This window comes from Phormidesmis sp. 146-12, assembly GCF_052939495.1.
This window is the reverse complement of the sequence record NZ_JBJPHS010000003.1, coordinates 1-57,671: the sequence shown is the minus strand read 5'-3', so window position 1 is coordinate 57,671 and position 57,671 is coordinate 1. Positions and strand designations below refer to the sequence as shown.

The window sequence follows — 57,671 nt, the reverse complement described above, 5'->3', positions numbered from 1 at the left end:
AAATTGCATGACCGCTCTCAATCCCTTTATTTTGATCTTAGCCTGAGCCGCTGGTCAGTTGAACTCAGACAAATTCAGGGAAGGCCCATTATAAGTCAATTAAAGAGATTCTTGGGAAGGACGCAGTTCGTACAGAATGCTATTTTGAGCCGAAGGTCATTTCCATTTGGGTTTCGGTGCCGATCGTCATCGGTTGAGTCGATCGCGGATTGGTGGTTTGCATCTGGGCATTTGAGGTGAGCGAAATACTCGAATCGGTGGGCAGAAGGCGATCGAGCCGAAGCATTGTCTGTCCTTGTCCAGTGGAATTGAGAGATTTGAGCGTCATCTCTACGCCTTTGGGCATTCCAGGAGTCATGAGCTTTTGAGGATTTGCCTGCTGCACCAGGGCAACTTTTAGGGTTGCCACGCCATCTTTTAGACTGACTAGCTCATAGTTTGCGGTCTGGTTGACAGCAACTCCATTTAGAGTCATGGGCATTGCGACTCGCCATTGGGCACCCACTCCTACCGCCACATCCGGCAAGGGGGAAGAAAATTGATCGAGCGACTGAGACATCTGCTCCAACATTTGGCGAGTTCTGCTATCAATCCCCGGTGGAATTACGAAATTGCCTGACTTGGTTTGACCGCGATCGTTAACCACAAATGAGCCACTCAGCCCAACCATCCGCTTCATCTGTTCGCGCAGTTGCTTGATCACCGCAGGCGGCAGAGACGCATTGTCCATCAGATCGACATCGGTGTAGCGAAAGCTGTAGTGAATATCGCCATTGGCATCAACTTTTGTCACCACAGTTTCCATCTTCATCACAGTCGAGGGGAGCTTTGAAGGAATGGAGTTGCCGCCAAACGACATCTTCATGTCCATGTTGAGCGTCATGGTTGCCGTTTCTTTTTGGTTGACGATCGGCTTAAATCGCAAGGGTTGCTGAGGCTGTGCCCCCGGAGTCAACAATTCTATTTTGGGCGGGGTGACGGTAGGCTTCGCAGCTTGGGCGATCGTATTCGGTTTAGCCGACACCGCAGGAATGAAGGGCTTTGCGCCAAGCCCGATCGTCAACATCAGCAAGGAACCCACAACGACTGTTTTTTTCATAAAGAGATGAGAAATTAAGTGATTCTAGACTCCCGACTTTGGGAATGGATGGTTTTCATTTTACGGACTGACCCACCACAGGAGCAGAAACAATTCCTTGTGCCTCCAATTCGGAAGCTACCCGCAAAATCAAAGCTTCGTTGTAGGGAGCCGCCACAATCTGCACACCCAACGGTAACTGACCCGATCGCTGAATCGGCACCGAAATGATCGGCAACCCAATAAAAGAAAGCGGTTGAGTAAACATCCCCAAATTGGGACGGGTAAGCACTTTGACGTGATCTAATTCAATGTGTTCCTGTCCGATCAGCGGAGCCGCACAAGGAGTTGTGGGAGCCAGAATAACATCCACATCTTGAAAGAGTTCACGCACGCGATCGCGATACCAACTGCGAAATCGTTGAGCTTGCTGATACCAGGTGCCGGGGACGAGACAGCCGGCCAAAAAGCGATCGCGCGTTGCTTCGTCAAAGTCTTGAGGGCGGCTTTTTAGATCAGCAAAGTGTAAATTTGCCCCTTCACAGGAGGTAATCACAAACGCCGCAGATCTAGCCCGATGTGCTTCTGGAATCGTCACCCGTCGAGTCACACCCAACGCCTGCGCCACTTTTTCGACGGCGGCAAACACTTCAGGCTGGGCACCTCTGGCAAAATAATCGTCCGCAACGGCAATCCTCAATCCGTCTGTTCCCTTCGCCAACTCCGGGGCGCACAAGTCAGGAGGACGCTTTGTGCAAACTGGGTCGCTGGGATCTTCTCCTTGCAGCAGATCAAAAACCGTGGCGATGTCACGAACCGATCGCGCAAACGGCCCCAAGTGGTCAAAGCTGCTAGAAAATAGATACGCACCCGATCGAGACAGTCGTCCATAAGTCGGCTTCAGACCAAAAATCCCGCACAGAGCAGACGGCACGCGAATCGAGCCATTGGTATCTGATCCCAGGGTAATCGGCACCAAACCAGAGGCGATCGCGGCCGCCGATCCCCCCGAAGATCCGCCCGTCATCCGTTCTAAGTTATGAGGATTGTGAGCCGGGCCATAGTGAGAATTTTCGGTAGTGAACCCGTAGGCGTACTCATCCATATTCAAGCCACCGATCAGAATGGCTCCCACTTGCTTGAGTCGCGCCACCAAAGCGGCATCTTGAGACGCAGGCGGTCTTTCGGCATTAATCTTAGAACCTGCCAGCGTCGTCACTCCAGCAATGTCAAACAAATCCTTGACCGCAAACGGCACACCCGCCAGGATGCCTGGATCTTTTCCATCGGCGATCGCTTCATCCACCCGTTCTGCCTCTTGCAAAGCCGACTCCGCCAAAACCGTGGTGAAACAGTTGTAAAGTTTGTCAAGATTGGCAATGCGAGCCAGCGCTTCAGATACGATCGTTTTTGCAGACACTTGTCGCGATCGCACCAATTCAGAAATTTGAGTTGCGTCCAGATTGGCGTAATTCATGGCTCAAACACCGGAGCAGCTTCCACCGTTTCGGGAAGAGGAAACTCCATCACCAGTTGAGCGATCGTTTGAATTCGTTCAAAGTTGGCGATTACACCCGATCGATAGTCTGGATTAAGGGGCAAACCGACCACGGCTGCCATCAGATCGACATATTCTGCCGAGTTTATCTTGTCTGTCATAACCGTTTCATCACACCACAAACATCAGGCTTGCCATTCGTCTTAATCGTGCTGTAAGTCGCGTTCTATATAAGCTCGCCAGCCACCCCATTGAGTGATTTCTTGCTCACCTTCACAAAGAAAGGGTTCGCCCAGCACTCCCAGAACCTCCTCCCCATCAGATAACTTGACCTTGCCAATACACAGTCCAGGCGGCTCTGAGATTAGCAGCGTACTCAGTCCACCGACAGGAACCGCCCACACCTCAACCGCAACAGACACGCCTTCCTGAGACACTTTTAGCATTGCGGGATGACGATCGCCGATCGACCAGACTCGATAAGCCGCTTCAGTCGAAGTTTCTCGCACAAAGGTTGCCCCAATTGAGTGCAGGTTTTGGTTGAGTTCTAGCCCTCTCATCAGAGTACCGTTGACTGCCAGATAGACTGTGTTTTCCATCGCACCTTGCAGAAGTAGCTTTCAAAAACAAACTGTAAAAACAAAGAAAGACGCTGCTGCCAACGTCTCTACTTAAAAATCTACTTAAAAAACTAAAATTTCTTGATTGAACTATAGAGACTGCTTGAGGTAATTTACCAGGGCGTGTAAGCCTAAACGGTAACTTTCGGCACCAAACCCGCTGATCTGACCGATCGCAACGGGAGCAATGTAGGAATGATGACGGAAGGCTTCACGCTTATAGATGTTGCTGAGATGAACCTCAACCGTAGGAAGGTTGACGGCGGCGATCGCATCCCTCAGCCCAATACTCGTGTGCGTGTAGGCACCTGCATTGATCAAGAGACCCTGATGCTGACCGATCGCTTCATGAATCGCATCAATCAAAACGCCTTCATGGTTCGATTGCAGCGCTAGAATGGTCGCTTGCAGGGCTTGAGACTCGCGATCAAGCATTTGATTAATTTGCTCCAGCGTGACTGACCCATAAATTCCTGGCTCTCGTTTACCCAGAAGATTTAAGTTCGGCCCGTGGAGAACCAAAATATTGTGCAACTGATCTGTCAGAACGGAATATTACCGACGACGCTGGGGATCGTTTACAGGAATCGGGATTGGTTCCATTTCTGGCTGAACTTCTGGCCCTAGCAGCGCTTCAATCAGTCTGCGGGTCATTTCCTTTAACTTTTCCAGCACCTTTTCAATGTAGTCCATTGAACTGACAGCTCCTTCGATATCGCTTGGACTTCTTCAGGATTGCCCAAGCTTGACTCAGACAATACTAATACTTTACAGAAATCTAACTAGATCTTAACAGGGGAAAACCGGAAAGCCAAGGGTCATCCCTGTAAATTTTCCGATGCCTACTTCAATCATAACGAATGATCCCCAGAGATCAAGAAGGATCTCTCTCAGGTAAAGGTTCTGTTAACAATTTGCGGCGTAGTTGGTCGAGAGCAGTACAGGCGCTCACTTGTCTTACCCAGTCGCGTCCTCGTGCGCCAAAGCGGTAGGCAAAACTCGTGACTTCGGTTTCGGGGCCGGCCAATCCGATGTAGACCAATCCGACGGGTTTTGTCTCGCTGCCACCATCGGGGCCCGCAATGCCTGTGATGCTAAGTCCCCAGGTGGTATTGAGGCGCGATCGTACCCCTACGGCCATTTGTTCAGCGACCTGATTACTGACGGCTCCAAATTCTGACAGCACCTTGGGATCAACTCCCAACAGGGTTTCTTTAACCGAATTGTCGTAAGAAATAATGCCGCCCCAAAAATAGCTAGAGCTTCCTGAAACGCTTGTCAGCATTTGCCCCAAGCCTCCCCCAGTGCAGGATTCAGCGACGCTAAGAGTCGTTTGGGTGATTTTGAGCAGGTCACCGACGACAGAAGCCAGTGATTCTTGATTAGTGCCGTAGCAGTCCAGTCCGCCAATTTGTAATAGCTGCTGTTCGACGGGTTCGATGATTTGACGAGCGGCTTCTGATGAGGCCGCCCTAGCAGAAACTCGCAGCTTTACTTCTCCAAAATTGGCGTAGGGCGCAACGGTAGGATTGTCTAGCTCAAAGAAGTCAGCGACCTTTTCGGCTAGAGATGATTCGGAGATGCCCCAAAATTTCAGCAGGCGACTGACAATGATTTCCCGCCCCCAGCCCTGAGTTTTGAGAAAGGGAACCGCCGTTTGTTGCCACATTTCCCGCATCTCAACGGGCACTCCCGGAAAGGTCAATAGGGTTAGCTGTGACTCGTCGCGGGTATCTCGAAGACGCACCTGCCAAATCATTCCCGGCGCACTTCCTACTGGGTTGGGCAAAACCTCAGCCCCTTGAGGAAGTAGGGCCTGCTTGCGGTTGTTGTCGGTCATCTCACGCCCGCGTTCTGCAAACTTTTGCTGAATGTCTGCAACGATTTCGGGTCTTTCGACCAGAGGCGTATCAAAAAAACTGGCGATCGTTTCTGTCGTCAAATCATCCGGCGTTGGCCCCAATCCTCCTGTAAAAATCAGAATCTGGGCGCGATCGCTGGCGATCGAAATGGCTTGTTTGAGGCGATCGACGTTATCCCCTACCACGGTCTGATAGTAGTGAGGAATGCCCAACTCAGCCAACTCCTGCGCCAAAAACTGAGCATTCGAGTTGAGAATATCCCCCAGCAGTAGCTCAGTCCCGACACTGATAATTTCTGCACTCATAAGTAAACAGGGATGAGGGATGAAAGGGCCTTGACGTTTGAGTCACGTTCTGACATCTAGTAGAGCAAATCAGATATCTAGCGACTTCTTGAAGCATAGATTAGAAAAGCACTTCTTGATACAACACCAAGAATTCCTTTTCATCCCTCATCCCTCATCCCTCATCCCTCATCTTTCACCCGCCCCTCACCTCGCGGTTCGCCAAACTTGCCAACTCGTGAGACTGAGCAAAACGGTTGCGCCCAGGGCGTAGGTCAAGCCGCTGGGCATTCCTGAAACTGCCAGGGCTAGTGTGCCGACCCATAGTGTTAACGAGTAGATAAACAGAACCGCTAACCGATGAGAAAGTCCGGCTTTAAGTAGACGGTGATGCAGGTGACGCTTGTCAGCAACAAAGGGAGACTTGCCGCGACGAAGACGATCGAGAATCACCGCAGACATATCCAAAATCGGCACCGCCAAAATCACATAGGGCAACAAGACCGCAACCGTGGTGACACTTTTCACCAGTCCAATAATGCCAACGCCCGCCAGCGTGAAGCCAATGAAATAGGCCCCGCCATCCCCCATAAAGATTTGGGCTGGATTGAAGTTGTAGCGCAAAAATCCTAAGCATCCGCCCGCGAGGGCAGCAGCAATCAGCGCAGCAGCAGGCTGTTGCATAAACAGGCAAGTGACCAGCATCACAACCGCCGCAATGCCCGAAACTCCGGCCGCTAACCCATCTAGCCCATCGATCCAATTCATTGCGTTAGCCATTCCGACTAGCCAAATGACGGTAATCGGTAGACTAATCCAATCCGCTAAAGGGAACAGCCCCTCAACCGGGTTCGTCAAAAACTCAATCTGCACTCCGGCTTTCCAGGCGAGACTGGCGACGATCGCTTGCAAAATTAACCGAGTCTTAGGTGACAAATTAAATAGATCGTCTGCGAGTCCGATTAAGAAAAACGCAAGTCCGCCGATCGTCACTCCCCAAACTTCATATTCCTTGCCAGGAGGAAGAACGCCGAAGCCTCCTGTCCACCAGACGACGAGCAAAGCAGCCACCACACCAAAAAAAATCGAAACTCCCCCCAGGCGTACCATTGGGCGCTGATGAACCTTACGACCGTTTGGCAAGTCAACTCGTCCGCTTTGAAGGCCGATTTTTTTAACGATCGGGGTCATCCAGAGGACAACCAGCACAGAAACGAGGAACGCGAGGAGGTGATACAACTGAAAGGGCATCTGAAATCGCAGTAAGGATGGACAGTAGTTGTCAGGCAGAGTCTACTACATTTCAGATGATACTCAGCAAAGAATTATTAAGCGCAATCAATTTGGAAGATTTGTCAAGGATTTCTATTGATAGTGAGTGATGAGTGCCATTGACTAATGTAGAAGCGGTCTGCCTAAAACAAAGGGCACCGATTGATGCCCTTACCTTCTCCTAGAGTGAAACTGGATCTCCGGAGGATCTAACGTGCGATCGCACAATGCCGAATCGACCGTTCTAAACCATCGCCGGGACGGGAATGGCTAAATGTGGATAGAGCGGGAAGCGATCGCACAAAGCAGCGACTCGTTGCCGACAGGTCTGAGCCACTGAATCGTCTTCGGGAGACAGGAGGCGATCGGCGATGATGTTGGCAATTTCGGTAAACTCGATCGGGCCCATTCCTCTAGTCGTCATCGCAGGAGAGCCGAGGCGCAACCCACTTGTGACAAACGGCGATTCGGGATCAAAGGGAACCGTGTTTTTGTTGGCAGTAATATTCACACCACTTACCAACTGATCTGCGATTTTGCCCGTCATGGCGATCGATCGTAAATCAACCAGCATCAGGTGATTGTCTGTACCGCCAGAGACAATCTTGAATTGACGATTTTGAAGCTGAGTCGCCATCGCCTTCGCATTCTCGATCACCTGACCGGAGTAGGTTTTGAATTCGGGCTTGAGCGCTTCCCCAAAGGCAACCGCTTTTCCAGCAATCACATGCTCTAGCGGGCCGCCTTGAGAGCCAGGAAAGACTGCTTTATCAAGCTGTTTGCCCAGTTCAGCATCGCGAGTCAGAATCAAACCGCCTCTCGGCCCACGTAGAGTTTTGTGAGTCGTCGTCGTGACCACATCACAGAAGGGAATCGGATTGGTATGATGTCCGGTGGCGACCAGTCCAGCAATATGGGCGATGTCTGCCAGCAGGTAAGCCCCGATCTCGTCAGCGATTTCTCTAAACTTGTCAAACTGAATAATTCTGGGATAAGCAGAATAGCCACAAATCAGCAGTTTGGGACGATGCTTGAGCGCCAGATCGCGAATCTGATCGTAATCCAACGCTTCTGTTTCTTGACTCACGCCATAGTGCTGCACGTTGAACCATTTGCCCGACACATTTACGGGAGACCCATGCGTCAGGTGTCCGCCGTGGGACAAGTCCATGCCCATGATCGTGTCACCCGGCTTCAAGAGCGAGAGAAAGACAGCAAAGTTGGCCTGCGCTCCAGAGTGGGGTTGAACGTTAGCGTGAGCAGCTCCAAACAGTTGTTTTGCCCGATCGATAGTCAGTTGTTCGACGCGATCGACAAATTCACAGCCGCCGTAATAGCGCTTTGTGGGCAAGCCTTCGGCGTATTTGTTGGTCAATACCGACCCTTGAGCAGCCATCACCGCCGCCGATGTGAAATTTTCGCTGGCAATCAGTTCGAGGTGATCGCGTTGACGTTGTAGCTCATGCTGGATCATCTCCGCAATGGCTGGGTCAGCTTTCGCCAAAAAGTCTGAGTTAGTCTGAGTCACAGAGCAAAGTCCTAAATGATATGAGTTTGTTGTACAGCGACAGTAGAAGGTCTGCTTCCTGAGTGATCGATTGTAGCGTCGATCGTCAATGACTTGAAATAGCAAAGCGTTAAGTTCAGAGAAAATTCAATCAAGCAATTTGTAGGGTTTGCCCAAAAGTTTTAGGTTCAGGAAGCGGTTCGCCGTTCTGAATTGCAGAGTCGATCAAAAGTTCTAAAACTTCATGAGCATTCTGCATCGCCTCTTGATAGGTGTCACCGTGTGTATGACAGAACTCCCCCCATTCAGGCAGACTGACGACATAACACTCATCTTCATTCGACCACTGGATAATGACGGTGTAGTGAGAATTCATTCGTGACCCTCCTGTTCTCCTTTAATTTCTGCTAATCGGCTTAGTGCGTTGTCTACATCGTCTTCCTGATAACGCTTGGCATCCGCACTATCCCTGCCTGAAAGGGTAAGTTTGCCAGGTAGCAAGGGATGAAACCACTTGGTATGACTTCCTTTACCGGGTTGGTAGTCAAATCCCGCTTGCAGCAATAGACGTTTTAGTTCTCGAATCTTCTTGGGCACGTAGGATTCTATTTCTCTCCAGTTTAGCGCTTTGTAAAGCCTTCTCTGGATGTCACGATCGCAGTACTCCCAATCTCCACAGGCGCGGTATACTCCTCGGAGTAAACAGACAGAGATAGCAATGGTAGCGGTAGCAATTCTGGCGGCGGGGCGGGGAACGCGCATGAAATCGGACTTGCCGAAAGTCCTTCATCAACTGGGGGCGCGATCGCTGGTTGAGCGGGTGTTAGACAATGCCGAACAGATTCATCCCTCACGGCGGCTCGTGATTGTAGGCTACCGGAGCGAATTTGTTCAAGAGTCTCTGAGGGAGAGATCGAGCTTAGAATTTGTCGAGCAGCCTCAACAGTTGGGAACCGGACACGCAATTCAGCAGTTGCTTCCCCATCTAGAAGGCTTTGAGGGCGATTTGTTGGTCTTGAATGGCGATGTGCCTTTGCTGCGACCTCAGACGTTACAACAGTTGCTCAAGACGCATCAAGATCACGGCAACGCTGCAACGATTCTCACGGCTCAAGTTCCTAATCCTAAAGGCTATGGGCGCGTTTTTTGTGACGGCAATAATCTGCTAACCCAAATTGTTGAAGATCGTGATTGTAGTCCGGCCCAAAAGCAAAACCGTCGTGTGAATGCGGGAGTTTATTGTTTTCGCTGGTCAGATTTGTCAGACGTTTTGCCCAAACTGACGACTCGCAATGATCAACAAGAATATTACCTGACCGATGCGGTGAATTATCTCAATCCTGTGATGACCGTCGATGTCGAAGATTATCAAGAGATTTTGGGAATTAACGATCGCAAACAACTCGCCACCGCTTACAGCATTCTGCAAACTCGCATCAAAGATGATTGGATGGCGCAGGGCGTGACGTTAATTGATCCAGACAGCATTACGATCGATGACACAGTACAACTACACCCCGACGTAGTGATCGAGCCGCAAACTCATCTACGCGGCAATAGCATTATTCAAACCAGAAGTCATATTGGGCCGGGAAGTTTAATTGAAAACAGTCATATTGGCGAAAATACAACCGTTCTTTTTTCAGTTGTTCGAGATAGTGTGGTGAAATCAGATTCGACGATCGGCCCCTACGCCCATCTCAAAGGTCATGCAGAAGTTGGTTCTAATTGTCGAATTGGTAACTTTGTTGAATTGAAGAATACGACGATCGGCGATAAGACCAACGTTGCACATTTGTCTTATCTGGGCGATGCCACCATTGGCACAAAAGCAAATATCGGCGGCGGCACCATTACAGCCAACTACGACGGTGTGAAAAAACATCGAACGATGATTGGCGATCGCAGCAAAACAGGCGTGAACAATTCCCTCATTGCACCCTTAACGATTGGAGAAGATGTGACGATCGCCGCAGGCTCCACGATTAGCGAAGATTTGCCGAATGATTGTCTAGCGATCGCGCGTGCCCGTCAAGTCGTCAAACTGGGCTGGAGATTGAAGTCAAAAGAGTGAGCGATCGTAATTGTGGGTAGGGAATTCAATCTTGAGTTGTCCGCATGATTAGCTTTCTACGAAATGTTGCGTTGTTGATAAAAATGGGAGAAATTAAGCTGTTTTGTTGGACTGCCTATTAAATAAGCAGCAAGTTCCTCAGAGATGACAAAACGGGGGGTGCCATTGTAAGTAATTTCATAAATCAAGGACTGATTCTCCAAGATTCTCAGCTTGCTCCTCAACCAAGTGTGATCTTCAAAACAGTAAGAAAGAACTAAATTATTAGGGTCTCCGTTATAAATTGCGCCTTTAGGTGTGAGAATAAACTCTCTCGCAAACGGGTATTCAAGCAGATCATTCCTCATCTCTGCTAAAAGCTCAGGAATTCGCTTCTGAATGTCTATAAATATGCTCTCTGACGGTTTGGACAGAACAAAGCTAGGTTTAACTACATTCTCGCGTGAAGTTATAAGTTGCACTAGCACATTGTTAATCGATTCAAGTGCTTTGACTATTTTGGCAGGATTATCATTTCCAATAGAGATTGGCGGGACTGATCCAGTAACTTCAACTTTAGTTCTGTGTGTGTAGAAATTGTTAGCAAGATCGTAATACTCTACTTCAAGATACACATCCTCTCCAAAACGTTCTTTGGCTTGGAAGTAGGTTGTCACATCAAAAAAGAAGGGATTATTTCGGTCAACAATTGATGCCTGAAGAGGAAAAACGCTCTCGTAACGCTGGATCATTTGAGGTAAAGGCGAGAGAGTAATTTTGACATCAACTGCTGGTGCATCGGTAAGCGCGAGAACCCCAAGTTGTATAGCTGCTTCCTTGTCTGGTTTTAGACGAAATAAATGGGTCAACCGTGGCTTTGAAAAGTGCCTTTTAGCCCAAATAGCATCAACGATAAAATGGTTAGCTTTTTCTGTATGAGCGCCCGCTCGAATGTAGTAGTGATAATCTGGAGCCATGTGCGGCCCAGCATAACTTTCATGAATACCAACTAATAAAACTGCTGAACCTGAATGGATGGTACCTCGCCCCATTGAGTCATAGATTAGTTTGATATCATATTTAGGAACTGGTTTCACTTGCTTGACAACTTGATCAACCCAGTCACGCAGATCCTGCCTTCCGATTTTTAGAGGTAATCCACCGTCTGCTTCTCCATTACCATCAACACCGACAACAAAGTATCCACCCCCAGAATTTGCAAAGCCTGACACTGCACAGCTTAGTTTCTTCTTGAGGCCGTCATGTGGAGTACTACTTGATTTGAACTCAAAATCACCATCTTCTGCACTTGGAAGCTGTGCTAAGTCGAAAGTTTCTAGATCGATCTTTGACATGGATCTGGGAAAGGTAGCAACAACCCTAGATTAGCACTCAACAAATGATATTAAGATGACGTAACACTACTCCAACAGACAAGCTTCAGACTACCAATCCACCGATGGCTATACAACTTTTGACAAGGCTAAAGACTGTTTGGCTTCAAGGAATGAAAGTAATAGCTGGATAGCGCCTTGTTCATGAACATTCATTGACCGCACCTTCTCCTCAAAAATCGATCGCGCAATTGCATCATTCATAATCCGAGAATGCAAAATGGTTGTCCATTCCGGCGCTCGTTTAACTAAATCAGGCAGGACTTGAATAAATGCCTGCAACTGCACTTGCACATCAAATGACTCCAAAAAATGAACTAACCCAAACATCACTTCGGGTTGCTGACAGGCATCATCCAAAATTAGATGCAGGCTGGGCAAGTTCGCAGAGTCAGGATTTTGGGCAAGTTTTACCAGAGTTTGTTCAAAGGCGGCAACTTCATCGGGCGATCGCAGCAAATGATTTGCTTCCAAGATCTCAATTAATGAATTTTGACTCATACAGTATGCTCCTACTTTGCAAAGACTCCAGTCCAAGCTAATTCATTCATTTGAATGACTGCTCGGAAGCTGCTTCTAATCTTTCCTGTATAAATTCCTTGACGCTGATAGAGCGATCGTAAATCTTGAATCTCTCTAGCAAGAACCTCTCTGGGTAGAAGACTTAAATCTGGAGATTGCCCATAGGAAAGCGTTTGTCTATGACGGCCTCCTGCACCCGGTATGGGATGCTCCATCATGATAGCAATTCCCAAGTTGCGCCTATAGTCCGGCACCCTAGCTGTCATGTATGCATTGGATGGAACATGATGCGGAGTCAAATTATCGCCTCTGCGTCCAAGTTTTAGCAACTCTCCATACCGCCCTACCGTTCCTTCGTCTTCTAGTAGCTGAGAAATACCCTTTCCTCCAATACACTGTTGGTTTTATCTCAAGCGCAGTCTTGCAGTTTTGGCATGAGAATGGGTTAAATTTTGCTGATGCGCTTCACTTGGTACAAAGTCAGCAATGTTGTGCAATATACACATACGACGATCGTTTCGTAAAGAGAGCCAAAGGACTGAGTGAGTGTGAAGTCCAGCAGCCTTAACAACTTTTCAACTTGGTTTTATACAGAGAGAACGCCCATTTCCTCGGACATCTCTAGGGTGTCGCCCAGCTTTTCGCCTGTGTGGTAGGCCGCAAGAAGAACTTCGCTGGTTTTGCCCCATGCGATCGCGCCCTCTGCATCTAGCCCGATCGCGCCCAAATCTCGTTTGTTGGTATGAGCTTCTTTGATCGATCGATCAAACGCACCTAATAGCGACAAGCCATCTGCAACGCGAATCACAATTTTGGCCGCCAAACATTCATCAATGATGTCTTCGCCAATTCCTGTACAGCTCACGCCCGCCTTGACCGTGGCATAGTTTCCGGCTGGCATGGCCGAATCGCTGACCCGTCCAATCCGCTCAAAGCCTTTGCCTCCGGTGGATGTGCCTGCTGCAATGTTGCCCTGACCGTCTAAAACGACGACCCCGATCGTTCCTCTTCCGGCCTCGCTGACTAATTCCTGTTCTGCGACAACTCCCGCCATTGCTTTGTTAAAATTGCCCTCACGCTCCAGCATCCATTCTTTGAGACGCAGCTCGGTCATCGGGTCGTAGAGCGGCAGTTGCAATTCGCGCAGTAATTCTGCTGAACCGAAGTCAGAGAGAATGCGATCGTCCGAGGTTTGCAAAAATTGGGCAAGCTCGATCGGGTTCTTGACGCGCGAAGTATTGATCACACCGCTAAATCGCTGAGTCGCCCCATCCATCAGGGCAGCACTCATGCGAATCTGACCATCAGACTGCAAAACCGAACCCGTTCCCGCATTAAATCGGGGATCATCTTCTAAAAGCTGACAGCCATGTACGACTGCGATTTGAGCCGTTGCCCCATCTTTGAGCAGCGCGTAAACGTCCTCGACAACTTTGTAGAGCGATCGTCGTACCGCATCTGCGCCTCCCTTCCCCTTAAGCGAACTGCCAGCCCCACCGTGAATAATGAGCTTGGGTTGGATGCGATTTGCAGTCATGAATTAAAGCCTCAAGAGAATGATCAAACGATCGCTGGGTGGATCAACAGTTCATTATCTCTGATGGTGGATCAACTCAACGTTCGCCAATCACGAATCGTTTGCTTCTTTTGCCTGAGATTTGCGACGACGACAACGTTCTGAGCAGTACTTTACATCGTCCCAGCAGTCTTCCCACTTTTTGCGCCAGGTGAAAGGCAGCCCACAAACGGGACAAATTTTAGTCGGCAAATCGGACTTTGAGCGGGCACGAGGCATGGTGACCAAGGTATTGAGCCATGTTACTGGATTCCTCTAGCTTAAACGCTGTAGCAAATTCTTCATAAAAAAATCTCCCCTGCCTCTTAGCTGAGACAAGGAAGAAAAGTTTTGCTGCGAAGCTTCACCTGTTCAGACGTTTCTAATCGTTGGTTCGCACTGATTTACGAGAACGGAGCATCGCGGCACCTGCCAGCAAAATGGCAGCGATCGCACCCGGTTCGGGCACTGTCTGGGTAGCAGGCTCTTCATCAGGGGTTGGGTTCGGAGCAGGTGGCTCAGGGGTAGGAATGATGACCGGAGGCTCGGTGACCGGAGGAATCACAACCGGAGGCTCTACAACCGGAGGATTCACAGCAGGAGGCTCGGTGACTGGAGGAATGACGACGGGAGGAACAACGGGAGGTTCTACAACGGGAGGAGCGATCGGAGGAGTGACAACGGGAGGAGTGACAACGGGAGGGGTCGGGATGCTTCCAGCAAAGCTTGGTTCAGCCGTGTTGGTGCCGTATTGAAAACGCACACTGCTGATCGCCTTGGCAAGGTCAAAACCAGCCGGAAGTCCAGATACGCCAAAGGAAAAGACGACAGATCCCTTAATCAAATCGCGATTGAGTCCGCCATTACCTGTCGTGGGGTTGTCACCTGCTGTCACGATGCCATAGTCTAGACCGCCGACGTTTTCAGTGCCAGACAGATTGGCTGAGGTGTCGAAGCGATTTTTGGGGCCAAAAAGTCCCAATCCTGCGGCGCTCATTCCGTAGTTGTAACTCGAACTGCCGATCGCCAGCTTAGAGTTAAAGCCCCATTCGCCGCCGACGTTTGTGGTGTTGGAGCTACCGCCATAGATGCTGGAACCATTGCCCAATCGTGCAGAAATGGGATTGAGCTTTAGATTATTGCCAATGTCAAAAAACAGTCCCGTCAAAACGTCTGTGGGAACCAGAGAATCGGCTGTGCTGGTATTGTTGAGCGCGATCGACAACACGTTATTCGATAAATCAAAGAGGGCGGATGCCGATCGTCCAGAGTCGGTGCCAGAAAATAGAACCGAAGAAGTAGATGCGGTCTGCGAGTTTACTTGGGCAAAAGCTGGTGCGCTTCCCAAAACGGAAAATAAGCCGAGTGCTACGAGAATTGACTGACTTGCTCTTGACGCGAGAGAGAACTTAAACATTGCGTGCAGAACCTTGGGAGTATATGTATAAATCTATACCCAAAGATTGATGAATATCCGACCCTTCTATCGAGCTTAATCCAGTCTTCACCTAAGTTAAAAATGAGAAAGCTCTAATAAAATCACTACGTGTTATTTACTATACTTATGTGTAATTTATAATGCCAAATAGTCGTTAACTACAGATATACACTTAGCTAACAGGTTTTATTTCTTTTCTGTCGTTGCGATCGCCCCTTCTGAGTGGCCTTGTCTATGTAAAGCTAAGGATGCTGACCTTGTATTTCTGATTTTCTTGATGAGCGAAACTGCACTTTCTCACATTCGTATTGTTTTGGTGGAGCCAGCCGGGGCGCTAAATGTGGGATCGATCGCGCGCATCCTCAAAAATATGGGGCTGAGACGTATGGTGCTGGTCAATCCCAGTTGTGATCCGCTGTCAGCCGAGGCGCGACAGATGGCAGTCCATGCCGCCGACCTGTTGGAATCCGCAGAAATCGTCCCGACGCTGCCCGATGCGCTCAAGGGATGTCAAAGAGCGATCGCCACCACCGTTCGTACCCGCTCCGTCGATACCCCGTTAGAGCATCCCAGAACTGCCCTACCGTGGCTGTTAGGAGACATAACAGAAGATCAGTCACAAGAAAGTCAGAGACCACAGTCGGCCTTGATCTTTGGTTCTGAAGATCGAGGCTTAAGCAACGAAGAACTGAAATATGCACAACGCTTTGTCTGTATTCCATCAAGTCCTGTTTATCAGTCGCTCAATCTGGCGCAAGCGGTGGCCATTTGTTGTTACGAGCTTTATCAGTGGGTCAGTCAGCCAATGACGATCAATCAATCCATTTCTACACCCACTTACAATTCAGAACTCGCCTCACTGGATGACCTGGAAGGCTACTACCAAAACCTTGAGGAATTGCTGCTTAAAATTGGTTATCTGCATCCTCACACGGCCAGCAGTCGCATGGAGAAATTTAGACGACTGTTAAATCGTGCTTATCCCGCTCCGACGGAGGTGGCTCTGCTGCGGGGAATTTTGAGACAGGTGGCCTGGGCGATCGAGACTCAAAAGCCGCGATCGTAAGTGCGAGTGACTCATTTAGGATTGCTATCAATCTGGCAATTCTTCTCAAATGTTTATTATTCAACCGACCACTTTGATGAACTCAATGTAAAATCCCTACATCTAGTGGGAGCGCTCGATCGTTCCCGTCAAAAAAATCGTCACACAAAAGGCGTTAAACCTGGCTCAAAGCCTATTCATCGATCGCTTGACTAAAGAGAGGAAGACCTAAATGCGGGATGGCAACGATCCAAATGCGCCTTTTGAGGGCAATGCTTCAGAAGAGAGACTTTCCCAACGTCCTGTTAACCAGCGGCCGAGACGCTTGAGCCAGCCTCCAGAGCCGCGTCCGATTCAAAAAACTCGACGACGTACCCGTCCTGAACCAGCCTCCCGAAAAGCCCCCCTTTCTTTGCAAAAACCGCCAGTCGATGCTTCACGCCCCAGCTTTAAACCAGAGAACGATCGCCCCGAAGCCAGCCGCAGACGACCTGAGAAGCGCGATCGCAAGCCCAATCCTGCTGTTAAAAAAAGCCAGTCTGATTTGCGTCGTCGCCAACGATCTCTTCGAGATACCCGCCAGGGGTCGCCCAAGCCTTATGCCACTCATCCGGCCAGCGTTCGACCGATGGCCAAGCCTGCTCGTCCGAGAACGCGATCGGGAGCCGCTCTTTTGTATGGAACTCGCCTGCTGATCTTGGGTGTGGGTGTGGGTGTGATCGCCGGAACCATTTTGTCTGTTTGGGACCCTGCCAGCCATTTCACCGCTGGAGCTTCTTCAGAAAAGACGGAAGTCACCCCAACGCCGCCCGTCTCAGAAACGCCAACGCTGCAACTGGGGCAAGAAATCACGCCGCTCAAAACACAGATTCAGACCTTGGTCGCCCAACAGCCGCAACTGACCGCGGGAATGATGGTCGTTGACCTAGATACCAACGCCTACTTCAACCTGAATGCGGCAACTCCGCTTCCTTGTGCCAGTACGATTAAGCTACCTATCCTGGTTGCTTTCTTTCAAGATGTTGATGCGGGAAAGATTCGTCTTGATGAGATGCTAACCATGCGTCCTGATCTGGTAGCAACCGAATCGGGAGATATGCAATACCAGCCTCCGGGCACCCAGTTTAGCGCTTTAGAAACGGCAACCAAGATGATCACGATCAGCGACAACACCGCGACAAATTTACTGATCGATCGCCTCGGCGGTAAAGATGCCCTTAACCAGCGCTTTCAGTCTTGGGGCTTGATGACTACCTCGATTCGCAATTTGCTTCCTGATGTCGAAGGAACCAATATGAGTAGTTCTCAAGATTTGGTGTTGCTGCTAGGTCTAGTTAGTAATGGAAAATTGTTGTCGATGCGATCGCGCGATCGGCTGCTGGAAATCATGCGCCAAACGGTCACCGATACCCTACTACCGAGTGGACTGGGAGAAGGCGCGACGATCGCTCACAAAACAGGCAATATTGGCGGCATGACGGGCGATGTTGGACTGGTGGATATGCCCAGCGGTAAGCGTTATCTGATTGGTGTCATGGTGAAGCGGCCCCGAAATGATGATCAGGGTGAAGAACTGATTCGTCAAGCGTCTCGGATCACGTATCAGTATTTTAGTCAACCCGCTTCTAACCAAAATGGGACGACTCCTCAAGGGGCCGTACAGCCGCGATCGAAGATTGCTCAACCTTAAAACAAACTAAACATTACGTAGAAACGCATCACTTCTCAGTTAGCAGTGCGCTTTGCTTAACTCAACACACCCGACAGGTAACGGTTTTGTTTAGTTCATAATCCTTGAGTGTTCCAAAACTGACTCATTTCTCTCTTCAAATATTCCTTCTTTAGAGAGACGCTCCGATCGATCGGGGTCACTACGCTTGGAGGATACTCAGAACATTACCGGAACCCATGCTGGGAACTGCGCTGCATTCACCATGAAATTAAATTCATCTCGGTTTAGACAGGTTTTCCTACCGATTAGTATCATTGCGTTTGCTATTTTTACAGGCAATCTGCGAGCGAATGCAGAAGATCCAAACTCAACAGAGTCTTTACCAGTCAACCAGTCTGAGATTGATTGGGAGCGGGTTCGATCCAACAAACCTGCTCAAGTTAGTGTGGCTCAAATCGCCAGCAGAGTTGCTGATCCGATTCCGGGTGAGGTGCCGACTTCTGCAAGCGAGTTGACTGGAGGGCAAGCATTCCTGACTGCTCAAACTACTACAACGCCCGGTGTTGTCACGCCTGCAAATGGGGCAGATACGTTAGCGCCTTCCGGCTCGATTACTGCGCCTAACGCAACGCCTAATGCAACACCTAACACGGTGCCTAACACAGTGCCTAACACAACGCCCAATACTGGTGTAAATCAGACCCCTGTAGAATCGATTCCTCAGACTCAACCTATCCAAACGCCTGAATCTACCCCTCAAACGACTCCGAGTCCGGCGGCTCAGACGACAGAAGTTTCTCCGGGGCGAGTGACACGATCGGGGTCTAGCTACATTGGAGTGGGCGGCAACATCGGCATTGGTAGTGGAGACACGGAACTGGGACAGGGTAGCTTTGCGGTCTTGAGTAAAATTGGGCTGCTGCCGTCGGTATCTGTGCGTCCTTCGGTGCTGTTTAGCGATGATGTGACAATTTTGGTGCCTGTTACCTACGACTTTAGTTTTGGCGAAGGGCCAACGGGAGGACTTGGGTTTGCTGCGGCTCCTTTTGTGGGTGTTGGGGTTGCGATTTCGACGGGTGATGACGCTGAGGTGGGGTTGTTGCTGACTGGGGGGATCGATGTGCCTTTGAGTTCTCAGTTTACAGCGACGGCTTCTGTCAATGCTTCGGTAACGGGGGAAGCCGCGATCGGGATTCTGCTAGGCGTTGGATATAACTTCCAGGGCTTCTAAAAGCGGATTGTATTGAAGATTAAATTGTATTGAACATTAAAAGGGCAATTGGTGAAAGATAGCTTTCTGATCCAATTGCCCTTACTTTATACCAATTGTATTTAATGTCTATTTGATGTGCTTGATGAAGTTCCTTCACTTCGTTATTGAGAGATTCTGCCCCGCAATACCAAATTGATCTTTGAACGCTACAGATCTTGCAGCCCCCTAAATCCCCCACGAGTGGGGGACTTTGAATGTAGAAGTTCCCCAGAGGTCAAGACTTTTCTAGGTTTCAAAGTCCCCCAGAATGGGGGATTTAGGGGGCGAAGGATCTGTAGCATTAACAGATTGATTTGGTACAACCCCTCAATCTAGGGAACTTTAAAAGAAAAATTCTAGATCATGCATTTGCAATCTATTGAATTTCTTGCTTCGCTGGTTGGTTGTGAATCATTACTTTTTGTTTGTGGTCGTTTTTGTGCGTAATACAACAGGGGCATTGACGCTGCGATCGACAATGGTAGTCGGTAATTCTTGATGGTAAACGCCTGATGGAATTAGACTACAGCCGCCATATTGGGACATAACTCGCTGTTGGGCCATGACATCTTCGCCACAATGGTTGAGCGGTAGGTCTTGCCAAAAGTTAAAGCCGCCGACAGAGCGAAGTTTTTGAGTGTCATACATTACGCAACCGCCTACCCAAGCAACTCGGTATTTGCGAGGATTTTTAGGGTCGAGGTTGAGACGCTGTTGTAGGTGAAAAAGATTGGCAGCATTGTGTAGACGCCAACGTTCCCATTCTGGCATTCCGGGTTGCAAGGCTTCGGGGTGAACTGGCTCATCCCAAAACTCGATCGCTTGCTCGTGGGGTCGAATGTCATCGACAAAACTGAGTCCCGTCAGCGCGCTTCCGACAAATCCACAGCGTTCTTGCTGAATTGCAGTCAGCATTTGCTCAATTACATAAGATTCTAGAATCAAGTCATCGTCGAGAAACAGTGCGTAAGGTGCAGTCACCTGGTCAAGGAGAAACTGTCGCTGCTCGGCCATTCCTCGACGCGGGAGATGTCTGTGGGTTGCGATCGAATGCTGGTGCGATCGCAACACTCGTAATGCTGACTGCACTTCACCAACCGCGATCGCATCAAAGGTCTCAGTCTGATCAGAAATGACAATGCGAAAATTCTGAAACGATTGAGCGATCAAACTGGTTAATGTGACGGCTAACGCTGAGGGGCGATTGTAGGTAGGAATGAGAACATCAACGATCGTCATTTCAACAATGGTATGAGGAATAGAATCTTAGAATCGTGAATCCAATAAACCCGACAATCAATTCGCGGCTAGTCGAACAAAACCTGCGAAGGCAGGTTAAGACGCTTTTCTAGTCTACTTTGTTCTGGTAGGCGCGGCTTGAACCGCCAGTCAAAATTACAGGCTGTTTAATCATTGATCCTCAACGACGAACCGTTAGATATTCGATTAGAGATTTGATGAGTGAATCACTAACTTCTAGAGCGCTGTCATCGCTTGAGTTAATTCGCTAGACAGATCAACGTCAGAAAGATCACGCTTTCTAAACAATACGCCTGCTAGAAAATAGGTGTTTCCTGAGTAGAAGGCCTGTTGATTAGCCTGAAGTTCTGCAATATGACTTTTCACCTTTGGTTCTGAACTGTAGTAACCAAATTGAAGCGGCGTGATCATAAAATCTTCAACACTATAGTTGTATATTTCACCTTGAGCGATCGTGCCCACTGGGTTAGAGTAGCTTGAGACCAACACCATGACGTTGGGATAGTCCAGCGTTAATAGAGAATTGGTAATGGCAGCCCCATCAAATCCGCCATACAGCAAGGGCATGAGAATATCATTATCGGGTGCAGGAAGGTAAGGAGGATTGGCAATGAGATATTGAGCCGTCGGTCTGGGAGTCTCAAAAAACGATCGATTGTGAATGAAATATTGATGATCTAACTCATATTGAGCCACTCTCGATTGAGCCACCTGAGAAGCCGAAGGATTTAATTCATATCCATGAACTTTACCGACAAAGTTAGTTCGTAAAAGTGAATTAATGACCGGAGTTCCATCACCACAGCCAAACTCTACGATCGTATCTACATCATCACAGTGATTAAAAACCAGACGCTCAAGACAATGGGAATAGAAATGAGATTCTTCGGGACAAAAGAAGACTTCTTTCTCAGAAACAGATTTGCGGGTGGACTGCGATCGCAACAAAATTCCAGTCAAGGTAATACCCTCGCTTTGTAAGAGTGTGTATAAAGACGAAGGGCAGACCAGATGCCTACCCCTCAAAACCGTTTATCAAACTGAGATCACGGGCAAAGGCTGTGTTTTTTCACCCTGACGGATTACTCGAACAACCGCCTCACTAGCACGATCGCCCATCAGTTTTTCCTGGTCGTAGCCCAAAATCATTTGCCATGCTTGAGCCGGATACATATCAATCAACGGCAGCGTGACATTTTGAATCATCCAGCGTCCGTGTCGCTCGTCTTCTTTGATGTGTAAATCCCAATAGCCCATGGCAGCGTCCGACAGTTTGAGTCGTTTTGCTGCTGCTAGATAGTTGTGATAAGCCGCCGGCCCAGCGACTTCAAAGTAAGCCAAACCGCCGTTGTAGCGCAGAAAATAACGCTTACATTCGGTGAGCAAAAAGTTGTGGTTAATGCTGGCTAACACTTCCCACGGTACAAGGTCAAAATAGGCTTCTGGCTGAATGCTGAGTCCAAGCTCGGTCAACATTTGAGCAAAGAAGGTAGAGTGTTTGCGCGAAAGACGACCATTGCCGTATTCTTCGAGCAAAACTTTGGTGAGAGTGGCTTGTACTTCATTCGCAGCACCGCCCAAAATGCGAGACAGCCGACTGGCTTCGATAAGACCGTCAAAGGAAGCGATCGCCAACAGATAGCGATAGCCTTCCAGAGTCATTTGTTCGCGCATGTAGTGAGCATCTAACGAAAGCGGAGGTTCTAGATCAGCATCAAAGCGATCGAGAATAGCTTGCTTTACATCCAGAGTTTTGTAAGCGTCGAGGTCAAAGTTTTCGAGTTCCCACTGCTGCCAAACGGTTTCGATCTGATCGCGGATTTTGTGCAGGTAGGGCGATCGCTCGTTTGTGTAATTGCTCAGGTCGTCATACCAGAAGAGATTGAGACGATTGATGCGGTAGAGAACTCGCTGAATAAACAGATGAGCCGCCTCTGAGCCGTCTTGAGTGTTGTAAGCCTGAATCAGGGCGGCGTGCAAAGCAGTCTCAAAAGTACTCACTTCCGAAGTGTAGCGCCGTAAGTTTTTGTCTAGGTTTTCCGCTTCCAGAAGTTTGCCAAAAGCTTGTTCAGCGCTGTAGTAAGGGTTGTGTTCTATCTGAGTCTCCAGAGGCTTAGGAATGACTCGCTCTTTTTCCAAACGTGTAACTAAGCTGCCCTGCATGTATTTCTCTGATCATTTGTATTTTCTCTAACATATTGATTGATTGATTTGTCTAAATACATCCACTTCAGAGAGAGAGCGTTGTCACCCTAAAGGCAGAGTTTATTGAGGTGCGATCAACTAAGATCCCCCATTAGTTTATGACCTTCTAACGTCTGAACCACACCATCTGACCCCAAAACAACCAGGTTAGCCAAATAAGATAATGAGTTGTGACGATCGTCCAAAACGTAAACTGATAAGACTCCTTCTGACTTTTGTGGCGTACTCTCTTCTGAGCTACAAAGCCACCTGGCCAACCACCTGCAAGCTCACATAGATGCAGCCTTTTCTCTGGAGTTCTGCGGTCTCTTCGTTGGGCACGAGCTTTGTCGTCAACATACATAGAATAAGTGATTAAACTCATTACAGGATAGAGAATGAGCGGCAGCGGATTGCGAGTGACCCAGGTGAAATGAACGGCTCCAGCCAGTGGCAAAATTGACAACAGTAATGTCGTGAATATTGGGAACTTGGGCTTGGATGCGATCGACGTGGAGAAAAAAGTAGGTTTGCTGCGTGCGCCTGAAATAAAAGCATCATAGGCACGGGCTTTGCCATCTGACTCAATCACTGTGTAGTAATAAATTGTGTCATTTGCTTGGGGACGACGAGTTACGTTTTTGAGGCCAGTGATATGTAGAAAAACTTCTGGGCTACCATCATCTGGTTGAATGAAACCAAATCCACGATCGTCTTTCCACTTTACAAGCTTTCCACTGCGTAGACTGAGTTTCATAAGAAGTCAAAGAAGTCAATAGCGTGATTTTTGTAACATTGATTACCCCTTATGCTACCCGATCGACCCACGAAGTCACCACGCTTAGATTGATTCAACAAAGCTGCTAATTTGCAGACCACTTGGTTAATGTAGTCAACTGATCCGCAGGCTATTATCATCTCCAGAAACCTAGGCTGCTCCCTGAGAAGTGTCGGACGATTCTACAAGTGGTAATTTAACAGGTGGCAACACATTGAGATCAGAAGGAAGCCATTCATCTTGTAGTTTCTTAATCGCGAACTCTTTTTGTTTTGCTTCAATTTCAATCCAGGGAGCCTGACGGTAAACGCTGGGCATGATGGTGATGTAATCGCTGTGACGCTGATCTAAAAAGGAGTCTGCTCCGTTAGAGATATGCACAACCTGCAAGTCTGGAGTCGCCCAAGTGCTACGAGCCAATGCAAACATTTCTGCAACGCTGGCATCTTCATAGCTATCTACTTTTTCATGAATAACATGATGATGAGCATCAAATAATAAGGGAATGTTAGCCGCCTGACAAATTGTACCAATCTCTTGACTGCTGTAGGTATATTCATCATTTTCTAAGGTCAAGCGAAGCCGAATATTATCAGGCAAATCTCGAATGACACTGATTAACCGATCGCCACGATCGCCCTTTCCACCATGAATATTCATCAATGCCCAGGGAGACTGCGGCAGTCCCAAAAAATCCATAATACGGGCATGAGTTGCCAAAATTTTGATGCTGGTTTGCACGACTTCAGGGCGGTCGGAACTCAACACCACAAACTGATCAGGATGCAGCACTAATCGAATTCCCAATGCCGAACTGCGATCGCCGACCTGTTTCATCTCATCCGCAAATTCAGGCAAGATTGCTTCGCTGATCGTGTCATCTGCAAATGGAAACAGCCCAGAACCCATGCGATAGAGACGAATGTTATTCGCATCGCAAAAGTCGATCGCCCGCCCAAGTCGCCGCAAATTTTCGGCATAAAGGGTTCGCAACATGGTTTCTTGCTCGGCGCGCTCGAACTGCAACAACCGTTTGCGCGTCACCGTCTTAAACCTGACTGCCTGCGATGCGGTAATGCAAACCAATCCTAATTGAGGCGTTATCATCCACTCACTGCCCAATTTATCTAGCTTTTAGTGGGTCATGTCCCCAGTTCATTAACGAATAGCGCCAGCGAGTATGTTCAATATCACCCGATGGCTTTTGAGCAGAGTGACGATGTACATAGCTGATGACGCGCTGCATTTGAGATAAGTCATCTTGGCTATACTCAGAGTGCTTTTTGTGGAGAAGTTCGACAATATGACGACCGGATTCATGCCCGATCGATTCCTCGTGTCCTTCCTTAATTTGTCCTACACTGCGAGACTCTTCGGTGTTTAGCCAAGACTCTAACTCACGAGCAGTCATATTAACAGCTTGCTGAAATTCATTAACAATTGTCTTTGTTTCTTCAACCATGTCTACTCCTCAACTTTATTTAGTGCATCCGCTTTATGAATCGCTTCTTTTCCCGTCTTTGCACTTTCGACTAAGTATTCGGGGTTGTCTTTTGAAGCGTCGAAGTGATGTCCTTTAAAGTCTGTTGGTTCAGTTAATTTCTTTTTGATCGTGCCTTCGGTGGTGCCTTGGGAAGTGTTCCACTCGACCCGATCGCCTTTCTTTAGTTCTTCGCTCATGATGATCCTGCATACTGCATTTCTAGAATAAAAGCGGATGCAAACTGTAACCTCTGTCTTGCGACGGTAGCGATTTGACCTTGCGACTGAATAAATTGAGACGACAATTACTTAGGGCTTTTGCACGCTTCGCTGTTTTAAAACGCTGAAGTTTTTGCGCTCCGCCATCCATTTAGTGAAAGGACGATCGCACCATGTATGACTATGATTTGTTTGTGATCGGGGCTGGGCCAGGAGGATTGTCTGCTGCCAAAAGAGCCGCAAAATATGGCGCAAACGTCGCGATCGCTGAAGCGAATCATCTCGGTGGCACCTGTGCAAACCTTGGCTGCATTCCCAAAAAGTTGATGGTCTATGCGGCTGATTTTGCAGACTGGTTTGAGGCATCAAAAGGCTATGGGTGGCAGGGTGAGCCGCCTCTGTTTGATTGGCAGCGTTTTGTGACAGCCCGAAATCAAGAACTCGATCGTCTGCGACAAAGCCATCAAAACTCATTACACAAAGCCAACGTTAATCTTTTTCAAGGTCGGGCGAAACTGCTTGACTTGCACACGATCGAAGTCGCGGATCAGAAAGTTACAGCTAACAAGATTCTCATTGCTACAGGGGGAAAGCCAATCAAACCGGACATTCCGGGTATTGAACATGCGCTAACTTCTGACCAAATGTTTAACCTCAAGCAGTTACCCAAACGAGTTGCAATGTTGGGGGCTGGCTACATTGGTGTTGAATTTGCGAGTGTGCTGCGCGGATTTGGATCTGAAGTTTTTTTAATGAACAAAGAGGATTGCATTTTGCATGGATTTGATCAATCCGTTAGTCAAGCTGTGCGAGAAGGTTTGTTAAAACGCGGAATTCACAATTTTTGCAATACTACGATCCACAAAATCACTCCAGTTAATGAAGGTCTGACTTTAATGCTTTCTAATGGTGAAACGATCGTGGTCGATACGGTTCTCTGTGCGATCGGGCGGTCTGCCAATTTAGAGAATTTAGGACTAGAGCAACTGGATGTGGAGATGGATCAAAAAGCGATCGCTGTCGATGCTCACAGCCGCACCAGTCAATCTCACATCTTCGCCGTGGGAGACTGCACCAATCGCAAACAACTCACCCCTGTTGCCCGTTCAGAAGGTCGCGCTTTTGCAGATACTCAGTTTGGCGACTATTCCTGGACAGTAGACTATGCCAGCGTGCCGTCAGCGATTTGTGCGCGTCCCGAAGCGGCTTCGATAGGACTCACCGAATCACAAGCCCAAGAAAAATTAGGAAAAATTCGCTGCTATCAAACAGAATTTAAGCCGCTCTTTCACAGTTTGAGTGGTCAAGATATCAAGATGTTGATCAAGCTAGTGACCGATGAAGAGAACGATCGAGTGATTGGATTACACATCGTTGGCGATAATGCTGCTGAGATCATTCAGGGATTTGTATTAGCAATGCAGCAAGGTATTACAAAACAAGACTTCGATCGTACGATCGGGATTCATCCCTCCTCCGCAGAAGAACTGTTTACGATCGCATAATTGCATGTAAATTAGATCCAGTTTTTTCGCTTCGTTGTCTGCGTCTTCTACCCCCCAACCCCCCAATTCTGGGGGACTTTAAGACAAGAGTTCTGGCTCAAAGTCCCTGATTTGTCCACCGTCTACAGTCCAACGTCCTTTACAAAATCTGCTCTAAAATTGTGGGGTCTTGAATCTCTTTGTCTCGCGCTAATAACAGCACTTTTGAGACGACTTCGGCCGTTTTGGGATCGGGATCGACGAAGGGCAAAAAGATCCTGCCGCGATGCTGAGAATGGACGGGTACAATGCAGAGCGATCCGCCGGGTTGACGATGGACGTTTGCGCTGCCCAAATGCACCGAGTAGCTGCCCAACTGTCCCTCGATCAAGACGTGAGCGCTTTGGAGTTGCACATTGTGAAGCTTTAACAATCGACAGGTTTCGCGGACTAACGCCGATCGCATCTCAACTGTGGAGGCCGTTGCTTCGGGATTGACTCCGCCTTGATGGGCCACACTCACGACTAAATCAAGATCGCGCATCACTTCGCTAAATAGACGAGGCGGCACTTCGGTTAACTCAATTGGCTTCCATTCGTCGCGACGGTAAAATCGAACGCCCTCGATCGTCAATCCTTCGACTTCTAGCGGCGTGTAAAATCCGTTGAGAAAATCGACTTCAGCAATCAGTCCCTCAGTGTGAAATGTCCGTCGAACGCCGACTTCGGGAGTCGCGATCCAGCCCCGCTGACCCCACAGCGCCAACGCCTGTTTTGGGTTGACTTGATGACCTTCGTAGCGACGAGACATCGATTCTGGCTGCTCGGCAGTCGTGGGAACGTAGAGTTCTCGAAAGATTTGCTTGAAGGGTTGCACTCGATCGCTGCCAAAACAATCTTGCTGCCACAAATGCCATTCCTGAGTCATTAACAAATCATGGGGATGGGCAATTCTCAACTGAGTGGAGGCGATCGGGGTGACGATTTGACTGTGATTTTTCAGGGCGGTTCCTTGATTGACGAGATAGCCAATTTCAGCATCGCCCATCAACACAAGCTGACTCAACAGGGGGAATAAGACCGGATGCTTTGCGAGTTGAATTAACTCTGTTGCAGTAAAGCGATCGCCTCGACACATCGCCTGCTCTAGCGAAATCCGAATCCGAGAAGCTTGTTGGGTGATTTCTTGCTTGCGAGCGGTGAGGACTTGAATTTCAGGCTGTTTTTTGAGCTTGGCAGGAATGGCTTTAAGCGGTTTTCCTTGTTTCGTCACCGTGATTTCTGGCGCACCTTCAACCGTAATGGCGAGACTGACGCTGACTTGATCGATCGTCACAACTTGAGCTTGATCCACGAGATCGGCGATCGCTTGCGCTTCCATAGCCCATTGGAGTCGCTGGGGATCGACAAAGCCTGCGGTACGTGCCAGGTTTTCGAGTCCGATCGAGACGGCTAACTTTTCGCTGGCCTGTCGCTGAGAGCCAAACTTTTTGCTGGTACGCAGAAATTCTTGGAGCAGTTGGTAACGATCGAGCATCTCACGATCGCGCTTTTTCCCCTTTGGCAGCGGCAACAATCCCAACGCTCGGACGGCATCCTGATGGCGCTTAGTGGTAATGCGATCGCGTAGCGTTTGGGACTCTAGATTGCCCAACATCGCATCTGCAAACAGCTTGGCGCGCTGGTGTCCGGCTCCACTTGAGGCATATTGGGCGGCTTCGTAGAGTTGGTTCCAGCGATCGGACTTGAGCAGTTTGTAGAGGCGATGAAACCATTCGACATCGACCGCCCCCTCGACTAGACTTTGAGCCGACAGCGGAGTTCGTTCGCTAATTTGGGCCACCCAGGTTTCGCGAACTTCTGGCTCAACGCTCCAACCGTTGTCTTTGGTGTGGGCATGAAACCACCAGACCGCTTCGGCAAATCCGGGACAGTCGATCGCGTGTTCGATATAGTGAACCCACTGCGGCGCATAAAAGGCAAATTGGATTAGATTTTCTGGCTTGATTTGGGCGGATTGAACGCGCTGAGAGAATTCGGCTGGGGTGTCATCTGGGGCCGGAAAGCTGACTCGCATCAGATGACTAAACACGGAGGCTTTGCTGAGACTGTTGTAGGCGTAGTGGCGTACCAGCTTATTGCGATCGAAGGCTTGAATCAGTTGGATGACAGTAGACATTCCCACAACGGACTTGAGCGCTCGTGCTGCTTGAGAAGCGGCTGTTGGCAAATCACCGCGCTGGAGTTCGATTGCTAGAATTCGCTGACGGGCCCGATCGGCCAGTTCCAATAAGAAAGGATGGGCGGTGTAGGTTTCGATGACAGTGCGACGAGTCAGATCTGACAGCGCCGGAAACGACTTTCTGAGATTGGCTTTTGCTTCGGCAGCATTGCCTGATTGTTGAATGGCATCGGTAGAACGGTCTTCAGCGCCCAACAGGTAAAACATCACATCCGCCTCTATTGCCCCGCCAAGCTGGTAAGCGTCGAATACATCCCACAGCGTTACGGTTCCTTGGTAACTGGGCAAAAAGCGATCGACCCAGCGTACTAGATGCCACCAGCGAATGCGATCGGACTCCCCATCAGATTGATAATGTCGAGCGAAATTAATCCAGTAGCCAATAAAATCGCTGACCTGTCGCTTGGCTCCCCAATAGCTTGAACTGTGTTCCCACTGGGGATCATTCTTCAGTTGCGTCAAGGGAATCGTGTCGAGCAGGGTGGCGATCGCGTCCAGGCAATAGTCAAAGACTTGAGTCGGCGGATGTAGATAAAGCAGCCATGCAATGATGAGATTGATTTGCGACGGATATCGTAGTGATGGCGGAGTTTGTCCCGTGTGGGCTTGCAGGTCAGCAACAACTCGATCCACCAGGCTGGATTCATCACTCAACTTGGCGACTTCTGACGTGTACGGATCTGAGCGGTAGTCAAATCGAGGGGCGATCGCTCGAATCAACTCCAGCCCATCGGCATCGCGCAGCGTCTCAGACCGATCGCGCCACCAGTTAAGCCAAACATCACTCAATGGCAATCGTTCCAGATTCTCCTCTCGCGACAGCTTTGAATAGAAGCGGGGAAAGTTCCAGTTCAGGTTGCCGAGGAGTTCTTCTTCTTGCTCGACTTTTACGGGTGTTTGGTGATGCTCGTGGATCAGGTCATCCAATGCCAGCAAACAATTCAGAGCGGGGAGGGTCGCGATCGCAACAGGCTTCATCACCTGGGGAGGCGCGATCGCTGTCAAATCGGCAGGCTGCACCAGTCCCAAAGCGTCTGTCAGCGTGGCTTCGGTTTCGGATTGCAAAATGCCTGTAAGTAATTGCGTTTCGGTGAGCGTGAGCTTCGATCGACGGGTCTGATAGTCAGTTGCCAAACTTTGGGCGCGATCGAGCAGACGATTTCGCTGTACCAGTTCGCGCAGAAGTTCGAGTCCGGCTTGACGTTGAGGGGCTTGTTTGGCAGTGAGTAACCGTTCTGCGGAGGCGATCGCCGCTTCATCCGATTGACTCAACAGCAAGCCCAAAATTCCTCGCCGCAGATCGCTGGCTTGACGGGTGAGCAGGTGTTCTAACTGGGTGCTTTCTAAGGGAACGATCGTGCACGCTTGTAGAAGCCGAATCACCTGTTCTCTCACATAGCTGCTGGCATCCCCGACCAGATCAAACAGCGCCGCCCGAATTTCACTGTCCCAGGGTTTGACCTCAGCCAACAATCCAGCAACATTGGCTCGTTCATAAGTGTCAAGCAGTGGCAGATAAGCAATGAGTCGCTTGGGCGATCGCGTTCCCAAATTTTGGATCAGCGCTGAGGCGACTAGATTTTGGCTGGATTCGAGCGTCACCCATTCCCAGACGATCGACTGCGTTTTGGGCTTAATCGGAAAGTTGGGTAAGGCTTGTTCTAACCGCTCAAACAAGTCAGACTGATGAATGTCTGTATCTCCCGTGTGAGAAAGCGCTTGCACCACAGTTGTCGCCACCTGCAAATCACGATCGTTCACCGCCGACAATAGGCTCATTCTGGCTGGCGCGATCTCTAGTTGAGCTAAAAAATGCACCGCAACAAATCGATGAGTGGCTTGGGGATGGTTGAGCAGCGGTACGGCAAGGTCGATCGCAGCCACGGCATCCCCAAATCCGGCTGACCACAGGGCTAAACAAACTAGCTGCGGGTCTTCACTTTCCAGGGCGGCAGATCGAGCATCCAAACTTTCGAGCAGATCCAGCACTTGGGCGATCAGTTGTTTGGCGAGTTTTTCGTTGAGTGACTCCAAACCGAACCCAAACCAGACATCCACCGCGCGAATTGTGGCGCTAAACCGAATTAGATTTTGCTCCAGAATCAATCGCAACATTCGCTGAAAGGCGATCGGGTGAGCTTCGTCGATCGTCTCCAAAATGGTTTGTCGCAAGCCTTCTTGTCGTTGGGCGGCGAGGAGTAAGCGTTCGATAAAGTCCCAGCCATCGGCTCGATTGGCAACCAGTAGCGCACGAGTCACATGCCGTCCCATTGCTCCGATGTCGTGATTGCCGCTGGCTGAAGCGGTCAGAATCTCGAAAATGGCTTGTCCTTCGGTGTGATCGATCGCGGCTGCAAACAAAATTCCTAACACATCGGATGCATAGTAGCCCAGGTATGGCACCCAGGCAGCAAACCACTCCAAATCCTGGTCATGGCCTTCTACAACATCAATCAGTTGTTGCAACCAACTTTGTCGCTTGTCTGCACTGTATTCAGCATGGTTTGGGGCGCGAAATGATCGCCGACTGTAGCCCGATCGATAAGGTAATTGTGCGATCAGTTGCCACGCAGATTCGACGATCGAGCCAAACCTGGGAAAGAGAATGTTGAAAATTTGCAGACGATCGCTGGGCGTAAATTGATCTAACTGTCGTCGCGATTGTTCTCGAACTTGATAGAACTGATGGTCGTCCGATCGCTGTCCGTCAGACCCATAACCGAGAATGGCATAGCCTATCGATCGCAGCCGTTCGTCAAGATCACTCAATTGTTGAATACGCTGCGATCGCCAATCTGCTACATAAACTGCTTGTAACTGAGCCTGTGCAACTTCGCGATTCAGCATTCTTTAATTCCTCAACAAATTCTTGACCCGCCGTTATTCACCCTAATTAAGCCCAAAATAGAGCGATCGTCACCCTACTGAAGTGCCTCCAGGTTTGATCGTTCTAAACGCTACCCGCCTACTAGCGGAACTAACCGTAAAAACAACAGTTGCGAATCAGGTTGCAATCTCACCACGTCCTCTAGATTTTCTTGCTGCTGCTCGTCGAGAAACACAAAATACAATCCGTCTGTAAACGCTTGTAGGGCTGTCTCGATCGATCGTTCCAGATTCACAGTTTGTTCTAGATCACGGCCACCCAAATCCACTTTTCCCTGCTCAACGCCCAGACTAATCTGACCCGGACTGACGACCCGCATCAGGCGACCCTGACGTTGACGAGCTTCAAATCCAGCAACTTCGGCGCAGACGATTTGAGTTAGCAAATTTCGTAGGGTGAGAGCGCCCTCAACTTCAGGCAAGGTTAGTTTCCAGTCAGAAAAGATGGGTTGAGTTTTTCCCATGACTTTCCCGGAGACAGTGAGTGTAGAGGCCATAGTGCTATTTGTTGAACCTGTACAAATGTACTATACAATACTTGAGTAAGTGCCCCTGTCGTTCAAAGTTCGCAAAGTCTTTAAACAAGGTTAGCTTTAGATTCCGTCGATCGCAAAGTGATGTTATTCATCGCTCATCAAATCTCGACGGCTTAAAACGTTTCTCGCTCACAGGTTGAGATTCTGAAAGTTCCCCTAACTCCATAAAAAAGAGAAGAAATACCTACCGCTTTTAGTACAGATTTTTAGTACAGAAGTTAATTGTTGCGGTGTCTTTTGCACCTGATCAATCAATACCGAAACGTTTCTCTCTGTGCTAACTCCAAAATCATAGGGAACTCTAGCGGCATTAATCTTAATCACTCAGCCGTCCGAATTCGGCAAGTGTCAGGGTGAAGTTCAATCCAGCCGTAATACTATCTAGAACGTTGAGGAAACAACATGGCGATAAAGAAGCTGATTTTACCTGCGGTGGCGGCGACTGCTGTGGTTGGAGGGGTAGCCGGATATTTTTACTTTAATAAAGCATCGGGAGATAGTGCAACCCCGATCGCAATTGCCAAAGTCATTCCTGATGAAGCGTATGCGGCGGCTTTTATCTCCACTGATGAACAAAATTGGGCAAAGCTCAAGCAGTTTGGCACCCCAGAGGCTCAACAGGCGTTTGAGAAAAGCTTTCAAGAATTTCGGCAAAAAATGCTCACTCAGTCTAATACGGACGTAGACAAAGACCTCAAACCGTGGATGGGCAACATGATGGTTGCGATGATGCCGGGGGCGAGCACCAAAGAGGCAAATATGGTAGTCGCGATCGCAATCAAAGATAAAGTGAGTGCCCTCAACTTTGCCAACAAGCTCAAAAGCGACTCAAAGGTTAAGAGCGTCGAAACTGATTACAAAGGAGTCAATGTTAGCGAATTTGTCAGTGAAAAAGGCAAAAAACCCGGCTACGCAGCAGTTCTTAACAACTCATACCTCATCGTCTCGTCGAGTAAGCCTTCGATCGAACAGGCGATCGAGTCTGCTCAGGGTAGCGCCTCTTTTGCGACTAAACCAGAAGCTGCGTCGCTCTTGGCTCAGAGTAGTGGAGAAGCTGTACTTGCTCGCTTTTACATCCCGGATTATGCAGCAATGGTACAAGCGATGACTAGCAATTCTAGTACTCAGATGAGTGCCTCTACTCTGGAATCGCTCAAACAAGTTAAATCGATGGCTGGCAACGTTAGCGTAGATGATATGGGGCTGCGCTTTAAGGGAGGGGTCACGGTCGATCCAAAAATGGCGATCGAATTTAAGCCCTCTCCGGGCAAGGTCGTGGGTCAGTTTCCAGCCGATACGTTTGCGCTCATCTCTGGTGCCAATATTAGCGGCTATTGGAGTCAGTTTGTGGCTCAAACTAAAGACAACCCAGACAGCCAGAAAGTAATAGACGCAATGCGGGGCAACAGTCAAATGATTGGTCTTGATCTGGACAAAGACATTTTTGGCTGGATGAATGATGAGTTTGCGATCGCAATGGCTCCTGTCAATCAAGGCATGATGGCCCAACTGGGATTTGGCCAGGTCATGGTGTTTAAGACGAGCGATCGTAAAACGGCTGAAACAACGTTGGGTAAGCTGGATACGATCGCCAAGCGTCAATTTCTAAATGTCGCTCAACGAGACGTGAATGGCAAAAAAGTCACTGAATGGAAAGCGCCCCAGGGCACGATACTTGGTCATGGTTGGCTAGACGACAACACCGTTTTTATTGCAACAGGCGATCTGGTCACTACCCTGTCGAGTCAGCCCAGTCCTTCCCTAGAAGCCAGCGATAGCTTTAAAGCGGTGACAGCTTCTCTACCCAAGCAAAACATCGGTTACTTTTACATGGATGTGGAGAAAACAATGGCTCTAGTTAATAAAGCTACGCAGCTTTCTCAAACTTCGACGATGAAGCCAGAGACGACTGCCATTCTAAATTCGATCAAGAGCATCGGTGGAACAACGACTCAACTGGATAAAACAACTAGCCAATTTGAAGCGGTGCTGGCTTTTAAGCCCAAACAGTAGTGTTCTAATTGATCAAAGTGGTGTAATAAAGGATGTGTTGGTCTTGAACTGATGCATCCTTTGCTTTTTGAGTAATCGTTTTGAGCAATCGTTTTGAGTAATCGTAAAACTGCACTATCCACAGTTAAAGTAGTGTGGCATTCAGGATTAGCGGTTTTGTTTAGTAGGGGTTGGACAATGACTTACTTTATGGGTGTTGATATTGGAACTACCAGTACAAAAGCGATCGTTGTTTCTTCAACTGGTGAGATGAAAGGTCTTGCTAGCCGAGACTATCCTTTGCTCTCTCCGCAGCCTCGGTTCGCCGAACAAGACCCAGACGTGATCTTTTTGGCTGTGTTGCAGTCTATTCAAGCAGTCATGCAGCAGACTAATTTATCTAGTCGAGAGATTGCTGCTGTGGGATTGGGGTCTGCGATGCATAGTTTGATTGTCATGAGCGCTGATCATCAGCCACTCAGCCAGAGTATTACCTGGGCCGATAGTCGCAGTGTTGTTCAAGCTCAACAGTTAAAACAAAGTCCGATCGGACTTCAGATCTACCAAAAAACAGGAACGCCACTTCATCCAATGTCACCTTTGACCAAGTTAATCTGGATGCGAGACTGTGAGCCAGACTTGTTTCACAAAGCAGTCAAGTTTATCTCAATCAAAGAGTATGTTTTATATCAATGGTTTGAGCAATATGTAGTGGATTATTCGATCGCGTCTGCTACGGGGTTGTTTAATCTCAAGACACTAACCTGGGATACAGAAGCTTTAGAACTTGCTCAAATTCAAATTGGTCAACTGAGCGAGTTAGTTCCTACAACTCATCGATTGCAGGGGATTAAACCTCACTTTGCTGAAATGATGGGGCTAGATTCTAATACACCTGTTGTCATCGGCGCGAGTGATGGCGTATTAGCAAATCTGGGAGTCGGCGCGATCTCAGCCAATCAGCTTGCCATTACGATCGGGACAAGTAGCGCTGTGCGAAAAGTAGTTTCTCAACCCATCACCGACCAGCAAGGACGAACGTTTTGCTATGCTCTGACCGATCAGCATTGGGTTGTCGGCGGCCCTTCTAACAATGGGGGAATTGTACTTCGATGGTTTCGCGATCGCTTTGGACAACCTGAAATCGCACAAGCTACCCAACACCATCAAGATGCTTATGATCTGTTGATCCAGTTAGCTGAGACGGTGCCTGCGGGAGCCGACGGACTCCTATTTCTGCCCTTTCTCTCTGGCGAGCGTGCGCCCTACTGGAACGCAGAAGCACGAGGGGTCTTTTTTGGAGTCGCCTTACACCATGAGCGATCGCATTTTGTCCGGGCTGTCCTAGAAGGCATCTTGTTTGCAGCTTATAGTATTACGACTGTTTTGAGTGACCTCACCGAGACAAGTCAAACGATATTAGCATCGGGCGGCTTTGCGCGATCGCAAGCTTGGCGACAGATGATGGCTGACCTGTTTGGTCTCGACGTTTTGACCCCAGAAGTCTATGAGGCGAGCGGATTTGGGGCAGCCGTCTTAGCGATGTATGCTGTAGAGGAGATTAGCCAATTAGAAGCGGTGCGATCAATGATTCGGATTCGCGATCGACATTCTCCAAACTTACAGCAGACTCAGCGCTATCACAAATTATTTGAGCGATATCAACGGCTATATGATCAGCTAGAACCAGAGTTTGCAACCCTTGATCTTGATTAACGCCAACTTTAGGGGACTTTCAGACCAGATTTCTAGTTCAATGGCTTTTATTTAGCGGAGATTTAGGAGGCTGCCTGAATTAATAATCGCAGCGAAAGTCATCGAATTCACGTTTGATTAAAGTTAAAGTGATGCATCCACGATCGCTCTCTGTTGAAGCCCTACGGTTGAAGAACTACGGTTGAAGCCCTACTATCCCAGCGTGACCGAGAACTCAGTCTTATGCCAATCCATCCCAGCTTCAAGATTGTTAAAGACAGGCGTGACTACAATGCTTGGGTCGCCGCAGAAACGCTAGAAGATTATGCGCTCCGGTTTGCTCCCAAATCTTTTAGAAAGTGGTCAGAGTGGCTCGTGACTAATACCGCAACGGGAGGGCTGTCATTTTTAGCCCTAGAAGCGATCGGCGGTTCTCTCTCGATTAACTATGGGTTTGCCAATTCTGTTTGGGCGATTATGGCGGTTGGGCTGATCATCTTTTTGACGGGGTTGCCGATCGCCTACTATGCGGCCAAATACAATATTGATATGGATCTGCTGACGCGGGGGGCGGGCTTTGGTTATATTGGCTCGACGATTACTTCCTTAATCTATGCCTCGTTTACGTTTATCTTCTTTGCGATCGAGGCGGTGATCATGGCCCAGGCCTTGGAGCTATATTTTCATCTGCCGTTGGCGATCGGCTATGTCGTTTGTTCTTTAGCGATTATTCCCCTGGTCTTTTTTGGGGTGACTGTCATTAATCAATTGCATCTCTGGACTCAGCCACTCTGGTTGACGCTGATCCTGTTACCTTATGGATGCATTCTCTACAAACAGCCGGATGCGCTGTCTAGTTGGATGCGTTTTGCGGGACAGTCGAGCAGTGGGGCGGCGTTTGATCCGCTTTTGTTTGGCACTGCGGCAACGGTTTGTTTTTCTTTGATTGTGCAAATTGGCGAGCAGGTAGATTACTTACGATTTTTGCCCGACAAACAAGAAAATAATCGCGGTCAGTGGTGGTTAGCGGTGGTCTTGGCGGGGCCGGGCTGGATCTTTTTGGGCTGTGCAAAGCAGTTAGGTGGGGCGTTTTTAGCAGCGTTGGCGATCGGACATGGGGTGAGTTTTGTTCAAGCCAAACAGCCCACTCAGATGTATTCAGTCGCGTTTGAGTCGGTCTTCTCAAATCCAGAGGTTGCTTTGGCCGTCACGATTTTTTTCGTAATTTTGTCTCAGATCAAGATCAATGTCACGAATGCTTATGCGGGATCGCTGGCCTGGTCAAACTTTTTCTCTCGGCTCACCCACAGTCACCCAGGGCGCGTTGTTTGGCTTTTTTTTAATGTCGCGATCGCTCTACTATTAATGGAGCTAGGCGTTTTCTCAACCTTGGAAGCGGTGCTGGGACTGTACTCGAATGTCGCGATCGCTTGGGTAGGGGCATTGGTGGCTGATCTGGTGATCAATAAGCCCTTGGGTCTGAGTCCTTCTTATATTGAGTTTAAGCGGGCGCATCTCTACAACTTTAATCCCGTCGGGTGTGGCTCGGTTTTGATTGCGTCGATCGTCTCAATGGCTGCTTTTGTAGGAATGTTTGGCTTAGTTGCTAAGGCGTTTGCGTCATTTATTGCGTTGGGATTGGCGATGGTACTGGCTCCGACGATCGCGCTGCTCACTCAAGGAAAGTACTACATCGCTCGCGAAGATGCTTATTCAACTTGCACCCACACGATCGATTGTTGCATCTGTGAGCAGGAATATGAACCTCAAGATATGGCGTTTTGTCCGGTGTATGAGGACTCCATTTGCTCTTTGTGTTGCAGCCTTGATATGCGCTGTCACGATGCCTGTAAACCCACGGTGATTCCCGATAAGAAATTAGAGGCTCCGATCGTCAGAAGCTTTTTGCGAGACAAGCTTTCTCCACAGCTAGAAGTCAGGCTGCTGAAGTATCTGGCGGTGTCTTTTTCTTTATCGACGCTGTTAGGAGTCATGTTGGGTGTGGTCTATTATCAGCAGGTGATGAGCAACTCTGGTTTAGACAAGCTCACTGTCCAGCGGCTAACTGCGACCTTGATTGAGGTGTCGGCTGTGTTGTTTGTGCTGATTGGCATTGGCTCCTGGTGGCTGGTCTTGACTCAAGAAAGTCGGCAACTTGCCCAAGAAGAACTCGACAAGCAAAATCTTTTATTGCAGCAAGAAATCGAAGAGCGTCAGTTAGCCGAAGTCCAACTTCAAGAAAAAGCCCAACAGCTTGAACAAACCCTGTACAATTTGCAACAGGCCGAAGCTCAACTGATTCAGACTGAGAAAATGGCGGCCCTGGGCGGACTGGTCGCCGGAATTGCTCATGAGATTAATACGCCGATCGGCATCGGGGTGACGGCGGCCTCATTGTTAGTTGAGAAAACGACTGCTTTTTCAGATTCCTTTAGGCGCAACACGATGAAGCGATCGGACTTAGAGAAGTTTCTCGCGCTCGCGCAACAAAGTAGCCAAATGACGTTGACCAATCTAAATCGAGCAGCGCAATTGATCCAGAGTTTTAAGCAGGTGGCGGTGGATCAATCCAGTGAGTCGAGGCGGGTGTTTAACTTTAGGGCTTATCTAGAAGAAGTTTTATTACAGCTTAGTCCGATCGTCAAAACCACGACCCATCTAATTGAAGTGCAGGGCGATCGTCATCTCACGCTCAACAGCTATCCGGGGGCATTTTCGCAAATTGTGACTAACCTGGTGATGAATTCTCTACTTCACGCTTACTCGCCCGGAGAACAAGGACATATTACATTACGCTTCGAGCAGATTGAGGAGCAGATCATTTTTGAGTATGCTGATGACGGTCAAGGAATTCCCTTAGAAAACTTGAGCAAAATCTTTGAACCCTTTTTCACCACAAAACGCGGTCAGGGAGGCAGTGGGTTGGGATTACATATTGTCTACAACCTGGTAACTCAAAAGCTGGGTGGAAAAATTCAGTGTGAGAGCCGACCTTCTATGGGAGCAAAATTCATCATTAAGCTACCAAAACCTTAAAACCGTTGAACCATGATATTAGCGATCGTGCTACCAATGCTCGTAAGCCGGAACGCTTGTCTTAAAGTCCTCAGAATGAGGGGTTGGGAGGCAGAAGAACTCAGCAGTGAAGCGAAAAAACGTCATCAAATTGACATTAACTAAAGCAAACAGCCGTCCTCAAATATCTAGCAGATTTACAGAAGGCTCGTCCATGTCAAACAACGCTCAAGCTCCTAATTCTCAAAGCGACGAACTGATTTTTGCCCAAGCAGACGAAGAAATTTTGTTTGCCGAAGAAACGGAGACTAACCCGCTTGAGAAAAGCTGGAAAATTTTGATTGTGGATGATGAAGCTGAAGTCCATGAAGTCACAAAGCTAGTGCTCAGTGATGTGACCTTTGAGAATAAATCCCTCACGTTTATTAGCGCTTATTCGGCTCAAGAAGCCAAACAGTTGATGCGATCGCACCCCGATATCGCCATCATTTTTTTGGATGTAGTGATGGAAACTGAGAATGCTGGATTGCAGGTGGTGCAGTATGTCCGCGAAGAGTTGGGCAATCGACCGGTGCGAATTATTTTGCGAACGGGGCAACCTGGTCAGGCTCCCGAAACCTTTGTCGCCGTTAATTATGAAATTGATGATTACAAGCTCAAAACTGAATTAACGTCCAAAAAGCTGCTGATCACCGTAGTGACTGCCCTGAGAGCTTTCTCAACCCTGATGCAGATGTTAGAAATGGGCCAACGTCTCCAACTCGATCTCATCGAGTATCAGCGAGTCGAAGCGGCGCTGCGATCGAGTGAACTGCAAGAGCGCGAAAAAGTCGGACAACTTGAACGATCGCTACACCAACTACAGGCTAATCAGCAACCCCTTGCAAGTAGCTCGAAGAACTCGCCTCACCGAGAAAAAATCGAAACGCTGGGCCAACTGGTGACGGAAGTAACTCACGACATTTTGCACTACCCAAACACAGGGGCGCTATCTACAGTGTCGATGATTACTCAGATCGCCAGAATTGTGCTGCGGCTCACTGACGAACATTCTGCAAAACTGGGGCTTTCACAAACCAAGCTTTCGATTTTGATGTATCTCAGTGGTGAGCCTGACTTGTGCGCGAGTCCCTCGCTGTTAGCCAAACACTGTGGTGTGTCACGGGCGGCGATGACAGGGCTACTAGATGGATTGGAGCAAGAAGCCTATGTTGAACGAGATGATCACCCCTCCGATCGTCGGGCGCTCAGGGTCAGGCTGACTGCTAAAGGACAACAATTTTTAGACTGGATTGCGCCCCAAGATCACTACCAACTCTCCAAACTGCTCGACACCCTAGACCAGGCAGAGCGGCAAAAGTTTATCGAACTGGCACGAAAATTTCTGACCATCCTGGGCGAAGAATCGGCAAATCGGTAACTTTTTTATTGCTGAAACAGCCTCACACTGTTGATTTTATGGACGAATTATGCCAATAAGTCAAAAAATCTGTACTATCTGAAAATAGTTAAGAGATTAACTATTAACTGTAAAACCAGATACAAAATTCATCTGTCCCATTCTCTATGATGGCTTGCATGTCATCAAGAACCGATTAGAAATGAATGGATTGGTGACACCGAATTGATCGCATTGATTAACAAATTGATTAACAAAGCGCGATCGCCAGCATTGCTAGAGATCAAAAATTTGTGATTGCAGGGAGATTATCTAATTAGTCTTCTAAGTTTCAGATCACGGATTACTACTCTGAATGGAAATTGATTGGAGGTCAGAATGTCTTATCACGGCGATATTTCTTCAAGTGATGATGCAGTTGGAGTTGCAGTCGTTAACTATAAAATGCCGCGTCTGCACACCAAAGCAGAAGTCATCGAAAACTGTAAAAACATCGCTTCAATGATTGATGGGATGAAAGTGGGATTACCAGGAATGGATCTCGTGATCTTCCCAGAATATTCCACTCATGGGATCATGTATGACCCCAAAGAGATGATGGAAAATGCGGCCAGCATTCCTGGTGAAGAAACCGCAATTTTTGCAGAAGCCTGCATCAAAAACAAAGTCTGGGGAGTTTTCTCACTCACAGGCGAACGGCACGAAGATCACCCCAACAAAGTGCCCTACAACACGCTGATTTTGATGAATGATCAAGGCGAGATTGTTCAGAAGTACCGCAAGATCATGCCCTGGACACCGATCGAAGGCTGGTATCCTGGCAACTGCACCTATGTTTCAGACGGGCCCAAAGGCTTGAAGATCAGTCTGATCATTTGTGATGACGGCAACTATGCTGAGATCTGGCGTGATTGCGTGATGAAGGGTGCAGAGTTGATTATTCGCTGCCAGGGCTACATGTATCCCGCCAAGGAACAGCAAATCATGGTTTCCAAGGCGATGGCCTGGATGAACAATGTCTATGTGGCTGTGGCTAACGCTGCCGGATTTGATGGCGTTTATAGCTACTTTGGGCACTCAGCCGTGGTTGGATTTGATGGGCGGACTTTGGGCGAATGTGGCGAAGAAGAAAATGGCATTCAGTACGCTGCGCTGTCTAAGTTTGCCATTCGTGACTTCCGTAAGAATGCTCAGTCTCAAAACCACCTGTTCAAACTGTTGCACCGTGGCTACACCGGAATGCTTAACTCTGGGGATGGCTCTGAGGGTATGGCGGAATGTCCGTATGAGTTCTATCGCGAATGGATTTTAGATCCCAAGAAGGCCAAGGAGAAAGTAGAAGCCTTGACTCGTCCCACTGTGGGTACGGCAGAATGCCCGATCGAGGGTCTACCCACTCAAAAGGTTCCTACGGTGTCGATCGAGAAGCCTCAGACTGCGACCGTTCCCGTTTCAACCAGCGGCTAGTCTAATGTGAGATTTCTTCGTTTTCAGAAAAGGTTGGAGACGAAGAAATCTAGTATCTGCTCAACGAAACATTCTAGAACCTGAACAGGTACGAGATTGCACTTTAGATATGTTTAGACACCGTTAGAAGAACGCAAATAGTTCCATAATTCAAAGGCTCGTGAATCAGCAGGACAAATTCTTTAGAATGGGAGTTGCTCAAAATGTCTGACTACGAAATCTTTGAGTTAGGGAACTTCTCGCTTCAGCAAGGGGCAACGCTGAGAAACGCAAAGCTTGCCTACAAAACCTATGGCACTCTGAATGCTGACAAAAGCAATGTAATCGTCTACCCAACCTGGTACTCTGGTCAACACTACGATAATGAATGGCTGATCGGGGAAGGTATGGCGCTTGATCCTCAGACGTATTTCATCATCATTCCCAACATGATTGGCAACGGGCTATCTTCCTCGCCCAGCAACACGCCTCAGCCTTACAACAAAGCTCGATTTCCCAATGTCACCTTCTACGACAATGTTCGCGCTCAACATCAGCTAGTCACCAAACAATTTGGCATTGAGAAGATTGCGCTGGTTGTCGGCTGGTCGATGGGCGCAGGACAAACCTATCAGTGGGCTGTCAGCTATCCAGAGATGGTTGAACGAATTTTGCCCTTCTGCGGGTCTGCAAAGACGAGTTTGCACAATATTGTTTTTCTAGAAGGTGTCAAGGCTGCCCTACAAGCCGACGCTGCCTATCAGGGCGGTTGGTATGATGAGCCACCGACAACTGGACTTCGAGCCGTGGGACGAGTCTATGCAGGCTGGGGGCTATCTCAGGCGTTTTACCGCGAGAAGGTCTATCTGCAAGAAGGCTACTCGTCGCTAGAAGACTTTTTGGTGGAATTTTGGGAAGGATTTTTTCTCAAAAAAGATGCCAATAATCTACTGACCATGCTGTGGACTTGGCAAAACGGCAATATTGGCAATACTCCTGGCTTTGACGGTGACTTTGAGAAAGCACTCGGAGCGATTAAGGCAAAAGCGATCGTCATGCCTGCCGAGATGGATCTCTACTTCCCGCCCGAAGATAATGAGTATGAAGTAAAGTTTATGCCCAATGCCGAGTTCTGCGCCATTAAGTCAGTGTGGGGACACTTTGCAGGCGGCGGTGTAAATTTAGTGGATACTCAATTTATTGATAATGCGCTCAAAACGCTACTTGCCCGCTAGAACCTACGAGAGGTTGCAGAATTGCTCCCAGTAGATTAGCTCAAAAACGCCCAAATGCACATTGCGTAGAATTAGGCTTACTACATAACTTTTTGCAGCAATTTCTTACAAGTTTCTTACAGGTTTCTTATAAGTTAGTAATATGCTTTGTTCTAAACATTCCCGCCTTTAGTTAGTCGGTAAAAGCTCCAAAATCTGACTATCTTCTAAGGCTTCTAGATACTATTCAATTCTTAGCCTAACCGGGCAACTTTATCGCGCGACGGCCCCCCTACTGTGATAAAAGACAACCTGCCTGAAGTAGTGGAGACATCCAGTGAAACGCTGAACCTCATTGTGCGAGTGCAAAGTCAAACCCTTGAGTAGCCTTGCTGTTGCTTAGTAATTAATCGCTTAATCATTCACTCCATTAAAGTCAACTAATTTATAATGAACTGTATACTTGAGCACAAAACTCTAGTTCTTCTATCTCTAGAATCTTGAGAGATCAAGCAATTAGCGAATGCAGCACAGTAAGCATAAATCGTTCCTTAGCAAATGGCACTTTTAGGGTCAAAACTGGTATTGGATGGCAGAGTACGAGTTTTTAAAGGTTTTAACCGCTGACCCACACTCAGGTAAGTGTCACCCTTCCTCAGATTCAAAGTTTCACTGTGTATTTTGCGACGCATTTTGCGACTTGTTGATCCGTTTCAAGTTACTCTAATCATCAATCATTTGACTAGACATAAGGGCAAATTCGTGAGAGAGGTCGCCCATTTACCGTCTAGTAAATTTGGAGTTTTCTCATTACCGTAGACGCTTCTAAAATTGAGGAGAGGCTAATGCCTAAAACGCTGTTCAAAGTTGACCTGACCAAGCCGATGGATCAGCAAGATCTACCGGGACACAATCGCTGGCATCCAGACATTCCAGCCGTTGTTTCGGTCAATCCAGGCGATGTATTTCGGATTGAATGCAAAGACTGGACAGATGGACAAATCAAAGACAACGATAGTCCCGACGATGTTCGAGATGTTGATTTGACCGTGGTGCATGTGTTGAGTGGGCCAATTTGGGTCAACGGGGCTGAACCAGGAGATATTTTAGTGGTCGATCTCGTAGACATTGGCGCTCTGCAAGGAGATGAATGGGGCTTTACGGGCATCTTTGACCAGAAGAATGGCGGCGGCTTCTTAACCGATCATTTCCCGGCTCCCGCCAAGGCAATCTGGGACTTTCAAGGAATTTACACCACGTCTCGCCACATTCCTGGGGTTAAGTTTGCGGGGATTACTCACCCTGGGCTGATTGGCTGTGCCCCTTCTCATGAGCTACTCGCCAAGTGGAACAAGCGAGAAACCGAACTGATGACCAGCCAGCCCGATCGCCGCACCTATGGAGCCGGGATCAACCTGGATGGCGTTCCTGTTTTGGCAGCATTGCCCAACCCGACAAACGCGATTTTAGGCACCTTAGACAAGTCGGAGTACGATCGCGTCGCAGCCGAAGCGGCCCGTACCGTCCCTCCGCGAGAACATGGCGGCAACTGCGATATCAAAAACTTGTCGAGAGGCACGCGCATTTACTTCCCAGTGTATGTGGAAGGTGCAAAGCTATCAATGGGTGACATTCACTTTTCACAGGGAGATGGCGAGATCTCATTTTGTGGCGCGATCGAGATGTCTGGCTTTATTGATCTGCATGTAGACATCATCAAAGGCGGCATGGAAAAGTACGCGATGGTGAATCCGATCTTTAAGCCGGGCCCAGTTGAGCCAAACTACTCAGAGTACCTGGTGTTTGAAGGAATCTCAGTCGATGAGTTTTCGGGCAAACAGTACTTTATGGATGTGCATATTGCCTATCGTCGAGCTTGTTTGAATGCGATCGAGTATCTCAAAAAGTTTGGGTTTACCGGAGAGCAGGCTTATCTACTTCTAAGCTGTGCGCCTGTTGAAGGTCGAGTAAGCGGGATTGTAGATATTCCAAATGCTTGCTGTACTCTGGCGATTCCCACTGCGATCTTCGATCAAAACATTCTTCCGGTCTAATGAGTTGCTATCTGGCATTCACCAGTCTATTGTTTGAATGTGCTGACTTCTGAGTAACGAGCCTATGCCTCTCTATGAGTTTCGATGTGATGATTGTGGTCTGTTTGACGTGTGGCGATCGCTCGTCGAATCCAGCAATCCTGCCCCCTGTCCAGACTGTGACACGCCAGGGAAACGAATTTTTTCGCCCCCGGCCGTTCTCTCTGGAACCTTTCGACTAAAGCAGGAAAGCCGGGAGCCACAGTTAGTTAAGCGCGATCGAGAACCCAAAGCGCCCCAGGTTCAACATCATGCTGGCAGCCGCCCCTGGATGATTGGACACTGATTTTTCAGGGAGCATTTCGCAAAATCGCAAGGTTTCTTTTGGTGTGAGTTTTGTTAGACAAGGAGAATTTCAATTAATGAAGTCACGTACACCCCGGATTGTTTTAGGCGGAATTACCCGTCGTCGGTTTATTCAATATGGTTCTTTGGCGATCGGCAGTACGGTTGTTGCGGCTTGCTCTGGTGGTGGAGGAGGCGACACAGGGACAACCGCCAGTAGCCCAGCAGCAGGTACTTCCCCCTCTGGTGATGGCATCAAAGTCGGGGTGCTTTACTCCACAACGGGCACGATCGCGATCGTCGAAAAATCTTTGCAGGATGCGACCTTCTTAGCCGTTGAGCAAATTAATGAAGGCAAAGGGCCGTGGTCAGGCAAACAAGGCATCAATGGCAAAAAGATCGACATGGTAGTAGTCAACCCAGACTCTAACTGGGACTTGTACAACCAGATGGCCAAGCGGCTGATTGATGAAGATAAGGTTGCCTGTGTGTTGGGGTGCTATACCTCTGCCAGCCGCAAATCGGTGCTACCTGTGTTTGAGGAAAAAGACAAGCTGCTCTACTACCCGGTCTATTACGAAGGCAACGAGTGTAGTTCTAATGTCTTCTACACTGGAGCGGCTCCTAACCAACAGATCACGGACTCCATTCCGTTTTGCGCCAAGACGTTTGGCAAAAAAGGCTTCTTTATCGGCTCTGACTACATCTATCCCAAAGAAAGTAACCGGATCGCCAAAGCAGAGCTAGTCAAAGTGGGCGGCGAAGTCGTGGGTGATGAATATGCAGCCCTGGGCACGACTGAGTTCATTACAATCATCAACAAGATCAAGCAGGCGAAACCTAACTTCATTCTCAGCAACCTAGTAGGGGACAGTATCCCTGCTTTCTACAAGCAGCTAAAGGATGCTGGAATCACCTCCAAAGACATTCCCATCATGGCTTATCCCACGACTGAGGAAGAAATTCAGGCAATGGGGCCAGAGTTTGCGGAAGGTCACTACACCAGCTTTAACTACTTCCAAACGGTAGACACGCCCGAAAACAAGGCGTTTGTGGAACAGTTTAAGGAGAAGTTTGGCAAGGATCGGGTGACGAATGGAGTCATGGAAGCGGCTTACTTCCAAACTTTTTTTATGGCGCAAGCAATGGAGAAATGTGCCAAAGAAGGGAAAGAACTCACGACTTCTAACCTACGAGAAGCGACCCGTGGACAAGTCTTCAAAGCGCCCCAAGGGACTGTGAAAGTTGATCCTGACAACTACCATACGTTCCTCTACTCTCGGATTGGTAAGTGGAAGGCAGACGGACAGGCAGAGATCATCTTTGCAACGCAGGCCGCCGTGAAGCCGATTCCCTGGAGTCAGGCGCTTTATAGAGGTCGCACTTGTGTTCACAAAACACCGGATGAGCGCGGCAACCCGATCGTTGAAACCAACAAAGATCTGCCAGTCGAGCTTCTAAAAGTGTAGGCTGACCCGACTCTCCGATTTCGACTTGAAGTTGGGGAGTCTAAATTTTGATCGATTTGTATTCGAGGGGATATGAACACTCTGATATTAGACACGATGTCTGCGATCGCGGACGCAACACGCTATCTAGCACAGTCAACTCCCACAGATAAAGGGTTTGATGCGATCGCCTTTACCAACCAACTGCTCAACGGATTGGGGATCGTCGGGATTCTGTTACTGACGGGGTTGGGGCTGGCGATTACATTCGGTGTGATGCGGATTATCAATCTCGCTCATGGTGAATTCATTATGCTGGGCGCATACGCAACCTTTGTGCTTCAGAGTAACTTCAAGATGGATTTGCTGTTGACGATCCCATTCTCGTTTTTATTTACAGCACTGGTGGGGGCGATCGTAGAATTAACCATCATTCGCCGACTGTATGGGCGACCCCTCGAAACGCTGTTAGCCACCTGGGGCTTGAGTATTGTCCTTCAGGGCGTGGTCAAACTGATCTTTACGGCTCAGTTAAAGTACGTCAAAGCCCCTCCTTACATTCGCGGCAATTGGACACCCTTTGAAGTAGGCGGCCAGGCGATTCAGATTTCGGTCTATCGGCTGTTTATTGTCTTTATGGCGCTATTGTTGTTGGCGCTGACGGCTTACTTGCTCTATGGCACCTCACTGGGTCGAGAAGTCCGGGCTGTGACTCAAAACCGAGAAATGGCCAAGTGTCTGGGCGTAAATACCAGTTTGGTTGATATGGCCACTTTTGCTTATGGATGTGGGCTGGCGGGTGTTGCCGGAACGGTGATTTCTTCGCTCAAGAGTGTGGCTCCCCCAATGGGACAGGATTATCTCGTAGATGCCTGGATGACGGTGGTGACGGGAGGCGTAGATAAGTTAGTGGGCGTACTGGCGGGTGCGTTTTTGATTGGGCAATCGAATGCAGCGATCGCTTACTTGCTCAATGATCCCTCTGCCAGAGTCATTGTGTTAGCTGCTGTGATTGTGCTGATTCGCTATCGCCCAGAAGGTCTGTTTACGGTTCAGAAGCGGAGCTAATAGCAATGACAGAAGTAATTGGGCGAATTCGACAAGCTACAAATGTTCCAACTAAGTTGATTGTGACGAGTGGCGTTCTGCTGCTCATTTTGTGCATTTTCCCGCTTGTTGCGGGTGGCTTTCAAACGAACTTGATGGCGAAACTGCTATTGTTTGGTACGTTGGGGGTTTCGCTTGATCTGGTCTGGGGATTCACTGGAATTCTCAGCTTTGCTCATGGGGTGTTCTTTACCCTGGGCGGCTATGCGATGGCGTATTACCTCAAGCTCAATTTGTCAGCCGCCGCCAACACTTACGGGGGCACCCTGCCTGACTTTATGGTGTGGAATGGACTCAAGGAGCTGCCCTGGTTTATTGCACCGCTACAGTTCTTTCCGATCGCAGCGATCGCAATGGTGGCCGTCCCTGCGGGATTTGCCTACATCATTGGTTGGTTTATCTTTCGCTCTAAAGTCAGTGGGGTATACATCACGATTATTACCCTGGCGATTTCTTCGGCCCTGACGACGTTCTTTGTCAGCCAACAAGCCTACACCGGGGGAACGAACGGGATCACAGATGTCTCAAAGTTAAGCTTGTTTGGGATCGTCGTGCCGCCGCTGGGACTGTACTACATGATTCTATTTTTTGCCGCCTTTGTGATTGCTGGAAGCTGGTGGTTAACTCAATCGAACTTCGGTCTGATTCTGCGATCGATCAAAGAAAACGAGAAGCGGATTTCCTACTTAGGCTATGACGTTGCCAGCTTTAAGATCTTTATCTGGACGCTCTCAGCGGGGATCGCAGGCATCACAGGCGGATTGTTTGTGCCGCTCAACAAGTTCATTTCTCCGGTCTATCTGGCGGTTGCGTTTGGGACTCAGGTTGTAATTTGGGTGGCAGTGGGTGGACGTGGAACGCTGTTTGGGCCGGTGATTGCGGCCATTTTGCTGGGACAGTTACAAAACTCGGTCGATCGCATTACTCAAGATTGGCAGTTAATTGTCGGCATCATTCTCTTGCTGGTGGTGCTGTTTTTACCCGATGGTTTGATGAGTTTGCTTCCCAAAAAGTTTCGCTTTACCGAAGCTAACCGAATGACTAGTTTGATGGGTTCGCGTTCTACTGCGGGGTTTGTACGAGCCAGCTTATTCGATTGGTACACGCCATTGATGGGATTTGTGGATAAGCTTCGCGGACACAACAAACGGTAAGCGGTTTCTCACTCACATAGCAATTAAGGAATACACGCGATGCAAGCAGCCTCCTCGATTTCGAGTTCCACAACCCTGGATTCTGGCGAACCTGTTTTGGCGGTCAAAGATCTCAAAGTTGTGTTTTCAGGCTTCAAAGCGCTCAAAGGCATTGATTTGGAGGTCGGAGATCAAGAGATTGTCACGATTATCGGCCCCAACGGAGCCGGGAAGAGTACGCTACTGGATGCGATCGTGGGCAAGTCTCCCGTTGCGTCAGGTCACGTCTACTATCACGGGCGAGACATTACAAACTACAATCCCTATGACGTCGCTCGGATGGGAATTGGGCGTAAGTTTCAAAACCCCAATGTCTACAATGAGCTATCGGTGTTTGAGAATCTTCTTTTGGCGCTCAAAGGCTCACATGGCGTATTTGCGGCAATTCGATCGAAGCTGACCCGCGCTAAGAAAGAAAAGATTGAACAGGTGCTCGATCGCATCGGACTACTCGACAAAGGGTTTGCCAAAGTTTCTTCGCTCTCCCACGGGCAAAAACAATGGGTCGAGATTGGCATGGTCATGGCCCAAGATCCGACTGTTGTCCTACTTGACGAGCCTACGGCTGGCATGACCGCTGACGAAACTTATGCCACAGGCGAGATTATCAAGATTATTGCTCAAACTCATTCGGTTGTCGTGATCGAGCATGACATGGAGTTTGTCAAACAAATTGCTCAACGAATTGTTGTATTGCACCAGGGCGAAAAGTTAGCCGAAGGATCAGTTCAAGAAATTCAGTCAAACGCAAAAGTCATTGAGGTATATCTAGGTCGTGAACAAATCGACAATGCTGCTTGAACTCGCGGATGTCACCGTCTCCTATGACCAGACTCCCGTCTTATTTGGGGTCAATATGACCGTCGAACAAGGTGAAATTGCTTGCATTCTCGGTCGCAACGGAGTGGGCAAAACCACCTTACTGAGAAGTGTCATTGGGTTGAATAAAGTTCTGTCGGGGAGCATTGTTTTTGATGCAGACGAGATTACCAAAGTGTCCACCTTCAAACGGGCCCGCTATGGTATTTCATACATTCCCCAGGGGCGAGAAATTATCCCGTATCTGTCGGTGTTAGACAATCTCAAGCTAGGGATGTCTGCTGCCAAAAAGAAGCTTCGCAAAATTCCCGATGAGATCTTCGAGTTTTTTCCGATGCTCAAGCAGCATCTCAATCGTCAGGGGGGACTACTCAGCGGCGGACAACAACAACAACTGGCGATCGCGCGTGGTTTGATGAGCAATCCCAAAATTATGCTGTTAGACGAGCCGACCGAAGGCATTCAACCGTCGATCGTGCAAGAAATTGAGGAGACGCTCAAACGCATCAACCGCGAAAAAGGCATCACCGTCGTCGTCGTCGAACAAAAAATTGATTTCGCTCGGCAACTCGCTCAAAAGTTTTTCATTATGGAAAAGGGCGCGATCGTGGCTAAGGGCGAGACTTCTCAATTGACAGATGCGCTAGTTCACCAATATCTCACGGTTTAAGTCGTATGGTCTGCGGGGGCGCTCTTGTTGACGGCATTTGATGAAATACGCTCCTTGCTGACTTCCTCAAGGTGCAGAACCTCCGAAACGCTTATCTTCAAAGTCCCCCGGAATTGTAGAGTTGGGGGACAGAAGCGCCAAACAGCGCAGAGAACCCCCTTCATCAAACCGACTTTTAGGCTTCTTCGTCCCAATCGGGATATTGCTTGGGCGCGGCACCGTGACTTTCGAGAATCGCACTGTAGCCTTGTCGATCGTCACCCTCAACTTTTTCTAACTGCACATCAAACTCCCACCAGTCGCCAAAATCAAAGACATACAGCATTGACGTTCCCTCAGCGATCGGCAACTCGCCCACCCGCACGTCATCAGTCGAAGGAGACTCCTCGACATAGGGATGAGAAATTTTTACCGATCGACCCACCTGATTTTTGTATTGATACATATCCAAATGATCCTCATCAAAGCCCACCGATTCTAAAATCAAACTGCTTAGATCACTCAGCACTAAATCACTCGAAATCGCCAGCCTGCGCCAGATTTTGCCCAGAGATACCTTAAAGACAAACACGCCCGATCGCCTTTTGCGAGTGAGCCTTGCTAGATTGTTTTGCCATTCTGGAAAGTAAGGTTGCAGGACAGGTTGCAGTTCGCCAAAGGGCAGCGTTGGGTTGATTTCCGACTCCCACATCAGACCACTTTCGAGGTAGAAAGGCACAATGACCTGCATCAAAGCATTGCCGATCGCCGTCTTTTGAATGCGCTTAATTCGCCAACCTTTCCCGGTTTCCGGCTTGTCAGAGTCGATCTCCATCATGCCGAATAGCTTAAGCAGTGCCAGATTGTGATAGCCGGGATGATAATTTAATGTCTGCTGATCGGCATAGCGACTAAAGTGTTTCTCTTGAGAAATGAACCGCCAGTCTTGAACACATTGCGTTCCTTCATTGATGTAGCTTCGCTCATCTCCTAGCGTTTCTGAACTTGATCGAATTAACCAGGCTTCTAACAAAGTGAAATAGCGTTCTGTCAAATTTAGACTATTCCAGGACTGCAATAACTCAGGATCGATCACGAGAAAGTGTTTCTTACCACGACCGACTACTTGCCCTAATCCAGTCGTGCGTAATAGCAGATAGAGTGCATTGATCGGCGGATAAGATTTTTGTTGAGGACGCTGAAGATCAATTGCGATCGGATCACTCAGACGTTGATTGAGATCTGCTAAAGCTTTGACTGTTGAAATCAAATGATGTGTTCCACTGACAGGAATTCCATCGCCGATAAACTCTATGAAAGTTTGGAAGTCGCGCACGATCGTTCCCGGTGTTGTTTCGGTGATCGATTGTTGTTTGAGAAGTGCGATCGCTTCCTCGGACAAGGGCGGTAATTCAGAGGCAGTGGCTTCCCACATTGATGTTTGGAGTCCCCGATTAAAGGTATCGCCTGAAGATTCTAGGTTGGGGCGGTCAGAATCGTTGGGGCGACTCCTTGCAGGTTCAAACAGATCACCCTCTTGAGACAGCATGACACTCGCCATTGTATTCAGCAGATCATGTAGCTGTTGTTGTGTTGAAGTTGTATTCTCACCGGGGTTTAAGTTCTTCAGCACTTTACCAAACCCAGGCGGCGTGGTTGCTTCTCGAATCTTTTGGTTATGTTGTTCTTGAAACGCCTGCAATCCTTCCTGAGTCGTCATATCAAATCCTGACTCAATGCCTGACATAAAGATGGATTTTGCCATACCAAAGTTATTGGAGTCAGTCATTAATGCTTTAAACTCAGGCTGAATTTTTTTAAGAAAAGTAAGAATTTTAGTTGCATTCGCGTGCTTGTATTGTCGCTTGAGAAACTGCCAAAAAGCCGTCAATTCTGGAATTGCTGTATCTGCCTCATCGGGATTAAGCAATGTCACCTTAGCCGGAAATAACTCTGTGAGAATGACCTCGACATCGCTCTTTTTGAAGTGTGGCAATGTCACCGATCGATAGGAATACCCAAAGTAAAGCAGTTGATGAATCCAACCCCCAAAGGATTCCACGTCAGGATGAGCTTTGAGATACGCCTTGCCTTCTGGTGATTCAACCAGCTCCTCAACCAGTGTTGCAACGTAGTCATCAAGGCGATCGATCGCTTCATCAAAATCGGTAATAGCATCCAGTTGATAGAGATCTAAAGGCATGAGTGGTTCCTCACAATCGCGTTTTCTTTAGGGTACAAATCTGTATGGTACAAAATTGTATGACGAGCGATCGTTTTAGAGGTTAAGAGATGTGAATTGTTTGGTGGAAGCGATCGTACGATGCAAGCTAGACATTAAGAATCGAGAATTAAATAACATCGATATTTGTGATATTTAGACAACGATTTTAGGCGTTGCTGAATCAGGGGATGAATTGCCCCAAAGCGGCGGGAAACCCAAGGTTCAAAGTCCCCCAAAATTGGGGGATTTAGGGGGCGAAAAGCTGGACACTTCTCACAGATTCATCCCTCCGATCAGCAGCGCCCGATTTTATTTAATTCACAATTCTAAACCGATCGGCATTCGATCCAGTCGCTCAACAACGCCCTGCAATATTTACTTGACGTGAGTCAAAATTCCAGATATTCTCTCAAATCAAGGACATCTTTTCGTCACAGGAAAGTTGTCTGGCTGCCCAAAAAACCTAGTCTGTCGCCGCCCCAAGTTGTTAAGAGCAACGAAGGGCAGCTAACCCGCAAGACTGTGCGTACCAGTCAAGAGGGCTAATGGAGAATTTTATCACTCCTTTGGCCGCTCCGACTTGCTCTGCTCTCTGGGGCGGCTAGTTTTTTGGGTTTCTTCGGAGACCTAAATTTTGGAGTATCTATCATGGCAGAGCGTCTTTTAAACGCTGGCTTTTGGCTGTGCGATTTTGCCTACGCATTCCTAGAATTGATTCAACGCCGATTCCTTCCCGATTCCATTCCCCGTTTCACCATTACTTCGCTTCGTGTTCCACTTCAGGATCTCTTACCTGATGTCGCGATTCCTCACGCTGATGATTTTGAAGTGTTGCGCGTGTTGATCATCGGTTCCTCTGACGGTGTAACTGAGACGATCCAAAACCTGCACGTTCGACGATTTGCGAATGCCACAGACTGGAGTCCTCTACTCCCTGCACCCTCGTTTGGCGAAGTGATGAGCATTCTCACTCGACAGCGACGGAAGATGAGGGATGAGGGATGAGGGATGAGGGATGAGGGATGAGGGATGAGGGATGGTCTAATGTCCTCGGCTGATCACTCGCTAAACTAAAACAACTGCACAAATAATCTTCATGAATTGGTTAAAACGCTGGGGTTGGCTGGGGTTGGCGATCGCCCTCATTCTGTCTTCGTGGTGGGGCATTGTTGAGGCGCGATCGGGGTTAGTCGTTCGTTCTTTAGAGCGGGATGGCGTTCCTCTAATCTATATGGCACCCAAACAAGCGACACAAGCGCCAGGAGTCTTGATTGCTCATGGGTTTGCGGGGTCAAAACAACTGATGTTGAGCTATGGGCATGTACTCGCTCATGCAGGCTACGCCACAATGCTGTGGGATTTTGATGGACATGGAGCCAACCCCGCCCCCCTCACCAGATTTGACCTCTCCCAAAACCTGAAAACTGCCCTCAATGTGCTGATTGAACAGCCTGAAGTGAATCGCGATCGCCTGGCGCTACTCGGTCACTCAATGGGCAGTGCAGTTGTCATTCAAGCAGGCGTTGAGGATGTGAATCGGTTTGCGGCGACGATCGCCATTTCTCCTGCCGCTCAGAATGTCAGCCCCAACGCGCCCAAAAATCTGCAACTGCAAATTGGAGCCTGGGAAGGTCGATTAGCTCCCTACACCCAAAAATTGCTGACAGCAGCCGGAGGCGAAAACGCTCAATTTACCGCAGGCAAAGCACGAGAACTGATCACTATTCCCAATGTCGAACACATCACCATTTTGTTTAACGCCGTCAGCCATCAGGCGGCCTTACGCTGGTTAGATGCGACCTTTGGGCAACAGATTGAGAGTAGCTATGTCGATCGCCGCATGATCTGGTACGCGCTCCATCTAACCGGATGGCTGATTGTTTTGGGACTGCTTGCCTCTAAATTTGCGTCAGAAACGGTCAATCTCAAGCTGTCTCCGTGGCAAACCTGGGGCGGTTTAGCTACATCGTCTGGCGTGGCATCGTTAGGATTGAAGCTTTTAGATCCCGTCGTCTCTTTAGAAAGTTTGGGCGGTGTTCAGGTGGGGGGTGCCGTTGGCGTTTGGTTTTTGATTGCCGGATTGGTGTGGTTAGCGATTCTATTTCGGTGGCCGCGTTTGAGCGGACGGTCACTAGGTCTGGGTTTTGCGCTGTTTGGGCTACTTTGGGTGGCGTTTGGGGCGATGGCTCAAGTGGTTTGGCTGCAATGGTGGCTCATTCCGACTCGGTTGGCGGTTTGGTTGCCGATCGCGTTGGCCTGTTTTCCCTGGTTTTTGGCATCGGGAATGGCTCAATCTCAGAGAAGCGCGATCGGACGAGTTGGCTGGTGGTTGACCGAAAGTTTGGTTCTGGTGGCAGGATTCACGCTAGCGATCGTATTTCTGCCAAAGCTAGGATTCATATTTCTTCTACTGCCATTATTTCCCGTATTCTTCGGATTATTTTCCTTCGTAATCGGACGACTAAATGACGTGTGGATCTATGCGATCGGCACAGCGTTGTTTTTTGCGTGGCTGTTGGCGGCTGGCTTTCCCCTCTCTGCCTGATGATAGAACGCGCCTCATTGAGAAACCCTTACGATAGGTCAGTTCTGTCTAGAAGATCATGGCTGCATCTCGTTCAAATTATCCTGCCTGGATTGGCGTTGCCCTTTCGTTTTATGCGTTTATCGCGATCGGCATTGCAGAAGGTGGCTTAGGCGTTTTGTTGCCCTCGATTCTCACGACTTATCAGCTAACTCCCGCAACCGTAACGCTGCTTTTTATCAGTCAGATGTCAGGTTACATAACCGCCGCCTTGACCAGCAGTTTACTGACTAGTCGATTGGGATTGGCGAAAATGATTTGGATGGCCGCGATCGCGCTCACCAGTGCCCTCAGCCTTTACGCTTTTACGACTCATTGGCCCATCATGGTCACAGTCGGACTGCTTCTCGGACTGGGAATCGGACTGATCGACGCAGGTATCAACACCTATATCGCCAGCGATCAGCGCAACGCTAACTTAATGGGAATGCTCCACGCTTTTTATGGCATTGGGGCGCTGTTGGGGCCTACGATCGCGACGACTCTTCTAGCATTGGGGTTGCAGTGGCGACAGATTTATTTAGTGATTGCATCTCTAGTTAGTTTGTTAATCATTGGCATGAGTTGGGCAGTGTTACACCAGTATCAACCGATGATGACTTCTTCTGTTGCTGCCAGCAATTCTAAAACTAGTCTACGTCGTGCGCTAAGAATGCCGATCGTGCTACTCTCTGCTCTGATGCTGCTGATTTACACGGGGGTAGAGGCTTCGATCGGCAGTTGGGCTTACACCGTTCAACACGTCAGCCGAGACATTCCCACCTGGGTCGCAGGCTATAGCGTCAGTGGCTATTGGTTTGGTCTGACAATGGGACGATTAGCAATGGGACAGATGGTGAGATATTGGGGGGCAATTCGCACGATCGACGTTTCGCTCACCTCACTGATCATTGGTTTAGTGACCTGGTGGCAATTTCCCGATCAGGGGTGGAGTTTGCCTTTAAGTGGATTTGCGCTGGCTGCTATTTTCCCGACGATTATTTGGCTGATGCCGCAGCGAGTTCCCGCGTCGATCGTTCCCGCAGCGATCGGGTTTTTGGCAAGTATTGCGTCGCTTGGGGCAGCGGCCATTCCTAGTGCGGTGGGTTGGGTCGCCGATCGTGCAGGCTTAGAAGCCATTCCCGTCTCGCTGTTGCCTCTGGCTGTGTTGATGGTGGTAATACATCGTGGGTCAGCACGAGGTGGTGAGAAAGACAGACGTGAAGCCTAAATTCTCTCAGCTTGGCGATTCAAATCGCGGCTATCAAAACAAAGTATGCCTCTGCACACTAAGAAGCGATCGTACCAACTAGTCCACGGAGGTGGACTTCGCTCTAGTAGCCGCGATTTGAATCGCCAGTTTACGAATTTTCTCAGTGTTACCATGAGGGGCGATCGACTCCTACAATCATGCGAACTTTTCTCTCTGGCACTACGCCTCCCCCCGATTCTCAACCTGCTTACTGGTTTGCGTTTGTAGGCAACAAATTGCTGGTGCATCTCACAGAAACGGCAAGTGAAATTCCCAAGCTGACGGATCTGACCGAAATCGGACTCAAACCCATTCGCACCCAGTTTTTAGGAACCCTAGACGGCTTTCCCTGCTACTCTGCGGAACTCGACAAAGCGGCCATTGCTCCCCCCGATCTAACCTTTCAAGGACTGCGCGAACTCTACGAAATGGTGGACGAAGATTTGTTCTCGCTGGCAGGTCGAGCCGTGCAGATTATGGAATGGGATCGGACTCATCAATATTGTGGGCACTGTGCGACTCCGATGATTCAGATTGAGTGCGATCGGGCAAAACGTTGTCCTGCTTGTGGATTGGTCAATTATCCGCGCCTATCTCCTGCGATTATTGTGTTGATTTCTCGTGGTCAAGAAGTGCTGCTGGCTCGTGCGCCTCGATTTCGCAAGTCCATGTACAGCGTGTTGGCAGGCTTTGTCGAACCGGGTGAATCACTCGAAGAAACCGTCGTGCGTGAAGTTCGCGAAGAAGTCGGAATCGAAATCAAAGACATTCGCTACTTTGGTTCGCAGCCGTGGGCTTTTCCCAACTCCTTGATGATCGGATTCACAGCAACGTACGCCAGTGGTGAAATTGTCATCGACCCCAAAGAAATCGCCGAAGCCGCCTGGTTTCACAAACACAACTTGCCAGAAATTCCTTCTAAAATCAGCATTGCGCATAAGCTCATTGACTATTGGCGGAGTGAGGAGTGATACCAAATCAATTTGTTAATGCTACAGATCCTTCGCCCCCTAAATCCCCCAAAATTGGGGGACTTTGAACCTTGGGTTTCGCTCCGCTTTGGGGCAATTCATCCCCTGATTCAGCAACGCCCAAAATCTTTTCATCCCTCATCCCTCATCCCTCATCCCTCATCCCTCATCCCTCATCCCTCA

General features: G+C 48.7%; 50 protein-coding genes (1 of these 50 running past the window's edge). 22 read left to right on the top strand and 28 right to left on the bottom strand.

Features of this window, described 5'->3' with window-relative positions; all coding sequences use genetic code 11:
• From obgE to ACKFKF_RS02215, 12 genes are all read right to left on the bottom strand, one after another.
• Positions 1–9: the start of a GTPase ObgE gene (gene obgE, locus ACKFKF_RS02270; RefSeq protein ID WP_446858489.1), read on the bottom strand. Its footprint begins 1,026 nt before the window's first position; only the first 9 of its 1,035 coding nucleotides appear in the window; the start codon lies at positions 7–9; its stop codon lies beyond the left edge, outside the window.
• 130 nt (positions 10–139) lie between these two features.
• Positions 140–1,099, bottom strand: a complete 960-nt coding sequence (locus ACKFKF_RS02265; RefSeq protein WP_446866191.1) for a DUF6263 family protein — start codon at positions 1,097–1,099, stop codon at positions 140–142.
• A 55-nt stretch (positions 1,100–1,154) separates the two neighbouring features.
• Positions 1,155–2,555: an AtzE family amidohydrolase gene (locus tag ACKFKF_RS02260; protein WP_446866190.1), complete on the bottom strand. Its 1,401-nt coding sequence runs from the start codon at positions 2,553–2,555 to the stop codon at positions 1,155–1,157.
• The gene (locus ACKFKF_RS02255) at positions 2,552–2,737 is read right to left on the bottom strand and encodes a DUF4089 domain-containing protein (protein WP_446866189.1); all 186 of its coding nucleotides are present in this window, start codon (positions 2,735–2,737) and stop codon (positions 2,552–2,554) included. The genes ACKFKF_RS02260 and ACKFKF_RS02255 overlap by 4 nt, the downstream gene beginning before the upstream one ends.
• Before the next feature lie 42 nt (positions 2,738–2,779).
• A complete protein-coding gene (locus ACKFKF_RS02250; RefSeq protein WP_446866188.1) occupies positions 2,780–3,175 on the bottom strand; it encodes an allophanate hydrolase-related protein in 396 nt (131 codons plus the stop codon).
• Between the two features lie 111 nt (positions 3,176–3,286).
• Complete coding sequence (gene aroQ / locus ACKFKF_RS02245) at positions 3,287–3,730, bottom strand: type II 3-dehydroquinate dehydratase (RefSeq protein WP_446866187.1); 444 nt, start codon at positions 3,728–3,730, stop codon at positions 3,287–3,289.
• A gap of 21 nt (positions 3,731–3,751) precedes the next feature.
• Positions 3,752–3,889, bottom strand: a complete 138-nt coding sequence (locus tag ACKFKF_RS02240; RefSeq protein WP_446858483.1) for a hypothetical protein — start codon at positions 3,887–3,889, stop codon at positions 3,752–3,754.
• Between the two features lie 181 nt (positions 3,890–4,070).
• Entirely contained in the window at positions 4,071–5,363 is a 1,293-nt protein-coding gene (locus ACKFKF_RS02235; RefSeq protein ID WP_446866186.1) for a competence/damage-inducible protein A, read from the bottom strand.
• A gap of 186 nt (positions 5,364–5,549) precedes the next feature.
• Complete coding sequence (locus ACKFKF_RS02230) at positions 5,550–6,593, bottom strand: glycosyltransferase family 4 protein (protein WP_446858481.1); 1,044 nt, start codon at positions 6,591–6,593, stop codon at positions 5,550–5,552.
• Between the two features lie 265 nt (positions 6,594–6,858).
• Complete coding sequence (gene glyA / locus ACKFKF_RS02225) at positions 6,859–8,142, bottom strand: serine hydroxymethyltransferase (RefSeq protein ID WP_446866185.1); 1,284 nt, start codon at positions 8,140–8,142, stop codon at positions 6,859–6,861.
• 130 nt (positions 8,143–8,272) lie between these two features.
• Positions 8,273–8,497, bottom strand: a complete 225-nt coding sequence (locus ACKFKF_RS02220) for a type II toxin-antitoxin system HicB family antitoxin (RefSeq protein ID WP_446866184.1) — start codon at positions 8,495–8,497, stop codon at positions 8,273–8,275.
• Positions 8,494–8,883, bottom strand: a complete 390-nt coding sequence (locus tag ACKFKF_RS02215; RefSeq protein ID WP_446866183.1) for a type II toxin-antitoxin system HicA family toxin — start codon at positions 8,881–8,883, stop codon at positions 8,494–8,496. The genes ACKFKF_RS02220 and ACKFKF_RS02215 overlap by 4 nt, the downstream gene beginning before the upstream one ends.
• Here ACKFKF_RS02215 and glmU point away from each other — a divergent pair.
• A complete protein-coding gene (gene glmU, locus ACKFKF_RS02210) occupies positions 8,840–10,195 on the top strand; it encodes a bifunctional UDP-N-acetylglucosamine diphosphorylase/glucosamine-1-phosphate N-acetyltransferase GlmU (RefSeq protein WP_446866182.1) in 1,356 nt (451 codons plus the stop codon). The two genes, ACKFKF_RS02215 and glmU, sit on opposite strands and share 44 nt — an antisense overlap.
• Positions 10,196–10,251: 56 nt before the next feature.
• Here the strand turns inward: glmU and ACKFKF_RS02205 are convergent, their stop codons facing one another.
• The 6 genes from ACKFKF_RS02205 to ACKFKF_RS02180 form a co-directional block, all read right to left on the bottom strand.
• Positions 10,252–11,529, bottom strand: a complete 1,278-nt coding sequence (locus tag ACKFKF_RS02205; RefSeq protein ID WP_446866181.1) for an ATP-binding protein — start codon at positions 11,527–11,529, stop codon at positions 10,252–10,254.
• Between the two features lie 108 nt (positions 11,530–11,637).
• A complete protein-coding gene (locus tag ACKFKF_RS02200) occupies positions 11,638–12,069 on the bottom strand; it encodes an Imm30 family immunity protein (protein WP_446866180.1) in 432 nt (143 codons plus the stop codon).
• Positions 12,070–12,080: 11 nt separating this feature from the next.
• On the bottom strand, positions 12,081–12,356 hold the full coding sequence (locus ACKFKF_RS02195) for a hypothetical protein (RefSeq protein ID WP_446866179.1): 276 nt from the start codon (positions 12,354–12,356) through the stop codon (positions 12,081–12,083).
• 320 nt (positions 12,357–12,676) lie between these two features.
• On the bottom strand, positions 12,677–13,627 hold the full coding sequence (locus ACKFKF_RS02190; RefSeq protein WP_446866178.1) for an isoaspartyl peptidase/L-asparaginase: 951 nt from the start codon (positions 13,625–13,627) through the stop codon (positions 12,677–12,679).
• A gap of 90 nt (positions 13,628–13,717) precedes the next feature.
• Positions 13,718–13,885 carry a DUF2256 domain-containing protein gene (locus ACKFKF_RS02185; protein ID WP_446858473.1) on the bottom strand — a complete coding sequence of 56 codons (168 nt, stop codon included), beginning with the start codon at positions 13,883–13,885 and terminating at the stop codon, positions 13,718–13,720.
• A gap of 142 nt (positions 13,886–14,027) precedes the next feature.
• Positions 14,028–15,062 (bottom strand): XDD4 family exosortase-dependent surface protein, encoded by a 1,035-nt coding sequence (locus ACKFKF_RS02180; protein WP_446866177.1) that lies wholly within the window; start codon positions 15,060–15,062, stop codon positions 14,028–14,030.
• Positions 15,063–15,360: 298 nt separating this feature from the next.
• Here ACKFKF_RS02180 and ACKFKF_RS02175 point away from each other — a divergent pair, with 298 nt between their 5' ends.
• The 3 genes from ACKFKF_RS02175 to ACKFKF_RS02165 all read left to right on the top strand — a co-directional run bounded on the left by ACKFKF_RS02175 (position 15,361) and on the right by ACKFKF_RS02165 (position 19,031).
• The gene (locus ACKFKF_RS02175; protein ID WP_446866175.1) at positions 15,361–16,149 is read left to right on the top strand and encodes an RNA methyltransferase; all 789 of its coding nucleotides are present in this window, start codon (positions 15,361–15,363) and stop codon (positions 16,147–16,149) included.
• 211 nt (positions 16,150–16,360) lie between these two features.
• Positions 16,361–17,818: a serine hydrolase gene (locus tag ACKFKF_RS02170; RefSeq protein WP_446866174.1), complete on the top strand. Its 1,458-nt coding sequence runs from the start codon at positions 16,361–16,363 to the stop codon at positions 17,816–17,818.
• 244 nt (positions 17,819–18,062) lie between these two features.
• Entirely contained in the window at positions 18,063–19,031 is a 969-nt protein-coding gene (locus ACKFKF_RS02165) for a hypothetical protein (protein WP_446866173.1), read from the top strand.
• Between the two features lie 435 nt (positions 19,032–19,466).
• Here ACKFKF_RS02165 and ACKFKF_RS02160 read toward each other — a convergent pair whose 3' ends face one another.
• The 7 genes from ACKFKF_RS02160 to ACKFKF_RS02130 all read right to left on the bottom strand — a co-directional run bounded on the left by ACKFKF_RS02160 (position 19,467) and on the right by ACKFKF_RS02130 (position 24,954).
• Positions 19,467–20,291 carry a glycosyltransferase family 2 protein gene (locus tag ACKFKF_RS02160; RefSeq protein WP_446866171.1) on the bottom strand — a complete coding sequence of 275 codons (825 nt, stop codon included), beginning with the start codon at positions 20,289–20,291 and terminating at the stop codon, positions 19,467–19,469.
• A 237-nt stretch (positions 20,292–20,528) separates the two neighbouring features.
• Positions 20,529–21,272, bottom strand: coding sequence for an SAM-dependent methyltransferase (locus ACKFKF_RS02155; protein ID WP_446866170.1), 744 nt, complete (start codon positions 21,270–21,272; stop codon positions 20,529–20,531).
• 75 nt (positions 21,273–21,347) lie between these two features.
• Complete coding sequence (locus ACKFKF_RS02150) at positions 21,348–22,475, bottom strand: iron-containing redox enzyme family protein (protein ID WP_446866169.1); 1,128 nt, start codon at positions 22,473–22,475, stop codon at positions 21,348–21,350.
• Positions 22,476–22,623: 148 nt separating this feature from the next.
• Positions 22,624–23,253 (bottom strand): DUF1294 domain-containing protein, encoded by a 630-nt coding sequence (locus ACKFKF_RS02145; RefSeq protein WP_446866168.1) that lies wholly within the window; start codon positions 23,251–23,253, stop codon positions 22,624–22,626.
• A gap of 171 nt (positions 23,254–23,424) precedes the next feature.
• Complete coding sequence (gene uvsE / locus ACKFKF_RS02140; protein WP_446866167.1) at positions 23,425–24,381, bottom strand: UV DNA damage repair endonuclease UvsE; 957 nt, start codon at positions 24,379–24,381, stop codon at positions 23,425–23,427.
• Between the two features lie 16 nt (positions 24,382–24,397).
• The gene (locus ACKFKF_RS02135; RefSeq protein WP_446866166.1) at positions 24,398–24,736 is read right to left on the bottom strand and encodes a DUF3140 domain-containing protein; all 339 of its coding nucleotides are present in this window, start codon (positions 24,734–24,736) and stop codon (positions 24,398–24,400) included.
• Between the two features lie 2 nt (positions 24,737–24,738).
• Positions 24,739–24,954, bottom strand: a complete 216-nt coding sequence (locus ACKFKF_RS02130; RefSeq protein WP_446866165.1) for a DUF2945 domain-containing protein — start codon at positions 24,952–24,954, stop codon at positions 24,739–24,741.
• 194 nt (positions 24,955–25,148) lie between these two features.
• Between ACKFKF_RS02130 and gorA the strand changes: the two genes are divergently transcribed.
• The gene (gene gorA / locus ACKFKF_RS02125; protein WP_446866164.1) at positions 25,149–26,480 is read left to right on the top strand and encodes a glutathione-disulfide reductase; all 1,332 of its coding nucleotides are present in this window, start codon (positions 25,149–25,151) and stop codon (positions 26,478–26,480) included.
• Positions 26,481–26,619: 139 nt separating this feature from the next.
• Here gorA and ACKFKF_RS02120 read toward each other — a convergent pair whose 3' ends face one another.
• Positions 26,620–31,548, bottom strand: coding sequence for a DUF5724 domain-containing protein (locus ACKFKF_RS02120; protein WP_446866163.1), 4,929 nt, complete (start codon positions 31,546–31,548; stop codon positions 26,620–26,622).
• Positions 31,549–31,658: 110 nt separating this feature from the next.
• The gene (locus tag ACKFKF_RS02115) at positions 31,659–32,084 is read right to left on the bottom strand and encodes a hypothetical protein (RefSeq protein ID WP_446866162.1); all 426 of its coding nucleotides are present in this window, start codon (positions 32,082–32,084) and stop codon (positions 31,659–31,661) included.
• A gap of 441 nt (positions 32,085–32,525) precedes the next feature.
• Here ACKFKF_RS02115 and ACKFKF_RS02110 point away from each other — a divergent pair, with 441 nt between their 5' ends.
• The 13 genes from ACKFKF_RS02110 (at position 32,526) to urtE (ending at position 50,499) form a co-directional block, all read left to right on the top strand.
• Positions 32,526–34,136 carry a DUF3352 domain-containing protein gene (locus ACKFKF_RS02110; protein ID WP_446866161.1) on the top strand — a complete coding sequence of 537 codons (1,611 nt, stop codon included), beginning with the start codon at positions 32,526–32,528 and terminating at the stop codon, positions 34,134–34,136.
• A gap of 93 nt (positions 34,137–34,229) precedes the next feature.
• Complete coding sequence (locus tag ACKFKF_RS02105; protein WP_446866160.1) at positions 34,230–35,831, top strand: gluconokinase; 1,602 nt, start codon at positions 34,230–34,232, stop codon at positions 35,829–35,831.
• Positions 35,832–36,053: 222 nt separating this feature from the next.
• Positions 36,054–38,846, top strand: a complete 2,793-nt coding sequence (locus ACKFKF_RS02100) for an ATP-binding protein (RefSeq protein ID WP_446866158.1) — start codon at positions 36,054–36,056, stop codon at positions 38,844–38,846.
• 193 nt (positions 38,847–39,039) lie between these two features.
• Entirely contained in the window at positions 39,040–40,245 is a 1,206-nt protein-coding gene (locus ACKFKF_RS02095) for a MarR family transcriptional regulator (protein ID WP_446866157.1), read from the top strand.
• Positions 40,246–40,602: 357 nt separating this feature from the next.
• Positions 40,603–41,691, top strand: coding sequence for an aliphatic amidase (locus tag ACKFKF_RS02090; protein ID WP_446866156.1), 1,089 nt, complete (start codon positions 40,603–40,605; stop codon positions 41,689–41,691).
• A 203-nt stretch (positions 41,692–41,894) separates the two neighbouring features.
• Entirely contained in the window at positions 41,895–42,905 is a 1,011-nt protein-coding gene (locus ACKFKF_RS02085; protein ID WP_446866155.1) for an alpha/beta fold hydrolase, read from the top strand.
• 824 nt (positions 42,906–43,729) lie between these two features.
• The gene (gene fmdA, locus ACKFKF_RS02080) at positions 43,730–44,938 is read left to right on the top strand and encodes a formamidase (protein ID WP_446858452.1); all 1,209 of its coding nucleotides are present in this window, start codon (positions 43,730–43,732) and stop codon (positions 44,936–44,938) included.
• A gap of 64 nt (positions 44,939–45,002) precedes the next feature.
• Entirely contained in the window at positions 45,003–45,263 is a 261-nt protein-coding gene (locus ACKFKF_RS02075) for an FmdB family zinc ribbon protein (protein WP_446866154.1), read from the top strand.
• A 76-nt stretch (positions 45,264–45,339) separates the two neighbouring features.
• Positions 45,340–46,731 (top strand): ABC transporter substrate-binding protein, encoded by a 1,392-nt coding sequence (locus ACKFKF_RS02070; RefSeq protein WP_446866153.1) that lies wholly within the window; start codon positions 45,340–45,342, stop codon positions 46,729–46,731.
• Positions 46,732–46,803: 72 nt separating this feature from the next.
• Positions 46,804–47,778: an urea ABC transporter permease subunit UrtB gene (urtB, locus tag ACKFKF_RS02065; RefSeq protein WP_446866151.1), complete on the top strand. Its 975-nt coding sequence runs from the start codon at positions 46,804–46,806 to the stop codon at positions 47,776–47,778.
• A gap of 5 nt (positions 47,779–47,783) precedes the next feature.
• A complete protein-coding gene (gene urtC, locus ACKFKF_RS02060) occupies positions 47,784–48,971 on the top strand; it encodes an urea ABC transporter permease subunit UrtC (protein ID WP_446866150.1) in 1,188 nt (395 codons plus the stop codon).
• A 39-nt stretch (positions 48,972–49,010) separates the two neighbouring features.
• Positions 49,011–49,811, top strand: a complete 801-nt coding sequence (gene urtD, locus ACKFKF_RS02055; RefSeq protein ID WP_446866149.1) for an urea ABC transporter ATP-binding protein UrtD — start codon at positions 49,011–49,013, stop codon at positions 49,809–49,811.
• Entirely contained in the window at positions 49,801–50,499 is a 699-nt protein-coding gene (gene urtE / locus ACKFKF_RS02050) for an urea ABC transporter ATP-binding subunit UrtE (RefSeq protein ID WP_446866148.1), read from the top strand. The genes urtD and urtE overlap by 11 nt, the downstream gene beginning before the upstream one ends.
• A gap of 175 nt (positions 50,500–50,674) precedes the next feature.
• Here urtE and ACKFKF_RS02045 read toward each other — a convergent pair whose 3' ends face one another.
• The gene (locus ACKFKF_RS02045) at positions 50,675–52,681 is read right to left on the bottom strand and encodes an IS1096 element passenger TnpR family protein (protein WP_446866147.1); all 2,007 of its coding nucleotides are present in this window, start codon (positions 52,679–52,681) and stop codon (positions 50,675–50,677) included.
• Between the two features lie 669 nt (positions 52,682–53,350).
• Between ACKFKF_RS02045 and ACKFKF_RS02040 the strand changes: the two genes are divergently transcribed.
• From ACKFKF_RS02040 to nudC, 4 genes are all read left to right on the top strand, one after another.
• Entirely contained in the window at positions 53,351–53,707 is a 357-nt protein-coding gene (locus ACKFKF_RS02040; protein WP_446866146.1) for a hypothetical protein, read from the top strand.
• Between the two features lie 91 nt (positions 53,708–53,798).
• Positions 53,799–55,247 (top strand): alpha/beta fold hydrolase, encoded by a 1,449-nt coding sequence (locus ACKFKF_RS02035; protein WP_446866144.1) that lies wholly within the window; start codon positions 53,799–53,801, stop codon positions 55,245–55,247.
• Positions 55,248–55,305: 58 nt separating this feature from the next.
• Positions 55,306–56,496, top strand: a complete 1,191-nt coding sequence (locus tag ACKFKF_RS02030) for an MFS transporter (RefSeq protein ID WP_446866143.1) — start codon at positions 55,306–55,308, stop codon at positions 56,494–56,496.
• 179 nt (positions 56,497–56,675) lie between these two features.
• Positions 56,676–57,488 carry an NAD(+) diphosphatase gene (gene nudC / locus ACKFKF_RS02025; RefSeq protein ID WP_446866141.1) on the top strand — a complete coding sequence of 271 codons (813 nt, stop codon included), beginning with the start codon at positions 56,676–56,678 and terminating at the stop codon, positions 57,486–57,488.
• Positions 57,489–57,671 lie beyond the last annotated feature (183 nt).

Bases quoted from the DNA above. Each gene is read 5' to 3' on its own strand.
- ACKFKF_RS02265 (WP_446866191.1), bottom strand. From the start codon at position 1,099: ATGAAAAAAACAGTCGTTGTGGGTTCCTTGCTGATGTTGACGATCGGG.
- ACKFKF_RS02260 (WP_446866190.1), bottom strand. From the start codon at position 2,555: ATGAATTACGCCAATCTGGACGCAACTCAAATTTCTGAATTGGTGCGA.
- ACKFKF_RS02255 (WP_446866189.1), bottom strand. From the start codon at position 2,737: ATGACAGACAAGATAAACTCGGCAGAATATGTCGATCTGATGGCAGCC.
- ACKFKF_RS02250 (WP_446866188.1), bottom strand. From the start codon at position 3,175: ATGGAAAACACAGTCTATCTGGCAGTCAACGGTACTCTGATGAGAGGG.
- ACKFKF_RS02240 (WP_446858483.1), bottom strand. From the start codon at position 3,889: ATGGACTACATTGAAAAGGTGCTGGAAAAGTTAAAGGAAATGACCCGC.
- ACKFKF_RS02235 (WP_446866186.1), bottom strand. From the start codon at position 5,363: ATGAGTGCAGAAATTATCAGTGTCGGGACTGAGCTACTGCTGGGGGAT.
- ACKFKF_RS02230 (WP_446858481.1), bottom strand. From the start codon at position 6,593: ATGCCCTTTCAGTTGTATCACCTCCTCGCGTTCCTCGTTTCTGTGCTG.
- ACKFKF_RS02220 (WP_446866184.1), bottom strand. From the start codon at position 8,497: ATGAATTCTCACTACACCGTCATTATCCAGTGGTCGAATGAAGATGAG.
- glmU (WP_446866182.1), top strand. From the start codon at position 8,840: ATGGTAGCGGTAGCAATTCTGGCGGCGGGGCGGGGAACGCGCATGAAA.
- ACKFKF_RS02215 (WP_446866183.1), bottom strand. From the start codon at position 8,883: ATGCGCGTTCCCCGCCCCGCCGCCAGAATTGCTACCGCTACCATTGCT.
- ACKFKF_RS02205 (WP_446866181.1), bottom strand. From the start codon at position 11,529: ATGTCAAAGATCGATCTAGAAACTTTCGACTTAGCACAGCTTCCAAGT.
- ACKFKF_RS02200 (WP_446866180.1), bottom strand. From the start codon at position 12,069: ATGAGTCAAAATTCATTAATTGAGATCTTGGAAGCAAATCATTTGCTG.
- ACKFKF_RS02195 (WP_446866179.1), bottom strand. From the start codon at position 12,356: ATGACAGCTAGGGTGCCGGACTATAGGCGCAACTTGGGAATTGCTATC.
- ACKFKF_RS02190 (WP_446866178.1), bottom strand. From the start codon at position 13,627: ATGACTGCAAATCGCATCCAACCCAAGCTCATTATTCACGGTGGGGCT.
- ACKFKF_RS02185 (WP_446858473.1), bottom strand. From the start codon at position 13,885: ATGCCTCGTGCCCGCTCAAAGTCCGATTTGCCGACTAAAATTTGTCCC.
- ACKFKF_RS02180 (WP_446866177.1), bottom strand. From the start codon at position 15,062: ATGTTTAAGTTCTCTCTCGCGTCAAGAGCAAGTCAGTCAATTCTCGTA.
- ACKFKF_RS02175 (WP_446866175.1), top strand. From the start codon at position 15,361: ATGAGCGAAACTGCACTTTCTCACATTCGTATTGTTTTGGTGGAGCCA.
- ACKFKF_RS02170 (WP_446866174.1), top strand. From the start codon at position 16,361: ATGCGGGATGGCAACGATCCAAATGCGCCTTTTGAGGGCAATGCTTCA.
- ACKFKF_RS02165 (WP_446866173.1), top strand. From the start codon at position 18,063: ATGAAATTAAATTCATCTCGGTTTAGACAGGTTTTCCTACCGATTAGT.
- ACKFKF_RS02160 (WP_446866171.1), bottom strand. From the start codon at position 20,291: ATGACGATCGTTGATGTTCTCATTCCTACCTACAATCGCCCCTCAGCG.
- ACKFKF_RS02150 (WP_446866169.1), bottom strand. From the start codon at position 22,475: ATGCAGGGCAGCTTAGTTACACGTTTGGAAAAAGAGCGAGTCATTCCT.
- ACKFKF_RS02145 (WP_446866168.1), bottom strand. From the start codon at position 23,253: ATGAAACTCAGTCTACGCAGTGGAAAGCTTGTAAAGTGGAAAGACGAT.
- uvsE (WP_446866167.1), bottom strand. From the start codon at position 24,381: ATGATAACGCCTCAATTAGGATTGGTTTGCATTACCGCATCGCAGGCA.
- ACKFKF_RS02135 (WP_446866166.1), bottom strand. From the start codon at position 24,736: ATGGTTGAAGAAACAAAGACAATTGTTAATGAATTTCAGCAAGCTGTT.
- ACKFKF_RS02130 (WP_446866165.1), bottom strand. From the start codon at position 24,954: ATGAGCGAAGAACTAAAGAAAGGCGATCGGGTCGAGTGGAACACTTCC.
- gorA (WP_446866164.1), top strand. From the start codon at position 25,149: ATGTATGACTATGATTTGTTTGTGATCGGGGCTGGGCCAGGAGGATTG.
- ACKFKF_RS02120 (WP_446866163.1), bottom strand. From the start codon at position 31,548: ATGCTGAATCGCGAAGTTGCACAGGCTCAGTTACAAGCAGTTTATGTA.
- ACKFKF_RS02115 (WP_446866162.1), bottom strand. From the start codon at position 32,084: ATGGCCTCTACACTCACTGTCTCCGGGAAAGTCATGGGAAAAACTCAA.
- ACKFKF_RS02110 (WP_446866161.1), top strand. From the start codon at position 32,526: ATGGCGATAAAGAAGCTGATTTTACCTGCGGTGGCGGCGACTGCTGTG.
- ACKFKF_RS02100 (WP_446866158.1), top strand. From the start codon at position 36,054: ATGCCAATCCATCCCAGCTTCAAGATTGTTAAAGACAGGCGTGACTAC.
- ACKFKF_RS02095 (WP_446866157.1), top strand. From the start codon at position 39,040: ATGTCAAACAACGCTCAAGCTCCTAATTCTCAAAGCGACGAACTGATT.
- ACKFKF_RS02090 (WP_446866156.1), top strand. From the start codon at position 40,603: ATGTCTTATCACGGCGATATTTCTTCAAGTGATGATGCAGTTGGAGTT.
- ACKFKF_RS02085 (WP_446866155.1), top strand. From the start codon at position 41,895: ATGTCTGACTACGAAATCTTTGAGTTAGGGAACTTCTCGCTTCAGCAA.
- fmdA (WP_446858452.1), top strand. From the start codon at position 43,730: ATGCCTAAAACGCTGTTCAAAGTTGACCTGACCAAGCCGATGGATCAG.
- ACKFKF_RS02075 (WP_446866154.1), top strand. From the start codon at position 45,003: ATGCCTCTCTATGAGTTTCGATGTGATGATTGTGGTCTGTTTGACGTG.
- ACKFKF_RS02070 (WP_446866153.1), top strand. From the start codon at position 45,340: ATGAAGTCACGTACACCCCGGATTGTTTTAGGCGGAATTACCCGTCGT.
- urtB (WP_446866151.1), top strand. From the start codon at position 46,804: ATGAACACTCTGATATTAGACACGATGTCTGCGATCGCGGACGCAACA.
- urtC (WP_446866150.1), top strand. From the start codon at position 47,784: ATGACAGAAGTAATTGGGCGAATTCGACAAGCTACAAATGTTCCAACT.
- urtD (WP_446866149.1), top strand. From the start codon at position 49,011: ATGCAAGCAGCCTCCTCGATTTCGAGTTCCACAACCCTGGATTCTGGC.
- urtE (WP_446866148.1), top strand. From the start codon at position 49,801: ATGCTGCTTGAACTCGCGGATGTCACCGTCTCCTATGACCAGACTCCC.
- ACKFKF_RS02045 (WP_446866147.1), bottom strand. From the start codon at position 52,681: ATGCCTTTAGATCTCTATCAACTGGATGCTATTACCGATTTTGATGAA.
- ACKFKF_RS02040 (WP_446866146.1), top strand. From the start codon at position 53,351: ATGGCAGAGCGTCTTTTAAACGCTGGCTTTTGGCTGTGCGATTTTGCC.
- ACKFKF_RS02035 (WP_446866144.1), top strand. From the start codon at position 53,799: ATGAATTGGTTAAAACGCTGGGGTTGGCTGGGGTTGGCGATCGCCCTC.
- ACKFKF_RS02030 (WP_446866143.1), top strand. From the start codon at position 55,306: ATGGCTGCATCTCGTTCAAATTATCCTGCCTGGATTGGCGTTGCCCTT.
- nudC (WP_446866141.1), top strand. From the start codon at position 56,676: ATGCGAACTTTTCTCTCTGGCACTACGCCTCCCCCCGATTCTCAACCT.